This window comes from Acinetobacter sp. YH12105, assembly GCF_013419095.1.
GTDB lineage: Bacteria > Pseudomonadota > Gammaproteobacteria > Pseudomonadales > Moraxellaceae > Acinetobacter > Acinetobacter pseudolwoffii.
The window spans coordinates 1-57,671 of sequence record NZ_VPAU01000010.1; the positions used below are offsets into that span (position 1 = coordinate 1).

Annotated in this window: 58 protein-coding genes and 8 tRNA genes (1 of these 66 running past the window's edge); 24 read left to right on the forward strand and 42 right to left on the reverse strand. The window is 44.6% G+C overall.

Annotated elements, in window-relative coordinates; all coding sequences use genetic code 11:
- The 19 genes from FTU44_RS08585 to FTU44_RS08675 all read right to left on the reverse strand — a co-directional run.
- The coding region (locus tag FTU44_RS08585; RefSeq protein ID WP_227518531.1) for a GTP-binding protein at window positions 1-126 on the reverse strand (126 nt) is incomplete at its 3' end.
- Window positions 127-276: 150 nt separating this feature from the next.
- Window positions 277-351 (reverse strand) — tRNA-Thr (locus tag FTU44_RS08590).
- A gap of 17 nt (window positions 352-368) precedes the next feature.
- A tRNA-Gly gene (locus FTU44_RS08595) sits at window positions 369-444 on the reverse strand.
- 38 nt (window positions 445-482) lie between these two features.
- Window positions 483-566, reverse strand: a tRNA-Tyr gene (locus FTU44_RS08600).
- Between the two features lie 54 nt (window positions 567-620).
- Window positions 621-696, reverse strand: a tRNA-Thr gene (locus tag FTU44_RS08605).
- Between the two features lie 98 nt (window positions 697-794).
- The gene (gene trpE, locus FTU44_RS08610) at window positions 795-2,288 is read right to left on the reverse strand and encodes an anthranilate synthase component I (protein WP_159138347.1); all 1,494 of its coding nucleotides are present in this window, start codon (window positions 2,286-2,288) and stop codon (window positions 795-797) included.
- A gap of 108 nt (window positions 2,289-2,396) precedes the next feature.
- Window positions 2,397-3,065: a phosphoglycolate phosphatase gene (gph, locus tag FTU44_RS08615; RefSeq protein WP_100329455.1), complete on the reverse strand. Its 669-nt coding sequence runs from the start codon at window positions 3,063-3,065 to the stop codon at window positions 2,397-2,399.
- A gap of 78 nt (window positions 3,066-3,143) precedes the next feature.
- A complete protein-coding gene (locus FTU44_RS08620; protein ID WP_005095259.1) occupies window positions 3,144-3,803 on the reverse strand; it encodes an FHA domain-containing protein in 660 nt (219 codons plus the stop codon).
- A 62-nt stretch (window positions 3,804-3,865) separates the two neighbouring features.
- Window positions 3,866-6,118, reverse strand: coding sequence for a type II secretion system secretin GspD (gspD, locus tag FTU44_RS08625; protein WP_005173053.1), 2,253 nt, complete (start codon window positions 6,116-6,118; stop codon window positions 3,866-3,868).
- Between the two features lie 38 nt (window positions 6,119-6,156).
- A complete protein-coding gene (locus tag FTU44_RS08630; protein ID WP_005095256.1) occupies window positions 6,157-7,020 on the reverse strand; it encodes a type II secretion system protein N in 864 nt (287 codons plus the stop codon).
- Complete coding sequence (gspN, locus tag FTU44_RS08635; protein ID WP_159138349.1) at window positions 7,020-7,763, reverse strand: type II secretion system protein N; 744 nt, start codon at window positions 7,761-7,763, stop codon at window positions 7,020-7,022. Before gspN ends, FTU44_RS08630 begins: the two co-directional genes overlap by 1 nt.
- A 181-nt stretch (window positions 7,764-7,944) precedes the next feature.
- Entirely contained in the window at window positions 7,945-8,271 is a 327-nt protein-coding gene (locus tag FTU44_RS08640) for an H-NS family nucleoid-associated regulatory protein (RefSeq protein WP_167381258.1), read from the reverse strand.
- Window positions 8,272-8,413: 142 nt separating this feature from the next.
- Window positions 8,414-8,842, reverse strand: coding sequence for a thioesterase family protein (locus FTU44_RS08645; RefSeq protein ID WP_100329459.1), 429 nt, complete (start codon window positions 8,840-8,842; stop codon window positions 8,414-8,416).
- Window positions 8,843-8,850: 8 nt separating this feature from the next.
- Window positions 8,851-10,044, reverse strand: coding sequence for a heme biosynthesis protein HemY (locus tag FTU44_RS08650; RefSeq protein ID WP_159138350.1), 1,194 nt, complete (start codon window positions 10,042-10,044; stop codon window positions 8,851-8,853).
- A 6-nt stretch (window positions 10,045-10,050) separates the two neighbouring features.
- A complete protein-coding gene (locus FTU44_RS08655) occupies window positions 10,051-10,887 on the reverse strand; it encodes a hypothetical protein (protein WP_159138351.1) in 837 nt (278 codons plus the stop codon).
- Window positions 10,884-11,663, reverse strand: a complete 780-nt coding sequence (locus FTU44_RS08660) for a uroporphyrinogen-III synthase (RefSeq protein WP_180050161.1) — start codon at window positions 11,661-11,663, stop codon at window positions 10,884-10,886. The genes FTU44_RS08655 and FTU44_RS08660 overlap by 4 nt, the downstream gene beginning before the upstream one ends.
- Window positions 11,663-12,586 (reverse strand): hydroxymethylbilane synthase, encoded by a 924-nt coding sequence (gene hemC / locus FTU44_RS08665; RefSeq protein ID WP_005095241.1) that lies wholly within the window; start codon window positions 12,584-12,586, stop codon window positions 11,663-11,665. Before hemC ends, FTU44_RS08660 begins: the two co-directional genes overlap by 1 nt.
- A 107-nt stretch (window positions 12,587-12,693) precedes the next feature.
- Window positions 12,694-13,434 carry a LytTR family DNA-binding domain-containing protein gene (locus FTU44_RS08670; RefSeq protein WP_005095238.1) on the reverse strand — a complete coding sequence of 247 codons (741 nt, stop codon included), beginning with the start codon at window positions 13,432-13,434 and terminating at the stop codon, window positions 12,694-12,696.
- A gap of 69 nt (window positions 13,435-13,503) precedes the next feature.
- Entirely contained in the window at window positions 13,504-14,658 is a 1,155-nt protein-coding gene (locus FTU44_RS08675; RefSeq protein ID WP_005173075.1) for a sensor histidine kinase, read from the reverse strand.
- Between FTU44_RS08675 and argH the strand changes: the two genes are divergently transcribed.
- On the forward strand, window positions 14,649-16,079 hold the full coding sequence (gene argH / locus FTU44_RS08680) for an argininosuccinate lyase (protein WP_180050164.1): 1,431 nt from the start codon (window positions 14,649-14,651) through the stop codon (window positions 16,077-16,079). The two genes, FTU44_RS08675 and argH, sit on opposite strands and share 10 nt — an antisense overlap.
- Before the next feature lie 29 nt (window positions 16,080-16,108).
- Complete coding sequence (locus FTU44_RS08685) at window positions 16,109-16,378, forward strand: oxidative damage protection protein (protein ID WP_005095230.1); 270 nt, start codon at window positions 16,109-16,111, stop codon at window positions 16,376-16,378.
- A 779-nt stretch (window positions 16,379-17,157) separates the two neighbouring features.
- Here FTU44_RS08685 and pgsA read toward each other — a convergent pair.
- The 3 genes from pgsA to uvrC form a co-directional block, all read right to left on the reverse strand.
- Window positions 17,158-17,745: a CDP-diacylglycerol--glycerol-3-phosphate 3-phosphatidyltransferase gene (gene pgsA / locus FTU44_RS08690; RefSeq protein ID WP_005095228.1), complete on the reverse strand. Its 588-nt coding sequence runs from the start codon at window positions 17,743-17,745 to the stop codon at window positions 17,158-17,160.
- Window positions 17,746-17,852: 107 nt separating this feature from the next.
- On the reverse strand, window positions 17,853-18,647 hold the full coding sequence (locus tag FTU44_RS08695) for a thioesterase family protein (RefSeq protein WP_179999621.1): 795 nt from the start codon (window positions 18,645-18,647) through the stop codon (window positions 17,853-17,855).
- Between the two features lie 115 nt (window positions 18,648-18,762).
- Complete coding sequence (uvrC, locus tag FTU44_RS08700; RefSeq protein WP_005173083.1) at window positions 18,763-20,562, reverse strand: excinuclease ABC subunit UvrC; 1,800 nt, start codon at window positions 20,560-20,562, stop codon at window positions 18,763-18,765.
- A 224-nt stretch (window positions 20,563-20,786) separates the two neighbouring features.
- On the opposite strand from uvrC, the gene FTU44_RS08705 reads away from it, so the two are divergent.
- Complete coding sequence (locus FTU44_RS08705; RefSeq protein WP_180050167.1) at window positions 20,787-21,848, forward strand: AAA family ATPase; 1,062 nt, start codon at window positions 20,787-20,789, stop codon at window positions 21,846-21,848.
- 1 nt (window position 21,849) lies between these two features.
- Here the strand turns inward: FTU44_RS08705 and FTU44_RS08710 are convergent, their stop codons facing one another.
- The gene (locus FTU44_RS08710) at window positions 21,850-22,278 is read right to left on the reverse strand and encodes a PH domain-containing protein (protein WP_180050169.1); all 429 of its coding nucleotides are present in this window, start codon (window positions 22,276-22,278) and stop codon (window positions 21,850-21,852) included.
- Between the two features lie 583 nt (window positions 22,279-22,861).
- On the opposite strand from FTU44_RS08710, the gene fadB reads away from it, so the two are divergent.
- The 5 genes from fadB to FTU44_RS08735 all read left to right on the forward strand — a co-directional run bounded on the left by fadB (window position 22,862) and on the right by FTU44_RS08735 (window position 28,390).
- Window positions 22,862-25,012 (forward strand): fatty acid oxidation complex subunit alpha FadB, encoded by a 2,151-nt coding sequence (fadB, locus tag FTU44_RS08715; RefSeq protein WP_005173108.1) that lies wholly within the window; start codon window positions 22,862-22,864, stop codon window positions 25,010-25,012.
- Window positions 25,013-25,024: 12 nt separating this feature from the next.
- Window positions 25,025-26,197, forward strand: coding sequence for an acetyl-CoA C-acyltransferase FadA (gene fadA / locus FTU44_RS08720; RefSeq protein WP_005095215.1), 1,173 nt, complete (start codon window positions 25,025-25,027; stop codon window positions 26,195-26,197).
- Window positions 26,198-26,330: 133 nt separating this feature from the next.
- A complete protein-coding gene (locus FTU44_RS08725; protein WP_180050171.1) occupies window positions 26,331-27,035 on the forward strand; it encodes a hypothetical protein in 705 nt (234 codons plus the stop codon).
- A gap of 1 nt (window position 27,036) precedes the next feature.
- A complete protein-coding gene (locus FTU44_RS08730; protein ID WP_180050174.1) occupies window positions 27,037-27,822 on the forward strand; it encodes a hypothetical protein in 786 nt (261 codons plus the stop codon).
- Window positions 27,823-27,964: 142 nt separating this feature from the next.
- Entirely contained in the window at window positions 27,965-28,390 is a 426-nt protein-coding gene (locus tag FTU44_RS08735) for a hypothetical protein (protein ID WP_180050177.1), read from the forward strand.
- Between the two features lie 95 nt (window positions 28,391-28,485).
- Here the strand turns inward: FTU44_RS08735 and tehB are convergent, their stop codons facing one another.
- The 7 genes from tehB to FTU44_RS08770 form a co-directional block, all read right to left on the reverse strand.
- Window positions 28,486-29,352, reverse strand: a complete 867-nt coding sequence (gene tehB, locus FTU44_RS08740; RefSeq protein WP_180050180.1) for an SAM-dependent methyltransferase TehB — start codon at window positions 29,350-29,352, stop codon at window positions 28,486-28,488.
- 213 nt (window positions 29,353-29,565) lie between these two features.
- On the reverse strand, window positions 29,566-29,838 hold the full coding sequence (locus tag FTU44_RS08745) for a hypothetical protein (protein ID WP_005095207.1): 273 nt from the start codon (window positions 29,836-29,838) through the stop codon (window positions 29,566-29,568).
- Between the two features lie 110 nt (window positions 29,839-29,948).
- Complete coding sequence (locus FTU44_RS08750; RefSeq protein WP_180050183.1) at window positions 29,949-30,698, reverse strand: hypothetical protein; 750 nt, start codon at window positions 30,696-30,698, stop codon at window positions 29,949-29,951.
- A 198-nt stretch (window positions 30,699-30,896) separates the two neighbouring features.
- Complete coding sequence (locus tag FTU44_RS08755; RefSeq protein WP_180050186.1) at window positions 30,897-31,400, reverse strand: hypothetical protein; 504 nt, start codon at window positions 31,398-31,400, stop codon at window positions 30,897-30,899.
- Window positions 31,401-31,632: 232 nt separating this feature from the next.
- Window positions 31,633-31,708 (reverse strand) — tRNA-Phe (locus FTU44_RS08760).
- A 136-nt stretch (window positions 31,709-31,844) separates the two neighbouring features.
- Window positions 31,845-31,920 (reverse strand) — tRNA-Phe (locus FTU44_RS08765).
- A 201-nt stretch (window positions 31,921-32,121) separates the two neighbouring features.
- The gene (locus tag FTU44_RS08770; protein ID WP_005095200.1) at window positions 32,122-32,499 is read right to left on the reverse strand and encodes a GNAT family N-acetyltransferase; all 378 of its coding nucleotides are present in this window, start codon (window positions 32,497-32,499) and stop codon (window positions 32,122-32,124) included.
- A gap of 96 nt (window positions 32,500-32,595) precedes the next feature.
- Here FTU44_RS08770 and hisB point away from each other — a divergent pair, with 96 nt between their 5' ends.
- From hisB to FTU44_RS08800, 7 genes are all read left to right on the forward strand, one after another.
- Window positions 32,596-33,189, forward strand: coding sequence for an imidazoleglycerol-phosphate dehydratase HisB (gene hisB, locus FTU44_RS08775; protein WP_005095198.1), 594 nt, complete (start codon window positions 32,596-32,598; stop codon window positions 33,187-33,189).
- Window positions 33,189-33,806 (forward strand): imidazole glycerol phosphate synthase subunit HisH, encoded by a 618-nt coding sequence (gene hisH / locus FTU44_RS08780; protein ID WP_180050189.1) that lies wholly within the window; start codon window positions 33,189-33,191, stop codon window positions 33,804-33,806. Before hisB ends, hisH begins: the two co-directional genes overlap by 1 nt.
- A 359-nt stretch (window positions 33,807-34,165) precedes the next feature.
- Window positions 34,166-34,828, forward strand: a complete 663-nt coding sequence (locus tag FTU44_RS08785; RefSeq protein WP_180050192.1) for a 3'-5' exonuclease — start codon at window positions 34,166-34,168, stop codon at window positions 34,826-34,828.
- A 406-nt stretch (window positions 34,829-35,234) separates the two neighbouring features.
- Window positions 35,235-35,519, forward strand: a complete 285-nt coding sequence (locus FTU44_RS15205; RefSeq protein WP_257226447.1) for a hypothetical protein — start codon at window positions 35,235-35,237, stop codon at window positions 35,517-35,519.
- On the forward strand, window positions 35,479-35,997 hold the full coding sequence (locus FTU44_RS08790) for a hypothetical protein (protein WP_257226448.1): 519 nt from the start codon (window positions 35,479-35,481) through the stop codon (window positions 35,995-35,997). The genes FTU44_RS15205 and FTU44_RS08790 overlap by 41 nt, the downstream gene beginning before the upstream one ends.
- Window positions 35,998-36,196: 199 nt before the next feature.
- The gene (hisA, locus tag FTU44_RS08795; RefSeq protein WP_074383906.1) at window positions 36,197-36,931 is read left to right on the forward strand and encodes a 1-(5-phosphoribosyl)-5-[(5-phosphoribosylamino)methylideneamino]imidazole-4-carboxamide isomerase; all 735 of its coding nucleotides are present in this window, start codon (window positions 36,197-36,199) and stop codon (window positions 36,929-36,931) included.
- 64 nt (window positions 36,932-36,995) lie between these two features.
- A complete protein-coding gene (locus FTU44_RS08800; protein WP_180050194.1) occupies window positions 36,996-37,907 on the forward strand; it encodes a DMT family transporter in 912 nt (303 codons plus the stop codon).
- A 77-nt stretch (window positions 37,908-37,984) separates the two neighbouring features.
- On the opposite strand, the gene FTU44_RS08805 is transcribed toward FTU44_RS08800, so the two are convergent.
- Window positions 37,985-39,391, reverse strand: a complete 1,407-nt coding sequence (locus FTU44_RS08805) for an FAD-binding oxidoreductase (RefSeq protein WP_180050197.1) — start codon at window positions 39,389-39,391, stop codon at window positions 37,985-37,987.
- 40 nt (window positions 39,392-39,431) lie between these two features.
- Complete coding sequence (locus FTU44_RS08810) at window positions 39,432-40,763, reverse strand: APC family permease (RefSeq protein ID WP_180050200.1); 1,332 nt, start codon at window positions 40,761-40,763, stop codon at window positions 39,432-39,434.
- 96 nt (window positions 40,764-40,859) lie between these two features.
- Between FTU44_RS08810 and FTU44_RS08815 the strand changes: the two genes are divergently transcribed.
- Window positions 40,860-41,219 carry a helix-turn-helix domain-containing protein gene (locus tag FTU44_RS08815; protein ID WP_159138366.1) on the forward strand — a complete coding sequence of 120 codons (360 nt, stop codon included), beginning with the start codon at window positions 40,860-40,862 and terminating at the stop codon, window positions 41,217-41,219.
- Between the two features lie 357 nt (window positions 41,220-41,576).
- Here FTU44_RS08815 and FTU44_RS08820 read toward each other — a convergent pair whose 3' ends face one another.
- From FTU44_RS08820 to FTU44_RS08830, 3 genes are read right to left on the reverse strand one after another with little or no spacing between them, the layout of a single operon-like run.
- Entirely contained in the window at window positions 41,577-41,972 is a 396-nt protein-coding gene (locus FTU44_RS08820) for a hypothetical protein (protein WP_005095179.1), read from the reverse strand.
- A gap of 20 nt (window positions 41,973-41,992) precedes the next feature.
- The gene (locus FTU44_RS08825; protein ID WP_100329475.1) at window positions 41,993-42,619 is read right to left on the reverse strand and encodes a DUF1294 domain-containing protein; all 627 of its coding nucleotides are present in this window, start codon (window positions 42,617-42,619) and stop codon (window positions 41,993-41,995) included.
- 36 nt (window positions 42,620-42,655) lie between these two features.
- Complete coding sequence (locus FTU44_RS08830; protein WP_100356954.1) at window positions 42,656-43,603, reverse strand: homoserine kinase; 948 nt, start codon at window positions 43,601-43,603, stop codon at window positions 42,656-42,658.
- Between the two features lie 113 nt (window positions 43,604-43,716).
- On the opposite strand from FTU44_RS08830, the gene hisF reads away from it, so the two are divergent.
- On the forward strand, window positions 43,717-44,475 hold the full coding sequence (hisF, locus tag FTU44_RS08835) for an imidazole glycerol phosphate synthase subunit HisF (RefSeq protein ID WP_005095173.1): 759 nt from the start codon (window positions 43,717-43,719) through the stop codon (window positions 44,473-44,475).
- Between the two features lie 598 nt (window positions 44,476-45,073).
- Here the strand turns inward: hisF and FTU44_RS08840 are convergent.
- Window positions 45,074-45,718, reverse strand: coding sequence for a hypothetical protein (locus FTU44_RS08840; RefSeq protein WP_074383899.1), 645 nt, complete (start codon window positions 45,716-45,718; stop codon window positions 45,074-45,076).
- Between the two features lie 110 nt (window positions 45,719-45,828).
- Between FTU44_RS08840 and FTU44_RS08845 the strand changes: the two genes are divergently transcribed.
- Complete coding sequence (locus tag FTU44_RS08845; protein WP_100354911.1) at window positions 45,829-46,842, forward strand: AraC family transcriptional regulator; 1,014 nt, start codon at window positions 45,829-45,831, stop codon at window positions 46,840-46,842.
- A 101-nt stretch (window positions 46,843-46,943) separates the two neighbouring features.
- On the opposite strand, the gene FTU44_RS08850 is transcribed toward FTU44_RS08845, so the two are convergent.
- Together FTU44_RS08850 and FTU44_RS08855 are read right to left on the reverse strand one after the other, a co-directional pair.
- A complete protein-coding gene (locus FTU44_RS08850) occupies window positions 46,944-47,189 on the reverse strand; it encodes a hypothetical protein (RefSeq protein ID WP_005095167.1) in 246 nt (81 codons plus the stop codon).
- A gap of 77 nt (window positions 47,190-47,266) precedes the next feature.
- Entirely contained in the window at window positions 47,267-48,349 is a 1,083-nt protein-coding gene (locus tag FTU44_RS08855; RefSeq protein WP_074383897.1) for a DNA/RNA non-specific endonuclease, read from the reverse strand.
- Between the two features lie 265 nt (window positions 48,350-48,614).
- On the opposite strand from FTU44_RS08855, the gene FTU44_RS08860 reads away from it, so the two are divergent.
- Window positions 48,615-49,193, forward strand: coding sequence for a hypothetical protein (locus FTU44_RS08860; RefSeq protein WP_005173169.1), 579 nt, complete (start codon window positions 48,615-48,617; stop codon window positions 49,191-49,193).
- Window positions 49,194-49,271: 78 nt separating this feature from the next.
- On the opposite strand, the gene FTU44_RS08865 is transcribed toward FTU44_RS08860, so the two are convergent.
- Window positions 49,272-51,152, reverse strand: coding sequence for a potassium transporter Kup (locus FTU44_RS08865; protein ID WP_179999598.1), 1,881 nt, complete (start codon window positions 51,150-51,152; stop codon window positions 49,272-49,274).
- A 121-nt stretch (window positions 51,153-51,273) separates the two neighbouring features.
- Here FTU44_RS08865 and FTU44_RS08870 point away from each other — a divergent pair.
- From FTU44_RS08870 to FTU44_RS08880, 3 genes are all read left to right on the forward strand, one after another.
- Window positions 51,274-51,364, forward strand: a tRNA-Ser gene (locus FTU44_RS08870).
- A gap of 366 nt (window positions 51,365-51,730) precedes the next feature.
- A complete protein-coding gene (locus FTU44_RS08875; protein ID WP_179999596.1) occupies window positions 51,731-51,958 on the forward strand; it encodes a hypothetical protein in 228 nt (75 codons plus the stop codon).
- Between the two features lie 203 nt (window positions 51,959-52,161).
- Window positions 52,162-52,237 (forward strand) — tRNA-Thr (locus tag FTU44_RS08880).
- A gap of 89 nt (window positions 52,238-52,326) precedes the next feature.
- Here FTU44_RS08880 and FTU44_RS08885 read toward each other — a convergent pair.
- The 3 genes from FTU44_RS08885 to FTU44_RS08895 all read right to left on the reverse strand — a co-directional run bounded on the left by FTU44_RS08885 (window position 52,327) and on the right by FTU44_RS08895 (window position 55,779).
- Window positions 52,327-53,175 carry a cyclopropane-fatty-acyl-phospholipid synthase family protein gene (locus tag FTU44_RS08885; RefSeq protein ID WP_100356958.1) on the reverse strand — a complete coding sequence of 283 codons (849 nt, stop codon included), beginning with the start codon at window positions 53,173-53,175 and terminating at the stop codon, window positions 52,327-52,329.
- Window positions 53,176-53,178: 3 nt separating this feature from the next.
- Window positions 53,179-54,486, reverse strand: coding sequence for an FAD-dependent oxidoreductase (locus FTU44_RS08890; RefSeq protein WP_005173177.1), 1,308 nt, complete (start codon window positions 54,484-54,486; stop codon window positions 53,179-53,181).
- A gap of 414 nt (window positions 54,487-54,900) precedes the next feature.
- Window positions 54,901-55,779 carry a pirin family protein gene (locus FTU44_RS08895; RefSeq protein ID WP_005095152.1) on the reverse strand — a complete coding sequence of 293 codons (879 nt, stop codon included), beginning with the start codon at window positions 55,777-55,779 and terminating at the stop codon, window positions 54,901-54,903.
- A gap of 308 nt (window positions 55,780-56,087) precedes the next feature.
- On the opposite strand from FTU44_RS08895, the gene ycaC reads away from it, so the two are divergent.
- Together ycaC and FTU44_RS08905 are read left to right on the forward strand one after the other, a co-directional pair.
- Window positions 56,088-56,714, forward strand: a complete 627-nt coding sequence (gene ycaC / locus FTU44_RS08900; protein ID WP_074383893.1) for an isochorismate family cysteine hydrolase YcaC — start codon at window positions 56,088-56,090, stop codon at window positions 56,712-56,714.
- Window positions 56,715-56,857: 143 nt separating this feature from the next.
- On the forward strand, window positions 56,858-57,671 hold the 5' portion of the coding sequence (locus FTU44_RS08905; RefSeq protein WP_179999594.1) for a LysR substrate-binding domain-containing protein. Its footprint extends 110 nt past the window's final position; the window shows 814 of its 924 coding nt (coding positions 1-814); the start codon lies at window positions 56,858-56,860; its stop codon lies beyond the right edge, outside the window.

Genomic DNA, 57,671 nt, shown 5'->3' on the forward strand with positions numbered 1-57,671 from the left:
GCCACCGAATTTCTTTGCACATACAGTTGCAATCGCAGCTGTTAAAGTTGTTTTACCATGGTCGACGTGACCAATTGTGCCCACGTTAACGTGTGGCTTATTACGTTCAAACTTAGCCTTAGCCATGTTAATACTCCTCGTTTACGTCGAACACAATTCTGAGTAAAACCCAGTTCCGACATGTCGTTTTAAAAAACCAAATACCAAATACTTGAAAAGCAGACTAAATAGCCTGCTTCTGGAATATTGTGCAATAAAAATTGCTAAACTGTAATCTGGAGCTCTTATCGAGATTTGAACTCGAGACCTCTCCCTTACCAAGGGAGTGCTCTACCACTGAGCTATAAGAGCAAATATTAGCACTTCAATGGAGCGGGAGACGAGGGTCGAACTCGCGACATGCAGCTTGGAAGGCTACCGCTCTACCAACTGAGCTACTCCCGCACGATGTTGGTACAAACCACTTATTGAAGTATTAAAATTGGTGGTGAGGGAAGGATTCGAACCTTCGAAACTTTCGTAGCGGAGTTACAGTCCGCCCCCTTTGACCGCTCGGGAACCTCACCATTTTACACTTACATCAGTGCTGTTCTTTACTCAACCTTTGAAACTCTCTAAGATGGTGCCGGCACACGGATTCGAACTGTGGACCTACTGATTACAAGTCAGTTGCTCTACCAACTGAGCTATGCCGGCGTTTCTTAGTGTTTCGTACGTTTCGTATCGGAACGGTGTGCAGTTTAGCAAAACTCACAAACCATGCAAGTGTTTTTTTCAAAAAAAACCTCAAAAACTCATAAAATCAAACCATTTGATGATAATTCAACCGCTTTGATCACTGCGCGAGCTTTTATTTGGGTTTCATTCCATTCAGATTCGGGATTTGAGTCGGCAACCAGCCCTGCTCCGGCCTGAACATAGACCTTATTTTCACGGATCACACAGGTACGAATCGCAATCGACATGTCCATTTCACCATGCCAGCCTAAATAACCGACAGCGCCACCAAAAATTCCGCGTTTTACCGGCTCAACTTCGTCAATAATTTCCATGGCACGAATTTTTGGTGCACCTGAAAGCGTACCGGCAGGGAAAGTTGCCTTGAAAACATCCAAGGCATCGACATCGTCACGCACTTCACCCTGTACATTCGAGACAATATGCATGACATGCGAATAACGTTCGATCACCATTTGATCAGTCACTTGAACTTTACCAATTTTTGCAATGCGTCCGACGTCATTGCGCCCCAAGTCAATCAGCATGACATGTTCGGCAATTTCTTTTTCATCAGAGAGCAAGTCTTGCTCAAGGGCCAGATCTTCTTCCTTGGTTTTGCCACGTGGTCGTGTGCCTGCTAAAGGACGCACTGTGGCAATGCCATTTTCCAAACGCGATAAAATTTCTGGTGAAGAACCGACAATATGGAACGGTGTATTGTTTTCCAAGGTTTGCCCTTGTACCAGAAACAGATACGGCGAAGGATTCAGATGACGTAGCGCACGATAGACCTGCAAAGGATCACCATCGAAATCTGACACCATGCGATGCCCTGGCACCACCTGCATCACATCGCCGGCACGAATATATTCTTTGACCTTTTCAACCGAGGCAATAAAGTTGTCATGTCCGGTTAGAGATTCAAAATGTGGTGGACTATGTTTTTCAGCTTTCAGGCTAATCGGTGTTGCCAGAATATTTTCTAATTCATTTAATTGTTCATGTGCTTTTTCATAAGCAATCGGGTCAGCTGCATCGGCATGCACAATCAGAAATAAGGTATCTTTTAAATTGTCAAAGACAATGACAGTTTTAGACAACATCATCCAGATATCAGGCAAGCCAACCGGATCTGCTTCAGGCACATTTTTGAGTTTGGGTTCAATATAACGCACGGCATCATAACCAAAGTAGCCCACCAGACCGCCAGTGAAGCTTGGCAATGCAGGCAAGTCCTGTTGGGTCGGCACTTTAAACTGAGCCTGAAAGTCACGAATATAGTGAAAAGGATCTGCACAGTGCTGCTTTTCAATTGAGCCGTCCGCATGCTGTACCGTCAGTTCACCGGCATTACAGGAAAATACCGTAGATTCGCCCAGCCCAATAATCGAATAGCGTGCCCAGTTTTCTCCACCTTCGACAGATTCAAACAGATAAGCCTGCTGATGCTGCCTAAGACGCGCGAAAATAGAAAGTGGGGTATCCGTATCGGCCAGACGCTGACGGTACACTGGAATCAGGTTATAGCCTTGTGCAGCAAGTTGCTGGAATTGTGCTTGTGTGGTCATGCGGTTTTTCTCTTTAAATTGGGTTTACTCAGTGTATAAATAGACTTGAACTGAGCGACGCCATCGAAAAACCTGATCACTATTCATTTTATTTTCCTAACACCCTAATTAAGCAAGCAATTCACGTAGATCATCTACAATTTCTTGAGGATGACAGTCTGCTATATTTTCACCGTGATTATAGCCGTAGCTCACCACAATACAATCAATCCCGGCGCGACGTGCAGCCTCCACATCATTGGAAGAATCCCCGATCAGTAACACCTGTTCTTTCGTTACACCATACTGTTCGACACAGTGTAATAATTGACGCGGATGCGGTTTACGCTCGCTAAAACGGTCGCCACCAATGGTCTCGGCAAAATAATGTGCCATATCCAATGTCTCTAAAATAGCACAAGCAGGAAGCTCCGGCTTATTGGTGACGCAGATCAGGGTTTTGCCCTGCGCTTTGGCCCAGTCGAGAAATTTCAGAATCCCGGGAAATGGAACGGTGTCGACACAAGGATCGACATTATAAATATCCAGAAAAGTATTCAGCAGCTCCTGATGCTGTGCGGGTGTGACTTCACCAACCAGATGTAGCAATACACTTTCACAAAATATCGAGGTGCCCTTGCCCACCCAGGTACGAACCTGCTCTTCCGTGACCAAAGGCAATTGCAACACATTCAGGCTCATATTCATGGCACGATACAGGTCATGCGCCGAATCAACCAAAGTACCATCCAGATCAAACAAGATCAGTTCACGTTGTTCTAATTGTGCAATAGACATCCCGACCCTCTTTTATATTATTCGCAGCCACAAAAAAGGCATGCGCTGTGCATGCCTTGATTGTAACCAATCATCGGCTTATTTAAACATTACCCAAGCCATAATTGCCAAAATAATCAATACAATCACTGAAATCAAACCAACAGACACATTTTTCTGGGTTTCTTTTTCCTGCTCTACCCGTGACACAGGCTGCTCAACCGGCATTGGCGTAGGTTCTGGTTTCACTGCAGCAAGATCGACGCCTTCAGGAATCGGCGCTGGTTTTGGAATCCCGACATGGGTTGGCATGCCATCTCGGGTCAGCTGGACTGAGGCATCTCGCTGTGTCAGTTCCGGTATACCCTGCTCATTCATTTGTTGTGCTGGCGTTGGTTCAGTCACTTCAACCTGTGCCACGACTTTTTCTGCCGTGGCTTCTATTTCTGCTGGAACTTCTACCGCAGCCACAGGCGCCAACACGGAAAATTTCAGGCTGGCAAACTGAACGATATCATCCTGTTTTAATAACGTTTCCTGTGCAATCTGCACATCATTGACGAAAGTGCCATTCGATGATCCTAAGTCCTGTACCCAGAGCGCATCATCTTTGAGCAAGAAAGCAGCATGTTTGCGCGAGATCTCTGCGGCCTGCAACACAATGTCTGCGGCCTGATGACGTCCCACCAGCATATCACGGTCAATGCTAATCTCTTGCCCTGTCAAGTCACCTGTAATCGCGTGTATTTTCCAAGTCATGAATTTACTTCTCTTTTCTCTTTGACATTATCATAACATGCTGTTTGTTCATGCTACATCACTTAGCTTTTCGGTCTAAGTGTTGTGGTGGTCACGGTATTTTTACGCTTTTCGACGTGTTGTCCGGGTTGTGACTGCAACACAGGCTCAATCGCGACAGGCGTGACTACCACAGCAGCTGGCTGAGTCGGCACTGGAGCCGTCGGCACAGTTTGATAAGACGAATTTTGTAAAGGTGTTTTCGAAACCGGAATACGCTGTTGATAGACATCACCGACCTGTTCCGGCAGCTTGGCAAAATTACCATCAGCATCCAGGGCCAGTTGCAGACTATACAGTTGGCTATAACGTTGCTGGGTCAGTTTACTGACCTCATTTTTATCACCCACAATCGTTGGATGGATGAAGATCAGCAGATTACGTTTCTGATTAGATTTACCTTCAGAACGGAATAAACGCCCAAGACCAGGGATTGCGCCCAGACCCGGAACTGCCTGACGGCCATAACTGGTGTTATCCGAAATCAGACCACCCAGCACAATGGTTTGCCCATTTTCGGCCAGAATCGAAGTTTTAATCGCACGCTTGCTGGTTACCAGATCCTGCGCTTGTCCACGATCCCGATTAACAGCCGATACTTCCTGCTCCACTTCCAGACGCACCGTACCATCTTCACCAATATGCGGCACCACTTTTAAAGTGACCCCGACATCTTTACGTTCAATCGTGGTATAGGGATTGGCCACCCCAGCAGCGCCAGTTGAAACCGAACCTGTCACAAAGGGTACGTTTTCACCGACCACAATATAGGCTTCTTCGTTGTCCATAGTCACAATGGATGGCGTAGACAACAGATTGGACTTGGTGCTTTCTTTTAAGGCCTGAATCAGCGCACCATACAGACGGCGTGAACCATCACTGCCTTCACGATAATCGCCGAGCACCAACGAAGTCCCAGCTCCCACGGTACTTGCAGCACCTGCACCACCGCCGGTGAGATAGCCGGCTGCCACATTTTTTAGACTGGTACCAAAATTATCAAAGTTAATCAGCCCAATACCGCTACTGATATCTCCCAAGGCCCATTGCACCCCAAGCTGATCGGCATCTGTACCTTCTACTTCGATAATGGCAGCTTCAATCAGTACCTGTTGACGGCGAATATCCAGCTGATTAATTGCTGATTCGATTTCCCGCATCAATTGCGGATCGGCCTTAACCACCAAAGAGTTTTGCGTGGCATCGGCAATAATACTCACCCCGTTTGCGCTAAAGCTGCTAATTCCACCCTGCTCGGCGTTCATGCCGGTATTCAACTGAATAGCGGAGGAAGTATTATTTCCGCTGGTGTTGCTACTGTTGTTATTGTTTAAACTGTTATTCGAACTCAGGGAAGATGAACCCGAAGACGTGCCAGTGGAATTTGAACTACTGTTCACCGCCTGCCCTGTCACCAGTCCCTGCAAGATCTCTGCCAGATTCTTGGCACTGGCATATTTCAAACGAAAGACTTTCAAGCCGCCCAGACGGTCTGCCGCCGGCACATCCAGGGTTTCAATCATTTGACGCAGCCGCTTACGCGTCGTCGGATCACCTTTAATGATAATCCGATTGGTGCGGGTATCTGCGATGACACGTACCCGCGAACCACGCACATCTTTGGCTGCACCCGTGGCTGTCATGGACTCGATCAGCTCGATCATTTCCTCGGCCTGACTCGATTGCAGACTGACCGCTTCCATATCATTTTGACCGGTGCCATCCAGATTACGAATGATGGTTTCCAGCTGATAAATATTATTGGCCCGATCCGACACGATCAGTGCATTGGTGCCCGGCACTGCTGCCAGATGGGCAAATTGCGGCATCAAAGGGCGCAGTGCTGGAATCAGATCATTCGGATTGGTATTTTCCAGCCACAATACCCGAGTCACGATCTGGTCACCACTGGCACGGCTTCTGGCATCATAGGGAATGCCCGAGCTTTTGACATTGCTGTCCGGTACCAGCTTGATGGTATTGCCCGAAGGAATCGCCACCACACCATTGACATTGAGCACACCTAAAAACAGGTCATAGACTTCATTTTTATTCAGTGCTTTATTGGAAATAACGGTAACATTACCACGCACCCGCGGATCGACTGCGAAGTTCTTGCCGGTAATGTCAGCCACTTCATTAATGAATGCGGTGAGGTCAGCATCCCGCAGGTTGATTTTCCAGGTTTGCGCATAACCCGCCGTACTGATCATTGCTACGAGCGGGGCGGCCACACAGCATGCCCATGCTGATCGATTATTATTAAATAAAGCCATAAACTTTTGTGTTTCCTAACCCTATGCGTGATGACACATCACTTCAAATCTTGTTGTATGGTCATCGTCTGATCACCACGTTTTATTTCGAGTTTGACCTGACCTTCACGTCGAGCCTGTTCCAGTAATTGCGCCTCGGTTTGCCCCTGCGACAGCGTCTGACCGTTTAAAGATAAAATCCGGTCTCCCGGTCTTAAACCGAGTCGATTACGCAGTGCAGCCGGCGTCCGGGAAGTGATTTCAAAGCCCCCATCCGACGCGCTGACCCCCATATTATGTAAATACTGATCCTTGTTTTCCTGCATCTGCTGGATTGCCCGACCGATTTCATTTTGAGCTGAAGGCAGATTTTGTGCTTCAGCTGCGCTATTCATAGCCGAAGATGGAGCAGACATCGTATTAGATGCTGGAGTTTCCGGCACGATCGGCTGATTCAAGCCATTTTCCAGACCCTTGAATAACACTTCCTGAGTGGCACCGGTTGCTCTGCGCAGAATGACCCGATCCCAATAGACCTCAGCCAGCTCAAAACCACTGTTGCCCAGCATTTCTCCAACGCGATAACGATCCACCTGATCATTGACTTTCAGCACCGCAGAAGAGTTATAGCTTGGACTGGCAACCACTACGCCTTGCAAAAGAATATTGGCAGCTTCTGCTCCTGCTGCTGTTTGTCCACTTTCCTGAAACAGCGAAAATGCACTGATATTGGGGATTTGCGCCTGTTGTGAACCCAGTTCTACCCGATCCAGCTGCATAGCTTGAGGTGGCGCAATCAGCAACCAGAACATGGCCGCCAGTTTCCAGCATAAATATAGAATCAACAACAGCAACACGACAGGCGCAACACGATTGGCCTGTTTCAGATCGATATTTTTTAGATCGCCAAGAGAAATGGCCATTAGTTCAAGCCTCCCATTAGAGGTTGGCGGGTACTAATCACATAAGTATCCAGGCCAGCTTTACCTTCATAGGAGGGTGCATTCATTAAAAAGCGCTGGGTAAGCTGGATATCGAGCATCAGACTGGGATCAAGCTTGATATTCAGCATACGTTGCTCTCGGTTATCCCGAACGTCGAGTAAGAGCTGTCCGCTCTCATCTGCCAGTTGTCCGGTCATGGCCGGTACATTCATACGTTCCTGACGCTGGGCAAAGCTATAAATCAGCTCACCACCCGCCCATTGCATTTGCCCAGTCACCTGACTGAAGCCTTGTTCCTGTTTATATTTAAAATCCAGCTCTTTAAACTGAATAGCAGTCGCTGGCCATTGCCAGTCTGCCACTTTTTTTAAGGTTTCCGGCGCGAGCTGACCCTCAAGATTTTTGACGATCAAGGCTTTATTCAGCCCATAGCCCATAACCCCTGAAAGCTGAGTATTGCCGCTATGCAACTCAACATCTGCCCCAACTCGCAGCAATAGCAAGTCTAATGGCCGTACTTTCCAGTTCAGGCTGCCCCGCAAATTACCTTTTTTCCAGTCAGCACTGCCCTGCCAGATATTCCCGTTTACATTGTGCAAGGCCTGATTATTTTTATAAAATTTTGAAATCAACCAGGCAGCTGGCACTTGCAGGATCACAAAGACAAAAAACGCCACAAGCGCAAGGATGAACCATTTTAAAGTTTTAGGTTTATTGCTCATCCCACCACGACCAATATCTCAAGTCTAAATCCCCATTTATAATGTTTTCCTTATACAGACACATTATGCACACTTTTTTCCCAACGCCAATTCATAGATATAAAAAAACCAAGCAATCATGCTTGGTTCAGCAATCTTAGACTGTCTGTATGACAGCCTAATGACGAGATGAAATCGAGGCTTAGATCAAGAAATCTTCAAGCTTGGCACCTTTGTCCAGCTCTGCCACCAACCAGCGCGGCTGCTTGCCACGACCCGTCCAGGTATCATCTGGGTTGCTTTTGCTACGATAACGTGGCTCTACCGATTTACGTGATGATTTCTTGCGTTTAGACGCGCCAAATTCAAGTAACTGTTCTACAGTCATACCTACTTTGTCAGCAACGGCCAAGATTTGCTGATAAGCATCTTCGATCTCTTGGTCTTTTTTTGAAGCAATCAGTGATTCTGCTTCGGCTTGTAAACGCTTTAACTCTTCTACTGATAAATGAGTAATATCTGGCATAATGCTCTCCGATTAAATAATATTATTTGTTTTGTTAAATAATGCCCCATCATATTTATATTAAATAAAACATTCAATATAAATATTTAAATCAATAACAATAAAGTTTAGAAATAATGACAAAATTAAATAATCAATTCATTTTTTAGATTTCATGTCCGGCTGTTAATTCAAGTGCTTCGATTTTCTTTCGGATATATTCTGGAATTTGAGTTTTCTGCAGGGTTTTTTGATCAATACAAACAATAACCGCTTCAGAAGTTGCCACTATACTTTGCTGTTTTTCACTCCATAATAAATAATGCATGCGGAATGCACTATTTCGAATCTCTTCAATACGTGCTGCAATTTTTAAATGATCTGGAAAAACCACCGGTTTTAAATAACGGCACTGATTTGAAGAGACCACCGTAGAGACCGATTCATTCAGTAAATCCAATGCATTCAGATAAGCCAGACGTGCATTTTCTATATAACGATAATACATGGCATTATTCACATGGCCCAATGCATCCATATCTCCCCATGCCACGCTCTGTGCATAAACCACTGGATATTGTTGTAATTCTGACATGATGATTCTCAAATCTTAATTTCGATAAAGTTTACATTGGACTCAAATACTGCATTTAACTGCTGGAGCAAGTCTTCACGGTCTTGTAAGGCCGCTTTAATTCTCAAATAACTCATACGAATATCATCAGGATATAAGTCAAGCAAATGCTGGGCTTCCTCTGTATAACCGGTGGCCTGTAACACATGCCATTTTGCAAAACTCAAAATCGGTAATGCCGGATACTTGGTTTCCCAATGCGAAATCTGCTGTGCAATATGATCATAATCCGGGTTCTGCCGTAACAATTGCTGTTGAAACCACAAATAAAATACGTCCTGATTAAATTGTTGCTCTAATAAATGAATTGCCATTGTTTCATGTTCGGCACTCATTTCAGGTATTCTGAATAATAATTTCAACCATAATAACTTGACTGTATAGTCACGATCAAATACTTGCTTTTTTAAATCTAAATAACGCTGTTGTAAATAAATTAAATCATCTTGTGTGGCTTGATCATAGGCCAATAATAATTGTTCAAGCCATATTTTTTTTACTTCTTGTTCTAAATGTCCATATTTAGTCGAGCGTAAATATAACCAGGGAAACTGTAGGGCAAATACACCCCATAATGTGGTGAGTCGCTGTTCATAGGCTGGTTTCACCTGTATTAACCATGGTGATAATTCATGCTGATTTAAAAATTCTAAATGAGTCAGTGCTTGCTCACCGTGCTGTTGCGATAAATAAATTTCAATTCGCTGCAATTCTGCCAACTCAAATGCCATCGGGTTAGACTGATTTAAAGCAGTCAAGGCATCTGTATATTGCTGTTGCCCCCAAGATAATCGTGCATCAATAATATGTTTGAGTAAGCCCGACTTGCTAAAAGACTGCTGAATAAAATCCCGTTGATCCTGAGCTGCATTTAATAACCAGATTACAGCCAGTTGTTCATAAGGATGTAAATGGGCAAAACTAAATACGGTTTCATTTTTACGCTGTTCACGGCTGCGATACTGTTTGATCGCGTACCAGAGGCAATGGATCAAAAAACTGAACGTGACCAGTGAGGCCGCCAAAAACCACAGGCTAGTTTGTAACTGCCACTCACGCCAATATAAATAGACATAGCCGGCCCCATGCCCATAACTCAGGATGCTCAGCCCCGCTATACCCAGTAGGCAGATAAATAAATAGGCCAGCAAAATCTGTTTCATAAGCAATTAGCCAACTAAGGTGCGTGTATTTAATAAAGGCGTCGGAGTGACCGGTGTGGCCTTGATTTGATGCAACTGCTGAATCCAGTACTGACTACGTGCATCCGGTAATTGCTCCAAGACATCAATCACCGCATTCAACGCTTGCTGAAAGGCGACAGATTGATCTTGCTGCAACGTATTTTGTGCAATGAGCAAGCGCAACTGAGCTTCTTTCAATACCAGATGCCGTTGCATTAATACGGTACTCGGCTGCTCTGCAGCTTCGATCTGAATCCAGCGCTGCCAGAAAGAGCGTTGAGTTTCCAAACTTTGAAGATGCGGAGCCTGAATTTCTTTTTCAATTTCAGCATCCATCTGCATCAATACTTCTTTTAATTTATTTTGCTGCACCAAGCGACTATTGACGAATTTTTTCAGCATGTCCTGATCTTTCGCAATCACTTGCTGCAGACTACTGACCAAGGCGGGCGCCAAGACATACCCATCCAATTCATTCTGCAGGTGGTTTAGTTTTTCAATGGCGGTGGCATATTGTTGCTGTTGCAGTGCAAATTCAATCAGATCCAGCTGCTGTTGTACGAGAGCAATATCATTCTGCATGTCAGCAGTTAGCACTGCAGCTGCTGCCTGAGCTGAGGGAGTGCCTGCATTTTGCTGCTGGGCGGTAAACTGGCGTTTTAATGCCACAAACTGATCATTGAGATTGGCATTTTGCTGCTGCAACTGTTTAACACCTTGATGAAGTCCAGTCTGCGCTGCATTGAGAACATAAAGGTCATAGCTGAGTTTGATGAGCCACACCACACTCAAAATGAAAAATACAATAAATAGTTTCTTCATGCGTTCCCTAGTATCAGTCTCATTTTTTGCAAGATCGTATTCGCCTCTAAATCATCAATTTGCACAAATTCAAACCCTGCCTGATGCTGTTGTTGATATTCCCCAAGAAGAGTGGCCAAACGCGGCCCCAAAACCAAATAACGGGCCTGATGCATTAAATCCGAATTATCCTGCATTAATGTCAGCCAGTTTAACCAGCTTGCTTCACTGCTGATTAGCACGGCAAAGCGCTGCTGCGTCTCAAGCAATGCCAGGTTTTCTGCCAAAATCATTGCTGTGCTTGCGGGGCATTGCCGCCGATATAAAATAAAATTCAAAATTTTGATATTATTTGCGCGCAGATGATCCATCATAAATTGACGGCCGCCTTCTCCGCGCCAGAAGGCCACAGCTGAGCCAGCAGGCAGTTGCCTTAACACGGGTAATTGCAACATGCCTTCCGAAGTTTCAAGTTCAGGCACATGACTTTGAATACCATAACCAGCCAGCGCCTGCTCAGTGGCTTTACCCACCGCCACCCATTGCACATCTGCCAAGCGCGATAAGATAATTTCCGCTTGCTGTAAATATTGCATGCCAATCTGGGCGGCAGTCGGACTGACTACCACAATGATTTTGGCCTGATCCAGCTGGCGATACAAGCGTAACAGCTCGTCGGAATAAGGCTGTGCATGCAATTCCAGCAAAGGCAATTCTAGTACAGAAATCTGCGCTGCCTGTAACTGCTGAGTCAAACCCGCAGCACGCTCACTCGGACGGGTATTAATCAGTAACATCAGTTTGAATAAAGTGCTTTCAGCAACTCGCCTGCACCTTGATCGAGTAAATTTTTGGCCAATTCCACCCCTAACTGTTCAGCTTCTGCAATTTTTCCAGTGTGCTGTGCACGCAGCAAAACCGTTCCATCAACACTGCCAACGCGACCTTCGATTGAAATCACATCATTCTGGAGCGTGGCATAGCCGGCAATCGGCACCTGACATCCGCCTTCCAGATAGGCATTAAAGGCACGCTCAGCACGCACGCAGGCATCCGTTTCTGCATGTAATAATGGCTGAATCAAGTCCAGTACCGCCTGATCATGGGTACGGCATTCCAGCCCCAGTGCACCTTGACCTACGGCCGGTAGACTGATTTCAGGAGTCAGAGTATGACGAATACGTTCTGCCAGACCTAAACGTTTCAAACCGGCACTGGCCAGAATAATCGCATCATACTGACCGGCATCCAGCTTGGACAAACGTGTACCGACATTACCGCGCAAATCAATGATTTCGAGATCAGGACGCTGTTTTAAAATCTGGGTTTTACGGCGCAAACTGGAAGTGCCCACTTTGGCGCCCTGTGGCAATTCATCAAAGCTGGCATAGGTATTCGAGACAAAGGCATCCAGTGGATCTTCACGCTCACAGATCACCGCAAGGCTCAGCCCTTCCGGCAATGCCATCGGTACATCCTTCATGGAATGTACGGCCAGATCGGCACGGCCATCGAGTAAAGCAGCTTCTAATTCTTTTACAAATAGACCTTTACCACCAATTTTGGCCAGCGGCGTATCTAGGATTTTATCGCCCTGTGTAACAAAAGTGACTAACTCGACCTGCAAACCAGCGTGCAAATCTTGTAGGCGCGCACGGATATGTTCCGCTTGCCAAAGCGCAAGTGGACTTTGTCGAGTTGCAATTTTTAGGGTCTTCATAAATTTCAATAACAGTAAATGAGAACAATAGTCTAAACTTAACCTGCTCACTTTAAAATGCAAGTGAATTTATACAAGTTTCAACTGAATGCTCTCATTGATTCCTGCTATAGCTTTTGAATCCGATCCCTTAAAAATGGCAAATGTCGCCGACTGACCGCTAAACGGTCGTCCAGCTCACGACAACGCACCTGATACTGACCTGAACTGACCACTTCCAGACCATCCAGATAATTCACCGAGATCAAGGCATTACGATGAATCCGGATAAACTGGTTCCCAAACTCCTGCTCTAGCTCCTTTAAGGTTTCATCAATCAGTACACTGCCGTTTTTATGACGTACAGTGACATATTTCTGATCCGCCAGAAAATAATAGATATTTTCAACTGGCACCAATTCGACACCACGATAGGTCTTTGCCGCAATCTGCTGGCGGCTGATATTGATTTCGTCCATATTTTCTTTTTGTTTTAGTTGGCTCATCTGAGCTTGGGTAAGTTTAGTTAAGTGCTCCAAAACCTGTGCCAATTCCTGTTGCATCACGGGTTTAAGCAAGTAGCCTTCGGCATTTGATTTAAATGCATCCAGCGCATGTTGGTCATAGGCCGTACAAAAGATAATTGCCGGCATCGGGTCCAGCTGACGCAAATACTGCGCACAAGCGAGACCATTCATTTCAGGCATTTGAATATCTAATAGTATGACATCGGGTTCGTATTGGTGAGCCAGATCAATCGCTTGACGACCATGACTTGCAGTCGCCACCACATCATGCCCCAGCTGAGAGACCAAACGTGATAATCGCTCGACAGCCAAAGGCTCATCATCACAAATCAGGATGTCCATTGCTCCTCCTTACCCAGTTAACATGATCAAATACATGATAAAGCTAACTGCGATTTCTTTGATTTATTTTTATTTATATTGATATCGCACTACCGTCGTAAACATCCCTTCGCCGGCAAAGGTTTGAAAGGTCATACTGGGTCCGTAATAAGCTTGCAGACGCTGTCTGACATTTTCTATTGCAATACCATGCCCCTTTTTTAAAGTTTTATTATCCTGCGTATAAGGGTTAGTAATAATGATATTAATTTGATTTTGCAATATTTCAACCAATATACTTATCGTACTCTTTGTGAGAATTTTTTCAACTCCATGGAAAATACTATTTTCTAACAAGGGTTGTAAAGTTAATAATGGGATTTGTACTTGTGAGTATAAGTCTTTGTTTTCTAACTTCCATTCGATTTGCAGGCGTTCACCCAAACGGATCTGCTCAATCTCCAGATAGCGCTGGCACAGATCAATTTCCTCTTGCAGACTGACCAGTTTCAACTCCTGAAAACTGGCACGAAATAAGCGGGACAGATTCAGCAGCATATGTTCGGCTTTATCCGGATCGATGCTGATCAGGCTAATCACACTGTTCATACTATTGAACAGAAAATGCGGTTGAATCCGCGCTTGCATGGCCTGAATCCGGGCATTCAGTTCACTATGCTGCTGCTGTTCCCATTGTTCACGCAAATACAGGTAGCGAAAACAAAACATACCGAGCAAAACACCCAAACTGAGATGTAACCCAACCTGATCCAGGGCAATTGCCAGGTTTAAGCCCTGAAAATTAAAATTCATTCCAAAATGTATCACAACATTCAGACTGATGGTGGTCAGCACCACAATGGCCTGTAGTAGCAAAAAACCGGAAATGAGCGCCAGCTTAATCCCCATATGCTGAAAGGCCTGATGGAATAATTCCACCAGTGCTGCAAAACATAACAGTACCCAGTTGATATACAGCATATATTGCAGCAGATGCATCGCATTTAAAGCTTGCCACGACTGTGCTTCTGCGAGCGCTAGAATCATGGCCAGAATATTGCCGCCGACAAACAGTTCCAGCAAATAGCGAAGATTGCCAATCTGGCTAAAAAAATAGGAACTTTGTGTTTGCCCGTTTATCGATGCGAAAGATTGAGCAGATGTGACTTCGGCAATGGGCTTTGAATTTGTTATACTCTTTTTCGTTCTACTGCTTTTAATCTGATTGAGCCGACATGACCACATCTTCTAATTCCTCTAATCCATCACAAGCCCAGACTTCGGGTATGTGGGGTGGTCGTTTCTCTGAAGCGACTGATGCTTTTGTTGCTGAATTTACAGCATCTGTTCAATTTGACCAACGTTTTTATAAACAGGATATTGCAGGCTCGATTGCCCATGCAACCATGCTGGCCAAAGTAGGCGTACTGACGGCACAGGAACGCGATGACATCATCGAAGGTCTGACTGCCATTCAAGCCGATATTGAAGCAGGTAAGTTCGAATGGCGCATTGACCTAGAAGATGTGCACATGAACATTGAGTCGCGCCTGACTCAGCGTATTGGCATCACAGGCAAGAAATTACACACTGGCCGTAGCCGTAATGACCAGGTCGCAACCGACATTCGTCTTTATGTACGTGATGAAATTGATGCGATTTTAAAATTACTCGAAAAATTACAAAAAGGTATTTTAAGCTTGGCGGCTAAAAATACCGATACCATCATGCCGGGCTTCACCCATTTACAAACCGCTCAGCCGGTGACTTTTGGTCATCACTTAATGGCCTGGTTTGAAATGCTGGTACGCGACTCTGAGCGTCTGATTGATTGCCGTAAACGTGTCAACCGTATGCCACTGGGTTCTGCTGCACTTGCAGGAACCACCTACCCGATTGAGCGTGCTTACACCGCTGAGCTGTTAGGTTTTGAAGCCATTGCTGAAAACTCTTTAGACGCAGTATCGGATCGTGATTTTGCAATTGAATTTAATGCCGCTGCATCGTTAATTATGATGCACTTGTCTCGTATGTCTGAAGAACTGATTCTATGGACATCTGCTCAGTTCAAATTCGTGAATATTCCAGATCGTTTCTGTACAGGCTCTTCAATCATGCCACAGAAGAAAAACCCGGATGTGCCTGAACTGGTACGTGGTAAAACCGGCCGTGTCTATGGCGACCTGATGAGCCTGCTGACCCTGATGAAAGGCCAGCCGCTGGCGTACAACAAAGACAATCAGGAAGACAAAGAACCCTTGTTTGATGCGATCGATACGGTACGTGGCTCATTGATGGCATTTGCCGACATGATTCCTGCACTGGTTCCAAACATTGCTGAAATGCGCGAAGCAGCGCTACGTGGTTTCTCTACTGCGACTGATCTGGCAGATTACCTGGTGAAAAATGGCGTGGCATTCCGTGATGCGCACGAAATTGTCGGCAAAGCTGTAGCACTGGGTGTTGCAGAGTCGAAAGATTTGTCTGAGCTGACACTTGAGCAACTTCAACAGTTCTCTGACCTGATTCAGGCCGATGTATTTGAAAAAGCGTTAACACTTGAAGCATCTGTGAATGCACGTAACCATATTGGTGGAACTGCACCTGCGCAAGTCGAAGCTGCTATTGCCCGTGCTTATACTCGCTTAGAAAATCTTTACGCTTAACTTTTTTAGCTTAAATTCGGAGTATTGATATGTCTCGACAAGTATTTTGCCGTAAGTATCAACAAGAAATGGAAGGCCTGGACTTTGCACCCTTCCCAGGCCCCAAGGGTCAGGAACTGTTTGACCATGTGTCTAAACAGGCTTGGCAGGAATGGCTCAAACACCAGACTACGCTGATTAATGAAAAGCGTTTAAACGTATTTGAACCGGACGCGAAAAAGTTTCTAGAAGAACAACGTGAAAAGTTCTTTAGCAATGACGAAACTTTGGAAAAAGCTGAAGGGCTAAAACCTGAGTAATGTTTAGAGCGCTGCTCTAAACATTACGCAAGACAAGCGAAGCGCGTAGTTTCGAATGTGATAAAGGGGTCTGAAAAGGCTCCTTTTTAGTATCTCTAATACTGCTCCACCCGAATGCAAGACAAACAGCTATGCTGCACGTAGGCTTTAATCTAAAAGAATCTCCATTATTGGAGATTCTTTTTTTATACGCTGCTCTAAACATTACGCAAGACAAGCGCTGAAAGCGCGCGTAGGCTTTAATCTAAAAGAGTCTCTTTTGAGGCTCTTTTTCATTTCTGAAATTATAAATCTTTCTCCCCAATAGCACTTTCAAATTTCAAGAACAGAGCAATAGCAGCAAGCTAAGTTCTTGATGTCTTGAATTCAGGGTTTTGATTGGGCGGCGGCTGGTATTCTGTACTTTTTAGACAAAAGCTGAAAGATTAAAAAGCATTTTCACCTACCCTACCCACTGCCAATAGTCAGCCACTATCCTGCTGAAAAACATTCATATTTGTATCAAAATTATAGATTGTAAATCCTACATACAGACCGATCACAAAACACAACAATCTGCTACAAGAAGTCATATGATTTTGTAAAATGGTCTCTCTATAATGAGCTCTAAGAAGATGAGATATCTTTGAATAACTATAACAATAAGCAACAAATACCCCGATTTCATCCCAGTTCTTCCCCCAAAGGCTGGGTATTTTTTTGCCTGTGATTTATCAAATTTTGATAATTTCGGAGCATAAAAAAAGCCCCTTTCAAGGAGCTTATTTTTTTAATTTTGCTTAAGGCTGTTTCAAATAGGGCCAAGCCGCTTTCAGATAAATAAACATCGACCATAAAGTCAGGATGACTGCTGTGTACAACAAGGCATAGGCCAGCATTTCCAGTGGTGGCCAGTTCAGCAAAAACACGGTAATCGCAATCATCTGAAAAGCCGTTTTGTACTTACCCACGGTTGATACTGCAACATTGGTTCGTGCACCCAGTTCTGCCATCCATTCACGTAATGCTGAAACAGTAATTTCACGTGAAATAATCACAATCGCAGCAAAAGCCATCGACATTGAAGGTTGCCATTGCACCAATACAATCAGCGCAGCTGCGACCATCAATTTATCTGCGACCGGATCGAGAAAACGGCCAAAAGCAGAGGTCTGGTTTAAAGTTCGAGCCAGATAGCCATCAAACCAGTCCGTCACTGCAGCCACTACAAAAATCGTGGTCAAAATAATATGCCGTGTCATGTCGGAATGGTTGGCTTCAAAGCCCATTGCAGGCGGCCAGTAAGCCACCAATAAAAATACCGGAATAAGAGCGATACGCGCCAAGGTCAAGATATTTGGAATATTCAGGATACGACCTGTAGTCATAGACACCGCCAATTGTTCCCCTCATGTACGATGAAAATGCACACTTTTTTAGAGGTTTGATCCATCATTAATAGGCTTCACTTTATACGAATTGGCTGTCAGTGTCACTAGGCAAACACCGTCACTGTTTGTCTTGCCATCGCAATCAGGCGATTTTCTGCATCCCAGAGATAGGCATGCTCGGTTGCATAACCATCCGCAGCATGATCCGTAAATACTTTATATTTAAACCAATCATGCAGTTGATGCTGAAGCGGATGCACATAGGTCACGCTCCAGGTCAGACTACTCGCGGGTGCCATACTTTTAAACATCGGCAGTACACCAGGTGGCCAGATGTCGAAAATTGCCATCAGGTCAGCGATCAGGAATTCACGATTGCTATGCTTTTCAGGATGAAAACGGCACCAGCCGCCAAAGTCCGGACGTGAGCTGGCACTACAAGGCAGATTGACGTCCGCCCAGGCGATTTCAAAATGGTCATAACATTCTGGCAGGCCATAACCCGCAGGAATCTGCAACAGCTGCTCTGGTGCAGCATAGTCAGGTGCCTGTTCTTCTTGCTGCACCTGAATTTCCGAGTCACGCGAGATACCAAAACTGGCAATCAGAATACTTTGTACTACCTCGTCTTGCCATAGACGTACTTCGATGGTGGTGACCGACTTACCTTCCCGCAAAATTTCAGCACTCAGTCGCACTTTCGCCTGTTGGATCGGCCCAACAAAGGTGACGCTGCAACTGAGCAGATGTTTGGCCGGATTATTGATCTGAATAACCGCTTTTTGCATCATCATTGCTGCAGCCAGACCACCATACAGGGTGCGCCCCTGTAACCATCCTGATGGAAATTCTACCCATTCCTGTTCGGAAATTTGTGCATAAAGCGCCTGCAAAGACATGTTGATCCCTCAGTGAGTCTTGATCCTCAGTATATTGAGTCAAGCTTGCTCTGCTGTGAATGATCAATGACCCGTGCGTCAATGTGCTCTTTTGCCCTTGCATTGGGCTTGATAATTATTCATGCAGCACTTTATAGATCATCCGTGCCATGACTGAACCCAATCCCGGCACCAGTTGCAGATCTCTTTCTGAGGCTTTCAGTACCCCCTGAATCCCGCCAAAATGGGTCAACAGGTCACGACGGCGTTTTGGCCCAAGGCCCGGAATGACTTCTAGTACCGATGAACCGCGTTTTTTATCGCGTTTGGCGCGGTGCTTGGTAATCGCAAAGCGATGCGCTTCATCCCGCACCTGCTGAATCAAATGGAGTGCCTTATGATCTTCTGGCAACTGAATCTTGCGACCATCGGTAAAGTGCAGGGTTTCCAGACCGGGTTTACGCCCCTCGCCTTTGGACACACCGACCATAAAGGCCTCCAGCCCCAGTTCCTGCATCACTTCCATCGCCATATGCAGTTGCCCCTTGCCGCCATCAATCAGGAGTAAATCTGGCAGCATGGCTTTTTTATAACGACGGGTCAAAGCCTGACGCATGGCGGCATAGTCATCGCCCGCCTGAATGTCATGGATGGAAAACTGACGATAATCACGTTTACGTACCCCACCACTATCAAATACCACACAAGACGCGATAGTGTCTTCACCCATGGTATGCGAAATATCAAAACATTCGATCCGGTCCACCGGGCGGCCGACCACCTGTTCCAGCTGATGGAAACGGTCATTCAGCTCAAAATGATTGGCCAGCTTGCCCTGAATCGCATGCTGTACATTCATTTGTGCCAGTTCCAGCCATTCCGCGCGGGTTTCTCGTACCTTGGACTTGATCTGGATTTTCTTGTCAAAATGCTGCGACAAGGCAGCTTCCAGTTCCTTGCGATCGGCCACTTCGACATTGACAATCAGCTCGGCCGGAATTTCATCCGCCACCTGAAAATAGAAATTGGCAATAAAATCGGCAAGCATCTGCCCTAGATCATCACTGAGCATATCCGGGAAATAGCTTTTTCCGCCGAGCATTTTACCGTTGCGCACATGCATGATCTGCACACAGGTCACCCCGGCCTGATAAGCAATAGACAGGATATCGGCTTCGCCTTTGAGCTTATAAATCGCCTGCTGTGACTGCACATCTCTTAACAGTGCCATCCGATCGCGATAGAACACGGCTTTTTCAAATTCCAGAGCTTCGGCTGCCGCTTCCATTTTTGCGATCAGTTCCTGATTCAGCTCCTTGGTATCGCCCTGCAAAAAGCGAATCGAGTTATCCACATCTGCTTTGTAGTCTTCCGGAGAGATAAATCCGACACAGGGCGCAGAACAGCGCTTGATCTGGTATTGCAGACAAGGACGGGTTCGGTTGGCAAAAAAGCTGTTTTCACAGGAACGCACATTAAACAGTTTTTGCAGCACCACCAAGGTATCCCGGGCGGTATAGGCACTCGGATAAGGCCCAAAAAACTTGCCGACCTGATGCTTGCCCTTGCCGCGCCCACTGGCCAGTCGTGGATAAGGTTTATCTGCGGAAACAAAGATATAGACATAAGATTTATCATCGCGCAGCATAATGTTATACGGCGGATGATGCAGCTTGATCAGGTTCTGTTCCAGCAACAAGGCTTCGGTTTCAGAGCGCACCACCAAGGTCTGAATATCATAAATCCGCGCCACCAAGGCCTGGGTTTTGGGATGATCCAGCGTTTTGACAAAATAGCTGGAGACCCGGTTTTTTAGATTTTTGGCTTTCCCCACATACAACAGTTCGCCGTCTTTGCCATACATCCGGTAGACCCCGGGCAGGCTGGTCATATTGGCCAGAATTTTCTCGATATGAGGACGTGCGTTTTCGTTCACCTAAAGCCTATTTTTTACATGCAATCTGCAGATATATGTGATGATTATTCGGTTATTTTCAAGCGAAAACACAAAATTCCCCTCAACTTGACACCCAATTTAAAACTATAGCTCAGCCATCTTTGCAATCTATAGCTTTCTCCGCATGATCTGATTGTTAAAAGCTCTAAATTTCAACCTTTAACTTTGCTATGCTCGAAGGGTCTAGTTTTGAGATGATTCGCATGACCATGCAGCAATCGGGCATCCATATTGTTCAACCATCCAGCTCCACCCATCACCCCTCTGAGCGTGATCGCCGGATTGGCAAACCGCGTTTTCATTTCGAGCCGAATCACGTGATGCAATTGCTGCGTGAACGGATGATTGGACAGGATGCCGCACTGAATGAAATTGAAAAAATGCTGCATGTGGTCAAGGCCGATTTCTCCAGTCCGGAGCGTCCACTCTCGGTCACCTTGATGCTCGGCCCAACCGGCGTGGGTAAAACTGAAACCGTGCGTCTGATTGCCGAAGCGATTTATGGTCGTCCGGATGCTTTCTGCCGGATTGACATGAATACCCTGGCACAGGAACATTATGCCGCAGCACTCACCGGTGCACCGCCGGGTTATGTCGGTTCTAAAGAAGGGCATAGCCTGTTTGATGAAACGGCGATTGCCGGCAGTCATACCCGGCCCGGCATCATGCTGTTTGATGAGCTGGAAAAAGCCAGTAACGAGGTGATTCGCGGCTTGATGAACGTGCTGGATACTGGAAGATTGACCCTGACAGCCGGAACCAAAACTATTGATTTTCGTAACTGCATGATCTTTATGACCAGTAATGTCGGCGCACAGGCCGCACAGCAATATCTGGAGAAACTCAGCTACCTGCCACAGCAAATGCAGGCGCTGTGCCTGAAACGTGTACCCACCCAGCGCATTATTGAAAAAGTCATGCAGCGTAAATTCGATCCTGAATTTCTAAACCGGATTGACCGCAGCCTGCATTATCAGGCGGTACAGCATGATGCCCTGCCGCGTCTGGTCGAAATTGAACTGGAAAAACTCAATAAACGCCTGCAACATCAAAACCGACAGGTACATTTATCGGATGCAGCCAAAGCCTATTTCTATCAGGGCTATGATATTCGTTACGGCGCCCGGCATTTGGGCCGCAAGCTGCGTACCGAACTGGAACCGGTTCTGGCGCTGTATTTTTTAAGCCAGCCCGAGCAGTTCAGTCTGCATCTGGACTGTGTCGATGGACAATTTGTGGTTCTGCCTGAGCAAGCAAAAGCTTAAATCATGCAGACTCACTATCCGTTTTATTTGCTTGAATTGCCTGTCTAAAAGCGGTCGGATCTGTAGGTGAAACCAATACAAATTTCTGCACGCCGTCTTCCCTATAGTCAATCCGCAGACGCTTTAAGGACAAGGCCGGTGCAATGATAGAGTGATCTGTCGGCTGGATGGACTGGATGGCGCTCAACGGAATCTGCCAGCTCAACCACAGGCTTTTAATACTCAGCACTCCATTTTCCAGCACATAGCGCGTACTCCACAGCGGCCACCACAGAATAATAATGGTCAGAATGTAGATGGTGGTGTGCAGTGGATATTGCTGCAGGGTGCCTTTGGCCTGCATGGTCAGCAGCAGTTGCAGTAACAGGCCACTCATACAGATCAGAAAAGCGACCAGCCACCAGTCTTTTTTGGAACGAAATACCTGCATCGAGATCCCCATATCTATGTGCCTGATCATCATAAACAATTCTGTGCCAGATGACAGAGGTCATATTCAACAGAAGCACTGTTATTTCAGGCCTAGCATCAACATAGGCATGCTGGGGCTGAAATCCTCAGAAAACCCTCGACTAAAACAATCAACTGCAGTTTTATTGCGGCTGATCCGAAAATATCTATACATGCCTGCACGCCATGTACTGAGCGAGATTCAGCCCTGATTTTCCTTGTTCCACAGGCCGATAATTGACTGAATTGACCAAATAGCAGCAAAGCCTGCCCTTGAATATTGTCCACCCTGCTCCATATCAATCAGGCTAATCGATAAAAAATAATGAATTGAAACAGAATCTTTAGTTCAGGCTGTGGTTAAAAACGGCAACAAAAATACAGCGCAGATGGAATCGATTCGGCAAAAATTGATGACCCTTGCGTCACGGCTTGATACAACTTGTTATGTTCTTTTTGGATATAGTTATCGTAAGATTAGCGAAGTCTAAAAGTGCGCGGGATATGCGCATTTGCTTCACAACATCAACTTAGAAGTCCTCCAAAATAAAGGAGATCAGGGCATGATCCACGCTGGCAATGCCATTACCGTCCAAATGCTAGAGGACGGGATTGCAGAATTCCGCTTTGACTTACAAGGTGAGTCTGTTAACAAATTCAACCGTGCAACGATTGAAGATTTCAAGGCTGCTATTGAAGCCGTCTCCCATGCCGATATTCAAGGTCTGATTGTCACTTCAGGCAAATCTACATTTATTGTCGGTGCCGATATCACTGAATTCGGCGATAACTTTGCTCAGGGTGAACAAGCAATTGTTGACTGGGCGATGCCGGTACATGAAATTTTCAACAGCTTCGAAGATCTCGACATTCCTAAAGTGGCTGCCATTAATGGCATGGCACTGGGTGGCGGTTTTGAAATGTGTCTGGTGTGTGACTACCGTGTCATGTCAGAACAGGCGCAAGTCGGTCTGCCTGAAATCAAGCTGGGCATTTTCCCGGGCTTCGGTGGTACAGTGCGTTTAAGCCGTCTGATCGGTATCGACAATGCTGTAGAATGGATGGCCATGGCCAACCCGAAAAAGCCTGCTGCTGCACTAAAAGACGGTGCTGTAGATGCGGTGGTTGCTGCTGACAAACTTAAAGATGCTGCACTTGATCTGGTCAAACAGGCGATTCATGGCCGTTTAGACTGGAGAACCAAGCGTCAGGAAAAACTGGATCCGGTTAAACTCAGCCCGATTGAACAGATGATGGCGTTTAACTCATCGAAAGGCATGGTTTTGGCCAAGGCCAATCCGGCTCAATATCCGGCGCCAAAATTACTGCTTGATTCATTACAGGCCGGTGCGAGCCTGCATCGTGATGACGCGTTAAAAGTTGAAGCTGAAGGCTTTGCCAAAGCTGCAGTTACGCCACAAGCAGGTGCATTGATCGGTTTGTTCCTGAACGACCAGATCGTGAAAAAAACCTCGAAGCGCTATGAAAAAGGTGCGCATCCGGTGAACCAGGCGGCGGTACTTGGCGCTGGGATCATGGGTGGTGGTATTGCTTATCAGGCGGCGAGCAAAGGCACACCAATCATCATGAAAGATATTGGTAATCCACAGCTTGCATTGGGTATGTCTGAAGCGAACAAACTGTTGACCAAACAGGTTGAACGCAAAAAAATGACACCAGCGAAAATGGGTGAAACGCTTGCACGTATCCGTCCGACTTTAAGCCTGGAAGAGTTTAAAGAAGTGGATATCGTGATTGAAGCGGTAACTGAAAACCCTAAAATCAAAGCTGCTGTACTTGCTGATACTGAAAAATCAGTACGTGAGAACACCATCATTGCTTCAAATACGTCTACGATTTCGATCACGCGTCTGGCTGAAAGCCTGCAACGTCCTGAGAACTTCGTGGGGATGCACTTCTTTAACCCGGTACATATGATGCCTTTGGTTGAAGTGATCCGTGGCGCGAAGACCTCTGACGAAGCCATTGCAACGACTGTGGTACTTGCTCAGAAAATGGGTAAAACACCAATCGTGGTGAATGACTGCCCGGGCTTCCTGGTCAACCGCGTATTGTTCCCTTACTTCGGTGCATTTGACCTATTGCTTAAAGATGGTGCTGATTTCCAGCAAATCGATAAAGTGATGGAAAAATTCGGCTGGCCGATGGGCCCTGCTTACCTGATGGACGTTGTCGGTATTGATACTGGCGTGCATGGTGCAGAAGTGATGGCTGAAGGCTTCCCGGATCGTATGAAACCGGACTTCAAAGGTTCGATTCAAACCATGTATGAGAACAAACGTCTGGGTCAAAAGAACGACGTGGGTTTCTACAAGTATGAGCTTGACCGTAAAGGCAAAAAAGCCAAAGTGGTTGATCCAACTGCATATGAGCTTGTGGCCTCTGTTGCAACTGTGGAAAAACGTGAATTTGACGCTCAGGAAATCATTGACCGTATGATGCTGGCTTTCTGTAACGAAACGGTTCGTTGCCTGGAAGACAACATTGTCGCGACTGCTTCTGAAGCAGATATGGCAATGATCATGGGTGTCGGTTTCCCTCCATTCCGTGGTGGTCCATGCCGTTACATCGATCAAACCGGTGTAGCTGAGTATGTTGCGCTTTGCAATAAGTATGCGCACCTTGGTAAAGCTTATGAAGCGCCAGAAATGTTGCGTGAAATGGCTGCTAACAACAAAAAATTCTACGGTTAAGGAGCAACGTGAATGGCTACTTTAAATCCACGTGACGTTGTCATCGTCGATGGCGTACGTTCAGCAATGGGTAAAACCAAAAACGGTATGTTCCGCAATGTACGTGCAGACAGCCTGTCTGCTGAACTTGTCCGTGCCCTGATGGTACGTAACGAATTCGACCCGAATGAAGTTGAAGACGTGATCTGGGGCTGTGTGAATCAGACCCTGGAACAAGGCATGAACATTGCCCGTAATATCGCATTACTGGCAGACTTGCCGAAAACTGTGGCTGGTCAAACCGTGAACCGTTTGTGTGGCTCGTCTATGCAGGCGATTCATACTGCGGCTGCGCAAATTGCCACCAACCAGGGTGATATCTTCATCATTGGTGGTGTAGAGCACATGGGCCATGTGGGCATGATGCACGGTATCGACCTGAACCCGGAAGCGTCTAAGCATTATGCCAAAGCATCAAATATGATGGGCTTGACTGCGGAAATGCTGGGTCGTATGAATGGCATTAGCCGTGAAGAACAGGATGCCTTTGGTGTGGAATCACATCGCCGTGCCTGGGCTGCGACTGAAAACGGTCTGTTCCAGAACGAGATTGTGGGCATTGAAGGTCACAACGCTGATGGTTATAAAGTTCTATGTGATATCGATGAAGTGATCCGTCCGGATGCCAACATCGAATCATTCCGTGCTTTACGTCCAGTGTTCGATCCGAAAGGCGGTACAGTGACTGCGGCAACCTCTTCAGCCTTGTCTGATGGTGCTTCTGCAATGTTGCTCATGTCTTATGAGCGTGCACAAGCCTTAGGTCTTAAGCCACGTGCCGTGATCCGCTCTATGGCAGTTGCAGGTTGTGATGCTGCGATCATGGGTTATGGCCCGGTTCCGGCAACGCAAAAAGCCTTGAAACGTGCTGGCCTTGCCATTTCTGACATTCAAACCTTTGAATTGAACGAAGCCTTTGCGGCACAAGGTCTGTCTGTTCTTAAGGGCTTAGGCATTTATGACAAGCAAGATATCGTGAACCATAACGGTGGTGCGATTGCGTTGGGTCACCCGCTTGGTTGTTCTGGTGCACGTATTACCACGTCTTTGCTTAACGTGATGGAACAGCAAGATACGCAAATTGGTCTGGCGACGATGTGTATTGGTTTGGGCCAAGGTATTGCGACAATTATCGAACGTGTTTAATGCTTAATTAGATACTGAGATAAAAGAAAACCCCGCTTTTGCGGGGTTTTTTATTTATTTCAATTATTTTTTAGCTTGTGTGAATATTTTTAATAAGTTATAAATCATTGTAAATAAACTATGCAACATTAATATGGACGATTCAGTTAAAGCAATTGAGTATATTTCTGTCTTTACATTCAAACCGATGGAAAATCTCTCAGAAAAACTAGAAATGCTTTCAGCTGCAATTAGAGAAACTACTAAGATCTCTTTTATTTCCCCAGCAAATTATTTTCCTATACCACCAGGCATTCCTGTTCCTAATGAAATCCCAAGAATGACCATGGAAACCAAAGAAGGAAGTGTAAAGTTACATATAACAGCTGAACAACTTCAGATTGCTATTAGTAGTACACAAATTTCTTCAGCTATAGATTTTTCCAGTCTGATAACTAAATTATCAGACTGTCTAATTAATAAATTTTCATTTGAAATTATTAGATTAGGTTTAATTTCTAGAAATTATAAACTTGATCCTGAGCCAGCTAAATATATTGCTAGAAATTTTATGAATTCACAAAATCAAAATTATAGTGAATGCAATATAAGACTTGTTGAAAGAAGGAAAGTACAAAATTTAGAATATAATTATGTTTATCAATTAGATTCAAGTTTAATAAATTTGAAAAATGCTGATACTGATGATTTTCAACAACATAAGGCCATATTAATTACTATAGATATCAATTCAGATCAACATAACAAAGAGGCTATTAGTGAAGACCGCCTAAAGACTTTTGTTAATGAAAGTATAGAGTTCCTAGACTCCGAATTCATAGAGGACAAATTAAGCTAAAATGTCCACCTCAAATAACAAATCTAATTCAACTCAATTTATTGTTCCTCCATCTATTGAACAAAGTTCGTCTTCAATTATCGATAAAAGTATAAGTTCTATACAGAATTCGACCACGAACAAAATTCAGTCGAATATAACTTCTCAAGAAATAGAATTAATCATTAAAGAAAAATTTAATGAACATATTAGTCAGTTGGCCGAGTTTAGTAATGCTCTAGAAAAGAACAGTGAAAAGAAAATTAATAATCAGACAAAAATTTTAAAAAATCAAATTATTAAAACTATTGAACAGCAATTAGCTGATCAATCTAAAAATATTGAAAGTTCTCTCATTACCTCTACAACAGATCAAATTAATAGAGAGGTGAAAAATAAAACTAAGGACTTGGATAAAATTGTTTTGAAAGCAGAAGATGAAATTAAAGATGCTCGTAATTCAGTCTTCACGACAATAGCACTTTTTGCAGCTTTTTTTACCTTTATTTCAGTAAATGTAAATATTTTCTCTAAAGCCAGCTCAATTGAAGAAACTTTAATTATTACTATTTTAATGTGGTCTTGTATTTTAGGGTTTTTAATACTTTTCTTTTACTTTTTAGATAAAAAAATTCAAAAAATATATTCGACATTCATCTGGGGAATAATAATTTTAATAGGAATTGTTTTTCTTTTCTATGGTTACACATTACATAAAAAGAATGAGGCTTTGGCTCTACAATATCTAATAAAAAATCAGACGCATATTCCCCTAAGATCTGATCTGTTAAAAGCAATTATGGATTGATATATTATTTAAGCTTCTTAAGAATGTTATTTCTTTGTAAAATTAGTGGAAAATTCAACCAATAAAATTATATTTATAAATCACTTAAATTTTATAAGTGTATGATCAAGCCTCTTTTTTCCTACTTCCTTAAGGGGTTTATATGAACATGCTTAAAACAATGCTTGCGACTGCAATCGTAGCAACTTCTGCATCTGCAATGGCAACTGAAACTCAAGTAGCACCTGCTGCTACAACGACTACAGTTCAAACTGTTGCTACAGAAGCGGTTGCACCTGCGCAAGCAAAAGTTGAAGCTGCTCAAGCCACTGCTACAGATGCAAAACAAGCAACTGAAGCGAAAGTTGAAACAGTAAAAGCTGAAACAACTGCTCAAGTAGAAACTGCACAAGCAACCGCAGAACAACAAGTTGAAGCTGCAAAAACAGAAGTAGCAGAAGCAAAAGAAGCAACTGTTGAAACTGCTGCTGAAGTAAAAGAAGCGGCTGCTGAGAAAGCCGAAGCTGCTCAAGCAGACGTAAAAGCTGAGAAAAAAGGCTGGTTCTCTTGGTTCAAAAAAGCTGCTTAAGATTTTTTGAGCATAAAAAAGATGTCATTACGACATCTTTTTTTGTTTTGAACACTCTCATTTTAATTCAAGAGTTTAACAGCAGCTTAAAGCACTTATTCGACCTTTTGCGCTAACATGGTCGCAAAATGCTGTTTAATCCGTTGGCCCTGCGCATCCACCCGATGCAGCTCACCAATATTTTCATTGTATTTCACAATCTTCCAGTCCTCATAATAAGCCCGTAACTCGCCCGGCTTAAAGCTAAATGAAAAATCGGGCTGTACCGGAATCTCTGGCGTATCCATCGCACAGACAATCAGATTATAACCACCCGGCACGGTCGCCTGCTGCATCTGTGCAATGAGCGGTGGAATGGTTTTCGCCTCAAGGAACATCATCACCACGGTACAGTAAATGAAGTCATACTGGCCTGTAATACTGGTATCTGTGTTGAGATCACGGCGCTGGATCTGCAAGTGATCAATGTGCTCCGTCTGCACAATCTGTCTTAAGGTCTGCAAACTGTTTTCATTGACATCCCAGGCTTCGACATTAAAACCATTCTGACTTAAATACAGTGCATTACGTCCTGTACCGCAACCGACGTCCAGCGCACGGCCACCCTTTAAATAGGGCATGGCAGCCAGTACTTCAGAATGGGTAGGATTCAACTGATATTTTTTGATGAAGTAATCTTCAGGCCGGCAATAAAAACGCAGCTGGCATTCGACATCCTCGCTGGCAGAAACAATCTTGTGCCAAGCCTCAGGTTCAATAAATGGCGGTTGCTGCGCTGGTGTAAACACATGTTCAGATTGCACCGCACCGGATGCTTCCAGCATGGCAAAATGCAACTCACCTTTAAGTAACGTCAGTTTGGCCCAAGTCCCTGCTTTGGTATTGTGCTGATTCTTGAAGCCCTGAGGAATACTCTTTTCTGTCCAGACCGGAAGTTCCTTATAACAAATCAGTTCTTGCATCAATATCGCCCTCCATCTCATGCATGCGCCGCCTGTCATGCTTATAGCGACGGTTTTATTCATTTCAGCATAGCTGGTTCAGGCCGGAATTGGAATCAGCGCTTATTTACGCTGTGCCAATACAGCAGCAAGATGCAGACCAAATCTGGAAAATAAAAAAGCTGCCTCGATCGACAGCTTGAGTTTAGCCAGAGAATGAATAGGGTGACTGGATTAATGCAATAGTTCTGATTGTAGCCAGCGCATATAATTTTCCTGATCCATAAAATCCGGCGCGCCTTCCAGATCCAGACTGAAATACTGCTGATTAAACTGGATCACAATCTGTTCAGTATAGTGCCAGTCCTCTATCAGCTTGAAATATTGATTCAAGAAAAATCGGCTCCTGCCCTCATTATTCAGACTTTGTAGTTTTGGACATATTTTATTTGCGACAAACTCACCGTACACCTGCTGAATATCAGCAAAAACCTGAATTGTTTGCATGACTCACCTGCTTAAATGTTATGTCGTGATCTGTGCGACACATTCAATTTAAGCACTAAGTTTGAACAGCAGATGACAGTCATGTGGCAATCCTGTGATCGCCTACAGGGTTATAACTTGTTTTCAACCGCTTTCTGGTTTGCTGTCGCAATCTGTTGCATCTGTTTATTCAGGTTTAATATTTCTTTATACAGCGCATTAAACTCTTTCACGGCTTTATCTTCATAAAACATAAAAGTTTTATTTTTCTTTTGCCATTTATGCTTTTTCAATACGGCAAATAAGGCATCTGCCTTGGCCAGACTTTGTTTCTCAATCACAAAGATCGCATGGGCATTACTTTGCTGTTGATCGGCTTGCAGGTTCGCGATCAGCTGCTGGCGATAACGGTTTTTAATATCCAGTTGCTGTGCCTTATTGATCAGCTCGGCATCACGCTGCTGAATTTGCTGCTGATAGCTGTTCACAATTTGATGCACTTGCTTGAGCATGGCTTCGGTTTCTTTATAGTCTTGTGCCTGATCCTTGGCCAGACGGTCAATATCCAGAAAATTCTGCCAGTTGGCCGCTTTCAGGTCGCGTAGATACTGATTGCGCTCCTCGGCACTGTCCCGTAGTTGACCCAGCATAAATTCGGCCATGATGGCATAGTCCCCATCCAGACGATCATCCTCAAGCTCAAGCTGAATCGGTTTAGACCAGTCCTGTGCTTGCCTTACAATGCTCTGGGTTTTTTCTTCCAGCACGGTTTCATACTCGAGCAACTCGGCCTGATGTTTTTGCTGGATAGAATTTTGATAAAACAGTCCAATAAAAATTGCCAGCGTAACAGCGGCTAATATCATAAAAACACGCGGCATGTACACGCTCCAGCTCTGTCGGTCAGATCTTATTGATAATACACACTATGCTTATTTTTTAGACCCAATTCAAGAGATTTGGTTTGACCGCTCATATGGCCTGCTCAGGCAAGAATCATCGTGCCCGAAAAGTAATTTAATCCGAAATCTTCTGCTGGCTGATCCTGCAGACCCAAGCCTTCAGGCTGTCAACAACGATTATCTGGAATCAAATGGCAAGCTCAGGCTGAGTCGATTTGGGTCAAATTGTTCACGTACGATTTGCACGTTGGTGGCATCCCTGTTAATACCAAAGGGTTGCAGCAAGACATACACACCATTTCTTGGGTCTGAAGACTGTAAGCCCTGTGCTATTGCCAGTACATATTCACGAAATACCACAGGCAGACTATCCAGATCAGGGGCGACCGGCGACCGCATTACATCAATATTCGCAGCAATGTCGCCATCTACGCTATAGGCCTGAATATCACGTTCGATTTTCATCAGACGCATTTGCAGGACCTTAAGTTGGCTGTTCTGTTCCTGATAAGGCATCATTTTTTCAGTCACGGCGCGCAGTTCCGGTTCGGCCATGACAGTGAGTGTCGGCAATACCACCGGATCAGACACAGTGGCAGGTACAGCATGGCTGAATATCGGCAGTGTAAAGGCAGCACAGACCGTGATCAGGCCCAGTATGCTCGGCTTTAGGAGATTCATGATTTAGCCCTCATTTGGACAATAGGAAAGCTTCAGATTGAAAGCTTACAAGTAATACAAGCGCCTATTGTTAAGTTTGATAAACGGTCAATCATGAATAAACAGAATAAAAATAGAAAAAATACAGCAGGGAAGATCAGAAAATATAGATTTAATTCTGATCTGATTTTGTTGTAGGCAAACATTACAGACAAAAAAAATCCCCAAACATGGTTTGAGGATTTTTTGAATATGGTGGCGAGACCCAGGATCGAACTGGGGACACACGGATTTTCAATCCGTTGCTCTACCTACTGAGCTATCACGCCGATGCGGTGTATTAAGCCGTATCTGGCTGCATTAGTCAATCAAAATTATAAAAAAAATAATTGAATGACTGAATTTTGGTCTAAAAAAAATCCCTGATGGGATCAGGGATTGAAAACTTTAAAATGTTTTAAAATATGGTGGCGAGACCCAGGATCGAACTGGGGACACACGGATTTTCAATCCGTTGCTCTACCTACTGAGCTATCACGCCGATGTCGCGTATTAAACAGTTTCAGCTTTAAATCGTCAAGAGCGCAGAGAATAATTTTCATCAAATGTTTACTTTTCCATCAACTCGCATCAATTTGAGTCATAAATTAAACAGTTTTTACCAAAGACTTCACCAATAAAACAAATCTGCGGTCTTATTTACAAAAAAGCAGCCCGAAGGCTGCGACTGCTTGATCTATTTTTAGATTTTTTCCAGATTGGCCAGACAACGATGGATGGCACCACACCCCGGCACAAAATTCTTGACCCCTTTTTCTTCTTCCATGCGGCAGACTTCACTGACCAGCCTTTCTGCAACGCCACGCCCGCGGTTGGCCGGATGCACCACGATATTTTCCAGAATCCGGCTTTCTCCCTGTCCGGTGCACCAGATTGCCCCGATAATCTTGGTATTAAATTCTGCACTATAAACTGAGGTATACTGTGTAAGGTTTTGCTCTAGTTGTTCCATGGCATCTGCCCCATCGCTAAATTCAGGGCTAGTGTCATACAGTCGCTCAAGCTGGCTGCGCACTTCATCATTTTCTAAAGAAGTATAAGCATGTACGGTAATAGGCATTGATAAACCCTCCTGAGCAATCTAATATGCGGTGACGTCGTCACGGCGAAAATATTTTCTACATCAATCATTTTGACGTATTTGAGGAACGTGTCTATGACAGATCGTATCAGTGAAGTGGTAAGAAATACCAACGAAACCAAAATTCGAGTTCGTTTGAATCTCGACGGTACTGGTCAAGGCACCTTAAACACGGGTATTCCATTTTTAGACCATATGATTGATCAAATCAAGCGTCATGGTTTGTTTGATATTGATATTCATTGTGAAGGCGATCTGGAAATTGATGACCATCATACCGTAGAAGACTGTGGTATTACCTTGGGTCAGGCTTTTGCACAAGCGCTGGGCGATAAAAAAGGCCTGAAACGCTACGGTCACTTTTATGCACCACTCGATGAATCTTTAAGCCGTGTTGTGGTGGATCTGTCTGGTCGTCCAGGCCTGTTTATGGATATTCCATTTACCCGTGCCATGATCGGCCGTTTTGATGTGGATTTATTCTCTGAATTCTTCCAGGGCTTTGTCAATCATTCATTGATGACGGTGCATATCGACAACCTGAAGGGCAAAAACAGCCATCACCAGATCGAAAGCGTATTTAAAGCTTTTGCGCGTGCGCTGCGTATGGCCTGTGAAGTGGATCCGCGTGCTGCGAACACGGTCGCTTCAACCAAAGGAACGCTGTAATGACCCGTATTGCCCTTCTTGATTATGGCATGGGAAATTTGCACTCTGCGGCAAAAGCACTCGAACATGTCGGCGCCACGGTTGATGTGACCAATGATCCCAAACTGATTGCGCAAGCAGACAAAATTGTCTTTCCGGGTGTGGGCGCCATGCGTGACTGTATGCAAGGTATGCATGAAGCAGGCATCGATGAAGTGGTACGCTCTGCAGTATTTAACAAACCGGTACTGGCAATCTGTGTCGGTATGCAGGCCTTGATGCAGCATTCTGAAGAGAATGGTGGCACAAATGCGCTGGGTATTTTCAAAGGTGCGGTCAAGCATTTCCCGGAAATGGCCGGTCTAAAAGTGCCACATATGGGCTGGAATCAGGTACATCAGGCCAATCCAGACCATCCGATGTGGAACAATATTGAACAGGATGCGCGGTTCTACTTTGTACATAGCTACTATGTCGAGCCACAAGATTCAGAGCTGGTGGCTGCCAGCTGTACCTATGGCATCGAGTTCTGTACCGCGATTCATCAAGAAAACCTGTTCGCGACCCAGTTCCATCCGGAAAAGAGCCATACCGCAGGTTTGCAATTACTGAAAAACTTTGTGGACTGGAAAATCTGATTTTCCTTTCACTTAAAAAGCTCGCAGATTGCGGGCTTTTTTATTCGTTCAGCTTAATCTACCGCCAGAATCATGACTATTTCTTAGTCACTAGAATTATTATTCTGCTTAGTCAAGCCCTTATATTTAAACAATAATTAAAGCATATGGGAATAAAATAATGTATCAATACTCTCACACTCGTGAATCAGCCTTAAGCCCAAATGGATGTTTTGACCGCCTGTCTTATCTGGCTGGAACATGCTGATGGCCTTGTCGCTCCTGATCCTCATTCCGCTGGTCAATCTAGGCTTTATTTTTGCTTAAACGTCGAAAAGTAATTAAGCTGAGTGCCCAGATCCAGTGAACTATTGATAATTATGGAAGCGCTCCAGCCGACAATACTGCCGAGCAAAGAACAGATTCAGGCCTTTCCTGTATTTCAAAATCTTCCCATGCAGCAGATTCAACTTATTCATAGTCTGGAACAATGTCTGGCTGTTGAACAGGAGCTGAAAAGCTGTGCACTATTTGGCTTTGATTCTGAATCCAAACCGACCTTTAAAGTCGGTGAAATCTCTACCGGGCCACATCTGATTCAGCTGGCCACTCTAGACAAAGCCTATTTATTTCAAATGAACCCGGCCATCTGGGCTTTTCTTGCACCAATTTTTGCCAATCGTGATCAGATCAAGGTTGGTTTTGGCCTGAAAAATGATGCGCATCTGTTTCGTAAACGAGGCATAGAACTGAATAGCGTGATTGAGCTGTCGAAATGCTTTGGTTATTTGGGGCTAAAAAATCCGGTCGGACTGAAAAATGCCATCGCCCTGTTATTTGGACTAAATTTTCCTAAATCGAAACGGATTAGCACTTCCAATTGGGCCAGCAAAAACTTAAGTGCAGCCCAGATTGACTATGCAGCTGCAGATGCCTATGCGCCAGTGTTGGTATTTGAAGAATTGCTGCGCCGAAATCTACTCCCCAAAGAGATTCCGAATACATCACTGAAATTACGTCTACGCCCTTCGTCAAGGCTTTAATGTCTTCAGCACACTGCAACAATGTAACTTTGTGTAAATCAGATTCCGCCCCAAAAGTTGGCAATATTAAGACTACTTAAATACCCATTCCAAGTGAATTTAGCAACTTTCAGCGTCTCTTTAACTTGGAACTTAACTTCAGATAGAATCATGCCCAATCTTGAGGCATAAAATCTCAAAAAGCACTATAAAATTCAAATTAATTTACTGATTTTATTTACATTTTAAAACAATAACCATTCTCAAACTTAGCAATTTGAATATATTCAACTTTTTATAATTTCTTTATTTTTCATGATCTATTTGCAGTTTCTCCGCTCTGTTTTTTATTAAAAAATTTGCTAAAACATGAACCATCTTATTCATCATCCGATCAGGATGTGCATGTTCTAGAGGGTTAATACACATGTTCAGTTTATTGAGTGAAAAAATCAGTGGCGTGCTGAGTCTGGCACTGCAAGGGATTACGACCGCACTGGGTGTGCTGACTAAAACGGTGATCACCGTGGTAGATGAAGTGGTATCAACCGTATCGGATCTGACTGCGCCTCTTAGCGCTCAGCTCGGTGCACTGCCCGTTGTCGGAGATCTGCTATCGACCGTCCTGAATGTCAGCACTGGTCTGGTCAGTGGCGTCAGCGCAGGTGTACATGCCATCTCGGACCAGTGGATTGCAGGCAGGCGGTGTTAATACTGCCTTGAATGGTACAACTGATCTGCTGGGTCAGGGTCTAGGGGGTGTATCTGACATTCTGGACAGTGTGCTTGCCGCTACGGCTCCATTGACTGCTCCATTGGCTAACTTACCGATCCTGGGTGATGTGGTGACCGCGGTTGGGCAGACTGGCAACAATCTAAGTGGTCTGGTCGATGAAACCGGACAATATGTGGCAGCAATCACTCCACTCGAGCTGATTAACAATACCCTAGAAAATCCGGTCGCCAGTGTCGGCGGCGTAATTCAGGATGTATCGGGCACACTGGATGCCCTGCTCAATGACCTGGTTCCGGTCACGGACGTCGCGACCAGCCTGCCAGTTGCAGGTGCGGTGGTCGGTTTAGTGGGTGAAACTGTCAGTACAGTCAATCAGGGACTTTATGAGTTGGGAGCGCAGCTGGGCCAAGTCAATTCACTAGACCATCTGTCTCAAACTTATAGCTATGTCTAATCAGTGTGACAGTGAAAATACAGCAGATCGTATGCGCAGTCGCTGAATCATTAAAAGGATAAAAATAAATTACCTGACTGCGACCTGTCTTCGGACAGGTTTTCTTTATTGATACTGTTTAAGAGTTAGAAATTTCGACTTTATTTGCTAAGATGAACTCACTCAAATTCATTCTAAAGATTAAGCAAGGAGCGAAAGCATGCTGATCATCCCTGCAATTGACCTGAAAGATGGCAAATGTGTCCGTTTAAAACAAGGTCGTATGGAAGACGATACCGTATTTTCTGACGATCCGGTCGCAACAGCACAGCATTGGGTAAATGAAGGCGCTCGCCGCTTGCATTTAGTGGATTTAAACGGTGCTTTCGCAGGTACGCCTATCCATAAGCCAGTGGTTGAAGCCATTGCCAGAGCGCAGCCAGATTTACCGATCCAGATTGGCGGCGGTATCCGTTCGATGGAAACCATCGAGCATTATCTGCAAGCAGGCGTATCTTTTGTGATTATTGGTACCAAAGCAGTTCAGGATCCTGAATTTGTGGAAGAAGCATGCAAAAAATTCGCGGGTCATATCATTGTCGGCATTGATGCCATGAATGGCATGGTGGCAACCGATGGCTGGGCCAATGTGACGGATGTCAAAGCGACAGATCTGGCCAAGCGTTTTGCCGATGCGGGCGTATCCAGCATTGTCTATACTGACATTGCCCGTGATGGCATGATGCAGGGTGTGAATATTGAGCAAACCGTAAATCTGGCACAATATTCAGGTTTACCTGTGATTGCTTCAGGCGGCGTAACCAATATGGATGACGTCCGTAACCTGAAAGATCAGCCGGGCATTCTAGGTGCTATTACTGGTCGTGCCATTTACGAAGGTACATTAAGCCTGCGTGAAGCGCAGTTATTGCTAGATGAACAACAGGCGCTATAATTAAGCCTGCTGCACAAGAGGTCTTCGGACCTCTTTTTTATTTGTTATTTTCCGATCTCCTGATATGTCGACCCTCATCTCCACTTTTCGCTCTCCCGCTCTGGCAGCCAAACTTCCGCAGCTTGCTTTAATTCTGATTACCCTGATCTGGGGCGGCAGTTTTATTACTGTACAATACGGGCTGAATTTTAGCAGTCCGATTATGTTTGTTGGGCTGCGTTTTGCTGCAGCCGCCATTGCCGTGACCCTGATCTCATTAAAATCTTTAAAAGGTATGACCCTCAAGGAGATTATTGCCGGCGCGGTGATTGGGCTCATGATCGCCATCGGTTACGGCACCCAAACCGTGGGATTGCAAACGATTAGCAGCAGCGAGTCTGCTTTTTTAACCGCCTTGTATGTTCCACTGGTACCAATCCTGCTCTGGCTGCTGTTTAGTCAAAAACCTCAGGTGATGACCTGGATCGGGGCATTGTTTGCCTTTATCGGGCTGCTGTTTTTGACTGGTAATGGCTTTGCAGCAATTCAGCTCAGTTTTGGACAAACTTTGACTTTACTTGGCTCCATTGCCATTGCCCTGGAGATTATTTTGATCAGTTATTTTGCTGAGCAGGTGAATGTACGCCGGGTCACAGTGCTGCAACTGATTTTTGCGTCCTTGTTCTGCTTTATGATTGCACCTGTTTTAGGTGAATCTCAGCTACCTGAATTTCACTGGCATCTGGCAGGCATTTTAGTCGGTTTAGGCATTGCCAGTGCGATGATTCAACTGGTCATGAACTGGGCACAACGTAGGGTAGATGCATCACAGGCAGCAATTATCTATGCCGGTGAACCGGTATGGGCAGCACTTTTTGGCCGACTTGCAGGAGAACGCTTACCTGCACTGGCACTGTTGGGCGGATTAATGGTGGTACTGGGCGTAATTGCCAGTGAATGGAAACCGAAGTTTTTAAAGCGGAAAATAAAAGAATAAATCACTTAATTTCCTATTTTTAATCCCCCTAAATTCCCCTTTTAAGAAAGGAGAATTTTTTATATTTGTATTTAATTTTAGAAAGACACCATCTTGCCCGGATTCACCAGTACTCCCAGTCCATAGGCAGTTTTGGCAATTGGAATCACCACAGGGGCAAGTGTGCGACCAAACAACATATCCTGATGCTGAATAGTGGTCAGCATATTGAAATCATCTGCCTTGCCACAGAAATCATCTGCAATCGCTTTACCGATACGCACCGTTTGCGCCACACCATGCCCACTCCAGCCTTGCACGGCATAAATCGGGAATTTATTGCCAAATTTACGGCTGTCGGCTGCACCATTCATGGTCAGATCCGTGGTTCCACTCCAGACAAAATCCAGCTCAACCTGTTTTAATTGTGGGAATACATGCTGAATTCGACCTAACAAATACTGATGGGTTTTTTCAGGACTCCAACACGAACCTGTCCCTTCACCACCAAATAAAATTCGGTTTTGAGACACACCCCGGTAATAATCAATCTGGAACTGGGTGTCGTAGACAGGCGCATCGGTTGGCAATAGCTCTTTTAAATTTACTTCTAAAGGGGCTGTGGTACATACATAAGTATAAAATGGAATTGTGGTTCGATTGTTCTTTTGCAGCAGTTTAAACGAAGCATGATGTACGCCCATGACCACACTCTTACGCGCTTTTATTACGCCACTTATGGTCGTGACATAAATCCCATCTTCACGCTCTTCTACTGACACCACTTCAGTTTGCTCAAACACCTGTCCACCGTTTTGGCAGAAGCCATAAACCAGTCCACGGTTCAGTGCGAGTGGATGGATATGTCCCCCCAGCGAGTCAATTAGACCACCACAATAATTCTCTGAAGCAATATGCTGTTTCAGCTCATGCTCACCGACAATTTTGGTGTGGTCTTCACCTAAAAATTTACGTGCATCTGCCCCTTGAGTTAAACCAACCAAGTGCCCTTCATGCACTGCTGCGGTAATATGTCCACGTTTACGCTGTAGCTCAAGTTGGTATTTTTCTGCAATGTCATCGATTAAAGACATCGCTTCAGTAGAGCTAAAGTGCCAGAGTTTTTTTGCATCTGCATAGCTGAAATGCTCAATCATTTCTGACGCTTCCCAACGCGCTAGCCCCGGTGTGAGCTGTCCACCATTACGTCCTGAAGCAGCGCCACCAATGCGATTTTTTTCTACCAAAATGGTATCTATGCCATGTTCAGACAGATGGAGTGCTGTCGATGCTCCAAGTAGCCCACCACCAATCACCACCACATCACATTCAAGATCGGCATTTAAACCTGGAAACGCATGCCCAGTTTCGAGTGAGCTTTCATAGTAATTGGCAGGATGTTCAAAATTGCCATGTTTGGGATTAATCCAGTTCCACTCTTTGCCACTCTGTGTATTAATACTGGCTTTAAACTCGACATCTTCAATAAATTTTGGTTTATTCATTTCATCTTCTCACTATTACTTCAATACAATTGATTCGATCTTAGTAAGCACTACTAATCACAATATTCTGTTTACGCAGACGCTTATACATATAGAGCAGCACGCCTACTGCGAGCCAAATACAGCCACAGATCAAAGCTGACATTTCCAGGTTGATCCATAAACCCAACATCACGCCCACCGAAAGCAGGGGCAAAACCAAGTTAAGGAAGACATTTTTTAAGCCTTGACGCTGTTTGTCCTGAACAAAAAATTTTACAAATACCGAGAAATTCACTGCAGTAAAGGCAATCAGGGCACCGAAACTCACCATACTCACCACTGTCGCAAGATCAAGGCTGATGGCGAGGAGTGAAGTTAAGCCAATGAACAGCACGGCATAAAGTGGTGTACCCAACTTGTTATGCACTTGACCGAATGTGCGTTTATGGAAAATTCCGTCACGTCCCATGATATGGATTAAACGCGAGGCACTGGCATGAGTCGCCAAACCTGAAGCAAAGGTATTCATGATTTGCGCGCAGAGGAACACCGCCTGAAACAGTGCCCCACCGACATACATCACAATTTCAGGCAATGCTTCATCGGGGTTGTTAAAGCGGACATTGCTGGGGAAATACAACTGGATAAACCACGATGCCGAGAAGAAAATCACCCCGCCTGTCAACGTGGTCAGCATTACAGCACGTGGAATATTTTTTTTCGGGTCTCTAGTTTCGTGTGACATCGTCGTCACGGCATCAAAGCCCAGAAACGAGAAACATAAAATTGATGCCCCGGCAATTAACGGCAATATACTGCTATCGCCGTTCAATAATGGCGTCATGGTCAGGACGTGATGATAACCTTGCTCCGTACCAATACCCTTGATCACCAGATAGATAAACAGCAGCATTAAAATCAAGGGAGCCACCACAAAAATCAGGCTTAAGTTCGCCAAGATATTAATGCGGAAACAGTTAATCAGGGTCACCAAACCGGTAAAGATACAGACCCACACCCAATATGGCACGCCTGGAATCAGGGCTTCCAAATAGATCCCGGCCAGTAAAGCATTCACGAGCGGCAGCAATATATAATCCATTAAGGCACACCAGCCAACAAAGAAACCGGCTTTCGGCCCGCAAGATTCCGCCGTATAAGTATAAGCCGAGCCCGGTTTTTCTGTCTGGCGACTAAATCGCGCATAGCTGAATGCCGTTAACAGCATGGCACCTAAGGCAAGGATATACGCGAGTGGAACACGTCCCTCAGTGATGCCGGAAACAATCCCAAAGGTATCAAAAACAACCATCGGGGTCATATATGCCACACCAATGATCACGACCTGCCACAAAGACATTTTTTTGAAAGCAACTTGTGCTTTTTCCATTGATGTCACCTGAACATTATTTATTTTCGTTATTTGTTCAATTGCAATGACTATGCCATATAATAAAAATATAAATAAATTGAGTGAGGATAGAAAATGCCAAAGTACAATTTAGAAACTCGAATTGCAGCCATTCAGATGTATAAAAAGACCGATTACAAGGTGGCTGTCTGTAAAGAATTTGGCATCTCTCGGGTGACTCTGGATGCATGGATCCGCCTTGAAGAAGAAACTGGCGACTTGGTCCATAAACCTGTAAAAAATCGCGGCGCACCGGGCCATATTAAAGATTGGAATGAATTTCAAGTGTTTGTAAGATCTTTAAAATTTCAAAATATTAGTGATTTGGTTCCAATATTTGAACAGCGCTTTGGTTATGCAGTTTCTTATGCGGTTCTGGTGCGTGCTATTCATGTTTTAGGCATGCGTCGCCGTCGTGGTCGCTTTTATTCTTAAATTAAAAATGAGCCCGACAATAAAATAATTCGACCTGTTAAATTTAAAAAAATAAATGTACATTAATGTAAGTTTTCTTTATTAAAAACGTAAACTATATTTATTAAAAAAGTAAATTTATGAAACAAAAAAGTAAAGTCTAAATATTAAAAATGTAAATTTATAAAATTAAAAATATTTAGCAATGTTCGTCATTATGTTCAATGATGATAAGAATTGCTCACTAAAATAGAGCAAGCTTGAATAAAAGTGGTGCGAGTTGGTAATTTTTTTCAGCCTATGCGGACAGCCGGAATCCGTTCTATTACATGAGGCATAAAAAAAGCAGCACTTTGGCTGCTTTTTCTACAATAAAATTTAGGATTTATACATCGGTCGATTGTCATTCAAGCGCATGATGCCACGAATCGCCCGATACACAATCCAGATCCAGGCCAGAAAGACCACCAACAAACAGAAAGCGGATGCACCAAATGCCACGCCTGCAAACAGGTTCGGATCTTCGCCAGTAAAGAACAGAAACAAAAATGGAATAAAGGCAATGATATTCCAGACCAGATACCACCAGAAACTGCGGATCTGCCAGGTGAAGTGGCTTTCAAAAATTGAACCACGCACATCGCGACGTTTGACATAGTTAATGATCAACGCCACGACAGCCAAAAGGCCAGCACTAAAAATGGCCACAATATATAGAATGTACAGTGCAAAAGTCAGTGTGCGATTTGGGTCTTTATCAATGGAATAGTTCACGTCCCCTCCTGATCTTTCCCCTAAATATTTAAACTGTTAAATGGGGAAATTAGCCATATAATCAAAATGATGTTAAAGGCTATAGTACAAAAATATATCTGTCGGAACGGTTGTTTTTGTGTTTTATGTCGCAGTTTTTGCTGGGCTAACCAGGCTGCTGGCCAACCACCTAAAAAAGCCACCAGATGCAGGGTATTTTCCGGAATACGTTGCTTACCCGATTGCGCCGCTTCCTTGTCCTGCGCATACAACCAGTAACTCAATGCATTCATCAAACTGATCAGCAACAAGACCAGTCCGCTGAGCAGACCGCCCAAAGTCAATGCGGTCAGCAACAGAATATAAACCACACAGGCAATCTGCATCGGTTGTAATTTCTGTGACTGCTGTTGCTTGGAGGGTTTGAATTTAGCCTGAGACGTTTTGGTTTGCGATGCTTTCAGATACATGACCTGCTGTGCTTTGTATCGTCCGCGCTCATCTAAAATGACCGTGTAATCTAAGGCACAGCCGACAATCGGACGCGGACCTTGCTTGGCAAAGTCCTTGATATGCAGAAATACGCGATCTTTGGCCGAATCATTGGGCTGAATAAAGCCATAACCCTTGTCATCAAACCACTCTACTAAACGCCCCTGATCGCGCATATCCCCTGTCCTTTTGTCTTTATAAATTTTAAATATTTAAGCTGTAACGAATTTTAATCGCTCAATCAACATATTACGCATCTCGACTGGATTTTTTTGCAAAATATCTTCGCCAGTACGACCCAAGGCCGCGTTACGCTGTGCCACCTGTAACCGCATCATCCAGAAGCGACCTGCGGCCATGGCCAAGTACAACTCTAAACATGATTTTTCATCTGCTGTTAAGGGGCGGACGCTTTCATAGGCATTTAAAAAGACAATGGCTTTTTCTTCGTTTAAAGTGACATCCGGATAGTTGGTGCAAAAGTCATTTAAAGTAATCGCGATATCAAATAAAAATTCATCTTTGTTTAGTTCATAAAAATCCAGAATACCGTTGAGTTGATCACCCTCAAATAAGGTATTGTCCCGGAACAGATCGGAATGAATAAAGCCACGTGGACGATCTGGATAGACTGCTGTTAAAGCGTCATACAGGCCTAAAAGCTTGCCGAGCAATACTTTATCGGCCGGACTTAAACTTGGTTTGATTTCTTGGGACACGGTCAGCCAATACGCATGATCACGCACGAAATTACGTTCTAATTTGAAGTCCTGCAATGCCACATGCATTTTTGCCTGCGCCACTGCAATTGCTTCAACTTGTGCCACGGTCGATGGCATGGGATGCTTACCCAACAGGCGCGGTGCAATCTGTGCCGGTTTATCTTTAATACTATGAATAGCCTTGCCTGAATGCGATAAAGGCACCGGAACGGCCAAGCCTGCTTTGCCCAAATGTTGTAATACAGGCACAAGTTCCCCTGCCGCCTGTTCATCCATATCCTCAAACACGGTCAGCACATAGTGTGCGTCTTCGCAGACCAAAAAATAGTTGGTATTTTGAATACCGCCTTGAATCGGAATCAGATCAACCGCCTTTAAACCGTAGGGCGCTGCAAAATCCTGAACTTCCTTTAAAGTCAAAGTGGTATAAACCGACATAGAAAACCTGCGAAAAAACTTACATAATTTTGCTAGAATACCGTTTCCATCTGCCAAGGTGTAGCGCTTGCGTGGGTGAGTTTCATAATCGGCTGTAATAATTGGAAAAATTTATGCTAGCTAAACGTATTATTCCTTGCCTCGACGTTGATAATGGTCGTGTGGTCAAGGGTGTTCAATTCCTTGATATTCGTGATGCAGGTGACCCAGTTGAGGTCGCACGTCGTTATAACGAACAAGGTGCCGATGAAATTACTTTCCTTGATATTACCGCTACACATCATGGACGCGACACCACTTACCGTACTGTAGAACGTATGGCTGAATCGGTTTTCGTCCCCCTGACGGTCGGTGGCGGTGTGCGTAAAGTCGAAGATATCCGTTTGCTACTCAATGCTGGTGCAGATAAAGTCAGCATCAACTCGGCAGCAGTATTTAATCCGGAATTTGTCCAGGAAGCATCACAACGTTTTGGCGCACAATGTATCGTGGTCGCCATTGATGCCAAAAAAACCGGCGAAGATAAATGGGAAATTTTCACCCACGGCGGCCGCAAACCGACCGGCATTGATGCCTTGGAATGGGCAGAACAAATGGCCAATTACGGCGCAGGTGAACTCCTGATTACCTCAATGGATGCCGACGGCACCAAAGCCGGTTATGACATCGCCCTGATGCGTGCTATCAATGACCGCGTCACTGTACCGACTATTGCCTCTGGCGGTGTAGGAAATTTACAACATCTGGCAGACGGGATTATTCATGGCGGTGCTGATGCGGTACTGGCAGCGTCAATTTTCCATTTTGGTCAACATACCATTCCTGAAGCCAAAGCCTATATGGCAGCGCAAGGCATTGAAATGCGCCTTTAATTCAAAAACGAATTCCTATTTAAAAAAAGAGCATCACAACGATGCTCTTTTTTATTTCTACAGGATAAGCCTAGGCAATAAATCATTTGGAAAATACTCTCATCATCTGTGGCACATCCGGGTTTGCTCTAATGATGACTGCTTTGAAAAAGTATATCCATCGTTCTGTGGATTAAAGCAGAACAGCAAACACGACAAAAAAGAGTTAATAGAAAAGGACTTGTATGTTCAAAATGATATTTAGGGATTGTTATTGATCAATAGCCGCCGGACAGCGCGAAGCTTTCCAGTGCTGAGCAGCTTAAATATAAAGGACGTTATTTTCTTTCAATATTCACCCCAGTATGAGGATGAACAAGATCGCTCTATTTTGACCGATATTCAAAAGTAAAAATTAAATAAAAAAAAAGGAGTCTCGCGACTCCCTGTAAAAACCAAGATTAGACCACAGCGCTTGGTATTCAAAATAATTCATTACACCTAAAACATATAAGTATGTGGCTTCACTCACCAACAACCGTGAATATAGGCCAAATCAAAAGGATAATATTGACAATACATCTGCATTTTATTGACAAATCACGACAAGAACCGGGTTTTAGCGATTTAATGGCCTATTTAAGTGATTGGTCGCAGGATTTTTAGCAATTTTAGCCGGAGTTTCTGCCCACTTGGCTGGAAAATAACGGTCTGCCCAATAGTTCAGTTTTTTCGAGATCGGTGCAGGCAATACCATACCTAAAGGGTTCTGCTCCTGTAAATCTGCGGAGGAAATCACCCGGGTACCCAGCAGATAGTCGAACCAGGGTTTGGTCACACACCAGTTGGCATCCTGATTACTATTCATGTGATGATCATAATGCCAAGGCAGCTTTTTTTTGGCCCATTCTGGCTCCAGATGGGCACGACGATGCCGATAATAATAATTGCCTGCACTATATAATACGGCCAGCGTCATCCCTTTGGAAAAAGGATAAAACGTCAATCCAAAGACTGTAGCAACCACGGCAAGAGAAGCAATTTCATTGCGGGTACGCCAGTTGTTCAGTCCTTCTACATAACCGAAATCGGAAAATTCCGTTTTACGCACAATGCGGTGATGTTCCCAATGCGAACACATGCTTTCTGGAACCGGACTATAGCGGCTCTGTCCTTGGCGGTGAATTCCATGTAACACATATTTATGCGCAAACCATTCAAATCCATTGGCAACGACGAGTCCTGCCAGAAAACCTTTCCACATGATCTTTTACCTCTTGGTCTATTTTTCAATATAGGCTAAGTAAAAGACTAGATATTGACCAAAATATTCAATATGATTGACAAAATACGACAAAATAAAAGAATTAAAAAATGCTGGTTCTAAAAAACTACGTAGGCTCGATATACGGTGGTTTAGGACATTTACTTTTGGACTATTATCAGCTGAAACAGCTCGAAGTCCCTGAGAAATTATTGGCCATTCAAAATCTGGAACGCTTTGATTTTACTCTGTGGCGTGATCTGCTGACGACACTTGATCAACAGCTGCAGCGCCCGGCTTTGGGCCTGGAAATTGCGCAACTGGTCGAGACTAAACATCTCGGGATTATCGGTTATCTGGCACTTTCCAGTGACACGCTGGGTGAAGCCTTCATGCGCTATCATGACTACCATCGCCTGATCTATGATGGTAGCCCGCTACAAATCCAGGGGCAAGGAGATCATCTTTCGATTGCCTGGGGTGAGGTTCCTTTTAAGATGAGTACGCAACTGACCGATGAAATCGCGATTGCACTCATGATCGAATTTATTAAATCGAATATTCTGGATAATAATCATCTGCATCTGCATGAAGTGCATTTTCAGCATCCAACACCCAAAAATATAGCATTGTATGAACAGTATTTCCGCTGCAAGGTTCGTTTCGGTCAAGCCAAGACTCAAGTCCTGATGCCGGTCAGCGAGCTGTCTACGCCTTTAAAACAGGGTGATCAGACCCTACAAAAGCTTCTGAAACAACAAGCTGAAGCTTTACTGGAAAAATTCCCCAATTCCACCCAAGTTGACCAGCAGTTACAGCAGGCGATTCTGGTGGGCCTGCAAAAAAACCAGTTCCAGATTGAACATATTGCCCAGCAAATAAAATTCTCTGTCCGTCAGTTACAACGACATTTGCAAAAGCAGGGTAAAACCTATCAGCAATGCATGCAGGAAATCCGCTCTATGATGGCAATGCAATATCTGAAAGATCCGCATTTAAGCTTACAGGAAATTTCCATGCTGCTTGGTTACTCCGAGCAGAGTGCATTTCAGCGGGCATTTAAGCAATGGACCCAGCTGACGCCACAACAATGGCGCTTAGAATCTTTGGCTCAGACAGCTTGAGACGCTGCAATACTGAGACTAAAAACAGTAAAAAGCCCAATAGGAATATTGGGCTTTGTGTCTGGTTCCAGATGGAACATTCTCCAACAAATGAAAAAATCTTATAAAAATGGATTTTCAATTTCGTCCAGATCATCCCGCTGCAGCTTTTCTGGCAGATCTACAGTATTTTCCAGTTGCTGCACCACATCATTTACAAAAGCCTGCAAAACCTTGGCAGCCTTAAGACCTTCCTGATCCTTGGTGATCTGCAAGTTTCCATACAGGCTGACACAATCCAGATCATTTTCCAAGGTCAGATCATGAATGGCATGGGATTCACTGCCATTTTCAAATGCTTTAAACATATCCTCTCCACCTGTCTTTGTTATTTTCAATAATGGGTGAGATCGATGCTACTCGAATCCCACTTTTTTCAGCAAGTTTATTTCAATAACTGCAAAATATATTGCAATAGCGCATCTATCAGCTGTTTTATAATCGTATTTTGGGTGTCGTTATCGATTGCACCACCAGTCGCTGAGGACGTCGAGGTATTTGAACCTGAAGATTTAAACTCACGTTGCAGTGCCTGCAAGTTTTCTTTAGAGACGTCTTCCGCACACTGGCTTTCTGCATCCCAGTTAGAATATTCGATTTTCTGATTGGCTTTAACCGCCTTGGCCGTCAATGGCAAACGATAGGTATTGCGCTTCTGCTCTTCGGTCAATTGTGGGAACAGGTTAATTCCGAGCTGTTCCTCCAGATAACAGACACTAACAATACGCACTTTGAGCGAATTATCATTCGGCGCATAATAAGCACCAATCGCACCGGTTTTCGGCAGGTAAACTGCCTTATACACCGCCGTCGGTACAATCACGCCATTACCAATGGTTTTTAGTTTTTTCGCCGCAAATACCGGCCCGGTAACAACATAAGCATCCTGCTTCTGTTTGGTTACAATGGCACGGGTCGCTTCTTCCAGTTCACGCCAGACCTGCTGATTGTTTTTCGGTGCTTGCGGCACCATATTGGCCAGTGAGAAACTGTCCGACTGTGCAGCCTTATTGGGCATATCCGCATTTGGCGCCATATGCCCGCGATCATAACCGGAACCACGATAATCCGCCAACGTCGCCCGATGCGCAGGTTTGAGCTGGGTCTCTTCATGAAAATTATCTTGACGCGGAATTTTCTGGCTTAAGCGTGCCGGTGTGAGTGCTTCAGCCACCCAAAGTGGGGTTTTCGAAACACCGGAATAACCGACGTTAAAGCCATTAAAGCACAGTGAATAACTGTCTTTTTTCAGGCTGTCTTTCATCAGATACGGCGGAACATCACGATAAAACTGTGTCAGACAGGCGGAATCGGATGAAGATGGCAGAGACACCCATTGACTGATTTTTTCCTGACCAAAGGCGATGGCAAAACTACTCGAAGCCACCACACCCAGAATGACTTTAGTACTATTTTTACTTAAAAACTGAAAAAGAGAGTTCTTGGATTTACGCTGCTTCTTGGCCATTATTACACGTACTTTTTAGATCAATACCGATTTTTCCCGAGCTTAACAAGCTGTGTATATGAAGTATATCTTGACCCTGCCATTCGCTTAACAAATAAACAATAATGGCTTAAAAGCCACGAAAGCTGTAACAAACTGTCTATTTTTTATTTCATTTTAAATGAGGTTTCGCAGTCTTTGAGTAGCTTTGATTGGAGCTGCCGGATGAGTATGTAAAGCTAAGCGCCTATCCCAATTCGTACAATTATTAGCAGTGGTGTCAATCATGAATTCCAAACTCTCTAAAATATTAGGTTTAGGATTATTCACAAGTGTAATCAGCGCAGGCGCATTTGCCGAGCCACCGGTTCAACCGGGTGAAACACTTGAAAGCTTGTCTAAAGCTAAAATTAGTACCACGGTAAATGGTCAGGAAGGCTCTCTAGAAACTCTAGTCAACTCTGGTCAAATCCGCCTTGTCGATCCGCGTACAGCTGCGCCACAGCAACCAATGCCAAATACGCAGCCAGCGATGCCAAATGATCCAGCGATGATGCAGGCACCAGGTAATTCAGACATGGTTTCGCCACAACCTCCTGTGGCAGAACCGGGTATGAATCAATCAGACATGCCGGCCAATCTGGCTGAACCGGCCAACAGTACCGAAGTCGAAGCAACCACATCTATGGCTGCGCCAGAACAACAGCCTGTGCTTGAAGAGCAACAGCAAGCTGCTGTAGTTGAAGCCAATGCAATGAATGCACAAACTGAAATTGCAGCTCAAGCCGATGCAGAACCAGTGCTGATGGAGCAGCCTTTGAATGCTGCACCTGAAGTGCCGGCTGCCGTAGAACTTGAGCAATAATCCGAAGCTCAGTTATTTACTGTTTCTCCCATAAAAAACCAGAGTGTGTCTCTGGTTTTTTATGCTTTTTAATTTTATTTACATCTGAATCTGGGTGCCCAGCTCGACCACACGGTTGGGTGGAATCTGATAGAAATCACTGACCGGACTGGTATTGCGCTGCATGGAAATAAACAGTTTTTCCCGCCACGGTGCCATACCCTCACCCACAGTATGCATAATCCGTTCACGTGAAATAAAGAAACTGATCTGCATCAGATCATATTCAAAACCCCATTTTCGATAAGCCTGTTGTAAAGCTACTGGAATATTGGGCTGATCCTTAAAACCATAATAGATAAATACCCGATAAAAATGCTCACTCAATTGTTCCAGTTCAACCCGATCTTGCTTAGCTACAAAGGGAACATCACGAGTAATGACCGTGAGCATAATATTACGTTCATGCAAGACTTTGTTGTGCTTGATATTATGCAGCATGGCATGCGGGACAATATTTGGTGTACCCGTCAGGAAAATGGCCTCACCTGGCACATATTTGGTACCTTCCCCCATTGAGATACTTTTAATAAACAGATCAATCGGCAAGGCATCCTGTTCCAGACGCTTCAAAACCAAAGCGCGTCCATCTTTCCAGGTCATCAAAATGGTAAACAGCACGGCACCAATCAGAATCGGCACCCAGCCACCCGAGGTGATTTTTAAAGAAGTTGAGGCTACAAAGACCAAATCCAGAGCCAAAAATGGCACAGCAAACAATGCCACTTTCCAGACCGGCCAACGCCATAAACCATAAGCCAGAATCGAGATCAGAATAGTACCGCAGAGCATGGTCATGGTCACTGCAACACCATAAGCACTGGCCAGATTGGCACTATTTTCAAACAGTAAAATCAGGATCAAGACCGAAATAAACAGCAGCCAGTTAATAAAGGGCAGATAAATCTGGCCACGTTCGACTGCCGAGGTATGCTTGACCGATAGACGCGGCAAATAACGCAGTTGAATGGCCTGATTGACCATCGAAAATACCCCGGTAATCACCGCCTGCGAGGCAATGACCGCCGCTGCGGTGGCCAGTCCAATCATCGGGAACAAGGCCCAGTCCGGCAACAGCATATAGAAAGGGTTGGCCAGCGCTTCAGGACTACGCAGCAACAATGCGCCCTGTCCGGCATAATTCAGCAATAAACACGGCAAGACAATAATAAACCAAGCCAGACGAATTGGCAGACGACCGAAATGCCCCATATCGGCATAAATTGCTTCCCCCCCGGTCATGGTCAGAATCACCGCGCCCATGGTCAGGAAAGCCACGTAGGGCTGATCAACCACAAAGTGATATGCCCAGTACGGATTCACCATCCAGAGGACAGACGGGGTCTGGATAATGCTCCACAAACCAAAACCGCCAATGGACAGGAACCAGAGCATGGTTAAAGGCCCGAAAAATTTCCCCATGGTGGCTGTACCGTGGCGCTGCACCATAAACAGCCCCGCCAGAATTCCAATCGATAGCGGTACCAGCCATTGATTGAAAATAGGTGTCGCAATACTCAAGCCTTCAATGGCAGACAGCACAGAAATTGCCGGAGTAATAATACCGTCACCAAAGAATAGCGATGCACCAATAAAACCCAAGGCAATCAGGAAAATTTTCTTTTGATCAGCAATTCGTGTGGTACGCAGATTTAATGCCAATAATGACATGATTCCGCCTTCGCCGTTGTTATCGGCACGCATGATGACCGTGACATATTTAAAGCTGATGGTGAGCATCATGCACCAGAAAATCAGCGACAGGATACCGAGTACAGAGGCCTCGCTAATGGCGAGATGTGCGGTGAGGAAGCATTGGCGCAGTGCATACAGTGGACTGGTGCCAATATCTCCGAAAACGACCCCAAGCGCAGCCAGTGTAATCACCGGGAGAGCTGCTTTTTGTGCAGTGCTTTGCATATATTGTCTTCGTTTTTAACAAGCATTTTTGCGAATCATAGCACCACATTAAAAGTTTTTCTGCAAATCAATTGTTTCAGCTTGGCACAGCTGGTTTTTTTCGCTATTATCCTCGGCCTATGGTGAGGTGTCCGAGTGGCTGAAGGAGCACGCCTGGAAAGTGTGTAAACGTTTATAGCGTTTCGAGGGTTCGAATCCCTCTCTCACCGCCAGAATTTAAAAACCCGAATCACATGATTCGGGTTTTTTTATTGCCTGAAATTCAAATTCGCATCTGCTTAGAATCATTAAACAATCCATCACCACCATGATTAAAGTTACTATGACCTAAGGAATATGGCTGTTCTAAGACGATTATTCCACCATATTTAAATTTTTCTTAAGCTTCCGTGCTTTTCTAGGTTCAATTTAAAAACTGGCATAAAAATAGCTTAATTCTATTGTCATCAAAGCTATGTTATGGTGCCTACAGAGGTGCTGAGAGGAGAATAAAAACCATAAAATAGAAAGAAATACAGGATTGATCGAGCCATTTAAACTTAAAGCTAAATAGATACACTGCTATTCGGAGAGCGAACATGAATAACAGCGCAAACTATGTAAAACAGATCAAAAATGCAAAACGTGGCGGTTATACCCCAACCATTGCCAAAGACATCAATAAACATAAAATTCAAAAAGCTCTGAGACTCATCGAACAGTGGAGAAGCCTCGCTCAAGAACTCAAACCTCAAATGCAGTTTGATATGGCCTTTACTTTAGAGGAATGTGCACAAGAATTAGACCAGATCCTAAAAAAGCGATAATCCCTTTTAAGCGATTGACCCATACTAAACCCTGTACATTCACCCTCGCCCATATCTGCCTATATGGGCGTTTTCTTGATCTTTCGATAAAAGACAGTTTAGATAGAATGAACCGGAAAAACGGTAAATCGTACCAAAATAGCTTGAACGGTTATTTTTTGGCTTGCGTAGCGAATGAATTTCTGTAAAATGCACTCCACCATGCCGGCATAGCTCAGTTGGTAGAGCAACTGACTTGTAATCAGTAGGTCCACAGTTCGAATCCGTGTGCCGGCACCATATCTTAGCCTCGCTTTTTAGTGAGGCTTTGATGTTTCTGGGCTTGGTATTTTTCAAACTTGAATTTTTCGACGTTTTCTTACGCTGTTTTAGTCCTTCGATTGTGCCGTTACCTGCACATATCTCACGATCCCTTCCTGATATAATTTTTGGCATAGCTTTGCTGTCATTTGAATTTTAAAATGATCCAAGCCTGAGCCTTGAATATGATGACCGGCTTGTTTTGAATTCAAAGTTTTTTGTACATAATCCGCAAAGCCAGAAAATACCGGCTCGGATAGATCCTGAATCTGAATATTTTTAAATTCAAAACGATCCAGACACGCATACAGTGCACCAACAGACATTAATTCTTTTAAATTTATATCGGCAGATTTCAGTAACAGCTGATATTTACGCTTTTGAAATGAATTCAAATTTTGCCAACGTTCCGATAACACCAGATGATGAAAACCAATTCGTGCATTTGGCTTTAAAACACTGCTGATTTGTTGCAAAAGTAACGGAACCGGACTGTGATAAGCTGCATCCAGACACAGCACCACATCAAAACGCTGGGAAAATTGTAATTCGTTTAAACGCAGAAACGAGGCCTGATAGATGGCATTCAGTTCTGGCAGATGTTGCTGAATAGTGGCCACGCAAGCCGCTTGTACTTCGACACCGGCCAGATATTGCACTCGGTAGTGCTGTTGCCAGTGCAATAAACTTGCACCCTGACCACAGCCCAGATCCAGCAATTTATCTTTTGAATTCAAATTGACACTCTGCGCGAGCTGATCGGCCAGCGTGCGACAGGCAGCAACATAATCCTGCTGTCCTGCCTGCCAATAGCCCAAATTACTCCAGGGCAATTGCGCCTGATCCCCCAGCGCCGCTGCATGAATTGCATATTTATGCTGAGGAAAGCGCTGACGCAATGCCTGAAGCCATTGCATCAATTAATAACCCAGTTGCGGAGCAACCTCGACCACAGGTTTTAAACCCTGAAACGGTAAAGGCGCACCGAAAATTTCCGCAATCTTCATCGCTGAGGTCACAGCCGATTCCAGAATGGGCAAACCGTCACATGACCATGAACCGCAGAAAAAGACTTTGCGATTGGCTTCCAGATGACGCTGCTGTAATTCCTTGTTCAGCGCCACGGTATTGGCATCGACCACCGCACGCGTCAGCATGACCGAGGTAATCACCTTTTTCGGGTCAATCTCGGTCACCGGACGCCAAGTCTGGAACACTGCCGACTTGCCGACCAGAGAAGGTTCAATCGAGTTGAGCCACACTGTAAATTGCTGACGGGTAAACTTACGATCCATCATATAGCTGAGCACAGCCCAGTCTTTACGTTTTGGCGGCATCACGCTGGCATCGGTATGAATCACCAGTTCGCCCTGTTCGAATTTGAATTTCTTCAATAATTCAATTTCGCTGGCAAACTGGGTTGGATCCAGGAATTGCTCAATTTTAGTGGTTGGCGTCGCGACAATGACCCGGTCAAACAGTTTTGAATAACCGGCCGCATTTTCAACTTTGACCTGATCGCCCTGCTCTTGAACCAGTGTAATCGCTGAACCATCTTCAATATGAATACCTTCCACCAGTTTGTCGACCAGCGCCGGTGTTCCGCCTTGCAAGCGTAGTAAGGCATCGCCATCAGTCAATTGACGCAGGAAAATCAATAAAGGTTTCGCCGGCCATTCACCAATGGTTTTCGGATTGCAGGTACAAATGGTATACAGTACCGGCATTACGGCGCCATGCCAGAACACTTCTTCAATCTCATTGCGATTGATAAATTCTGCCAGGCTGATGTCCTGATTTTTCGACTTAAAAAATTTGGTTAATGCCACTTTGAGCTGCAACAGGCCCTTGACCAGACGCCAGCCATACTGCTGCAAGCCTTTACGGTTATTGATAATTGGAATATTGCCGATACGGCTACGCGATGTGGTCAGCCAGGTTTCAGTTTTATCTTCAAATAACCAGCTGCAGGCCATATAGGTACGCACCGGATAAGTTTTAATGCCCAGATACGTGGCCAGACTCAGGGTGTTTTTCCACAGATAAGGATTCATCACACGTAAAGGTGCATCAATTAGCCCCCCTTCAAATTCAAGGCTATGACTGTCCATGCCACGACCTGGAAGTGCTTCAAAAATCGTGATGTGATGTCCTGCATCCTGGAGAATTCTGGCTGTTGCCAGTCCGGCCATGCCACTACCAATTACTGCGATATCCAAACTGATCATCCGTCATTGAAAAACTACAGAAATTATGTACCATGCGCCAATCAAACAGGTTATTAAAATCTTCCAGAATATATGTTTTTCGTAAAGGCAATTGGACGGGATAAAATCTGCTTTTCACTATTTTTTTGAACAGGTTACAAAATTCACCAAACTCAGGATTTTATTCATATTTTTTCCATATAACCAGAAAAATCACTTTAAAAACAAACATCTTAATTAACCATTTTTATAACCTTTGGTTGACAAACGCCCTTGAAAAACCTATGATTCACAGCATAATAAAACCATAAACCCATCAGATTCCACCAAGATGAGTTTATGCGTAAATTATTTAAAACGACAAGAAACTACAGCGCCTTATAAAATAAAAGCCTCTGCGAAAGCAGAGGCTTCTTTGTTTAACCGCTCGGTGTACTATTCAGCCTGCACCGCAATTTCACCAAATTTACCCTGATTAAACTCTTGAAATGCCTGCATAATTTCTTCCTTGCTGTTCATTACAAACGGGCCATAACCTTGAATGGGCTCATTGAGTGGCTCGCCTGTCAGTAACACAAACTGGGTATCCTGATAGGCTTGCAACTGAATCGCCGGATCTCCATCACGGGCAAACATTATAATTGAGCTGTCCAGGACTTTCTGGCTCGCATTGACCACCAGCTCACCCTTCAGCACGACTAACAGTGCATTATGCCCGGCAGGGATATGTAATGTGGTTTCATATTCCGCTTTCAGTTCACCATCCCAGACATTGATCGGACTAAAAGTATGAGCAGGACCTTGATGACCAGCAAACTCACCTGCAATCACCCGGATATGCCCCGCCTCTTCATCCATTTCAATCCGCGGAATAGCTGCCGCAGTGATCGCCTGATAACGTGGTGTGGTCATCTTGTCTTTGGCCGGCAGATTGACCCAGAGCTGTACCATTTCAAAGAGACCGCCATGTTTGGCAAAATCTGGAGAATGAAATTCTTCATGGACTACACCTGAGCCTGCGGTCATCCACTGCACATCACCTGCCTGAATCGTGCCGCCACCGCCACTTGAATCTTGATGCGTCACTGCCCCCTGATAGGCTAACGTCACTGTTTCAAAACCGCGATGTGGATGTGAACCCACGCCATGTTGTACAGTCGTCGGATCAAAATGATAGGGCGCAGCATAATCCAGCAACAAAAACGGACTGATCGCCTGACCTAAACGGTCATAGGAAAACAGATTTTTGACCGGAAAGCCATCACCGACCCAATGCATGTTTTGATTACGGTAAACACCAATTACTTTTTTCATCTTTTAACTCCTATTACGATAGGATGAACATGCAGCCATTTTATGCCGGGCCAAGATGCGCTGATAGTCCTAAGCTGGAATACAGTATCTTATATATAAGACAATCTCTGCTTTAACTTCCCGAATTCAACACAAATAAACTAAAATTTTGGTCTAAATTTTTAATTATCCTATTTTTAAGATTATTTATCCCAGAATTTGGGCTTATTTTGTCCTGTTTTTAGCTCTAATATAAAAATCACCACGTCCCGGAACAGCCTGGGTTTGATCCAAGACGGGATGCTAATTTTATAGAGAGGAACAGAGAAATGGCAAAACCTTATGTACGTTTAGACAAAGACAATGCAGCCGTATTACTTGTAGACCATCAGACTGGTTTGTTGTCACTGGTTCGTGATATTGACCCAGATAAATTCAAAAATAATGTATTGGCGCTTGCGGCAGCAGCAAAATATTTCAATTTACCGACCATTTTGACCACCAGCTTCGAACAAGGCCCAAATGGTCCGTTGGTTCCTGAGCTGAAAGAGCTATTCCCGGACGCACCTTATATTGCTCGTCCAGGGCAAATTAATGCCTGGGATAATGAAGATTTTGTTAAAGCGGTAAAAGCCACGGGTAAAAAACAGTTGATCATTGCTGGCGTGGTGACTGAAGTATGTGTCGCCTTCCCGGCGCTGTCTGCACTCGAAGAAGAATTTGACGTATTCATCGTGACAGATGCATCTGGTACCTTTAATCACCTGACACGTGATGCTGCATGGAACCGTATGTCACAGGCTGGTGCACAGCTGATGACCTGGTTTGGTCTGGCTTGTGAACTGCACCGTGACTGGCGTAATGATATCGAAGGTCTCGGCAGCCTGTTCAGCAATCATATTCCTGACTACCGCAACCTGATGAATAGCTATAACCAGAATACTGCCCAAAAATAAACCATACACATCTCTAAAATAAGCGGCCTTCGGGTCGCTTTTTGTTGGAACAATTAAATTAATCTGGCTTGGAAACAGTTTAGCCTGGCCCGGATTTCCCCTATGATGGGCATTGTATGAACGCAGGGCGATTGAGGTGAAAGGTGCATTCTTTTGATGACTATTATTATTTTTATCTGGTGGTCAAGCATGGCGGCTTCAGTGCAGCCAGTGACATCTCCGGAATCACCAAATCCAAACTCAGCCGACGTATTTTAGAGCTGGAAGCCCGTTTCAATGTCACCCTGATTCAACGCTCAACCCGACATTTTAAGGTGACCTCACTGGGCCAGGAATTTTTTGAGGAATGCGAAAAGCTGATTCAACAGGTGGAATGTGCCCGTAATGTCTTGCTCAAGCAGAAAAGTGAACCACAAGGCCTGGTCAAGCTGAGTTGTCCTTCGGTGATGATGCGCTACCAGATCCGCAGCCTGCTGAATGAATTCCTCAAGACTTATCCCAAGGTTCAGGTAGAAATGGAAATTACCAGCCGGCGTGTCGATGTGCTGCATGATGAGATTGACCTGGCAATCCGCACCAACTTTGAAGCCAATGAAGATTCCAGCATTGTCGTTCGCGATGTGACTAAAACCACGCATTGTCTGGTTGCCAGTCCGGAGCTGTTGCAAGGCCGTTCGATACACTACCCCACTGAGATCAATGACTTTCCGACCATCGTTTTAGGCACGCAGAAAAACCACTATCAATGGCATCTGCATCGTATCGACAGTCATGAACAGATGGATATCCCCCTAGAACCCCGCATCAAAAGCAATGACCTGGCCGGCGTATACTATTCTGCCCTGGATGGCCTGGGTATTGCCGATCTACCCTTGTTAACCGTGGAAGCAGATCTCAAAGCTGGTCGCCTGATCCATCTGCTGCCAGACTGGTGTTCCAATATGGGAACCGTACAAC

Bases quoted from the DNA above. Each gene is read 5' to 3' on its own strand.
- FTU44_RS08785 (WP_180050192.1), top strand. From the start codon at position 34,166: ATGGAAGCGCTCCAGCCGACAATACTGCCGAGCAAAGAACAGATTCAG.
- FTU44_RS08815 (WP_159138366.1), top strand. From the start codon at position 40,860: ATGCCAAAGTACAATTTAGAAACTCGAATTGCAGCCATTCAGATGTAT.
- FTU44_RS08790 (WP_257226448.1), top strand. From the start codon at position 35,479: ATGCCATCTCGGACCAGTGGATTGCAGGCAGGCGGTGTTAATACTGCC.
- FTU44_RS08620 (WP_005095259.1), bottom strand. From the start codon at position 3,803: ATGACTTGGAAAATACACGCGATTACAGGTGACTTGACAGGGCAAGAG.
- FTU44_RS08770 (WP_005095200.1), bottom strand. From the start codon at position 32,499: ATGCCTATTACCGTACATGCTTATACTTCTTTAGAAAATGATGAAGTG.
- FTU44_RS08845 (WP_100354911.1), top strand. From the start codon at position 45,829: ATGCTGGTTCTAAAAAACTACGTAGGCTCGATATACGGTGGTTTAGGA.
- FTU44_RS08655 (WP_159138351.1), bottom strand. From the start codon at position 10,887: ATGAAGAAACTATTTATTGTATTTTTCATTTTGAGTGTGGTGTGGCTC.
- gph (WP_100329455.1), bottom strand. From the start codon at position 3,065: ATGTCTATTGCACAATTAGAACAACGTGAACTGATCTTGTTTGATCTG.
- FTU44_RS08865 (WP_179999598.1), bottom strand. From the start codon at position 51,152: ATGCAAAGCACTGCACAAAAAGCAGCTCTCCCGGTGATTACACTGGCT.
- FTU44_RS08730 (WP_180050174.1), top strand. From the start codon at position 27,037: ATGTCCACCTCAAATAACAAATCTAATTCAACTCAATTTATTGTTCCT.
- FTU44_RS08660 (WP_180050161.1), bottom strand. From the start codon at position 11,663: ATGTTACTGATTAATACCCGTCCGAGTGAGCGTGCTGCGGGTTTGACT.
- FTU44_RS08890 (WP_005173177.1), bottom strand. From the start codon at position 54,486: ATGATCAGTTTGGATATCGCAGTAATTGGTAGTGGCATGGCCGGACTG.
- FTU44_RS08725 (WP_180050171.1), top strand. From the start codon at position 26,331: ATGGACGATTCAGTTAAAGCAATTGAGTATATTTCTGTCTTTACATTC.
- FTU44_RS08895 (WP_005095152.1), bottom strand. From the start codon at position 55,779: ATGAAAAAAGTAATTGGTGTTTACCGTAATCAAAACATGCATTGGGTC.
- hisH (WP_180050189.1), top strand. From the start codon at position 33,189: ATGACCCGTATTGCCCTTCTTGATTATGGCATGGGAAATTTGCACTCT.
- FTU44_RS08675 (WP_005173075.1), bottom strand. From the start codon at position 14,658: ATGTGGTCATGTCGGCTCAATCAGATTAAAAGCAGTAGAACGAAAAAG.
- FTU44_RS08710 (WP_180050169.1), bottom strand. From the start codon at position 22,278: ATGCAGGTATTTCGTTCCAAAAAAGACTGGTGGCTGGTCGCTTTTCTG.
- FTU44_RS08825 (WP_100329475.1), bottom strand. From the start codon at position 42,619: ATGCGCGATCAGGGGCGTTTAGTAGAGTGGTTTGATGACAAGGGTTAT.
- FTU44_RS15205 (WP_257226447.1), top strand. From the start codon at position 35,235: ATGTTCAGTTTATTGAGTGAAAAAATCAGTGGCGTGCTGAGTCTGGCA.
- gspN (WP_159138349.1), bottom strand. From the start codon at position 7,763: ATGAGCAATAAACCTAAAACTTTAAAATGGTTCATCCTTGCGCTTGTG.
- FTU44_RS08735 (WP_180050177.1), top strand. From the start codon at position 27,965: ATGAACATGCTTAAAACAATGCTTGCGACTGCAATCGTAGCAACTTCT.
- FTU44_RS08705 (WP_180050167.1), top strand. From the start codon at position 20,787: ATGACCATGCAGCAATCGGGCATCCATATTGTTCAACCATCCAGCTCC.
- FTU44_RS08685 (WP_005095230.1), top strand. From the start codon at position 16,109: ATGTCTCGACAAGTATTTTGCCGTAAGTATCAACAAGAAATGGAAGGC.
- FTU44_RS08670 (WP_005095238.1), bottom strand. From the start codon at position 13,434: ATGGACATCCTGATTTGTGATGATGAGCCTTTGGCTGTCGAGCGATTA.
- FTU44_RS08755 (WP_180050186.1), bottom strand. From the start codon at position 31,400: ATGAATCTCCTAAAGCCGAGCATACTGGGCCTGATCACGGTCTGTGCT.
- FTU44_RS08810 (WP_180050200.1), bottom strand. From the start codon at position 40,763: ATGGAAAAAGCACAAGTTGCTTTCAAAAAAATGTCTTTGTGGCAGGTC.
- FTU44_RS08695 (WP_179999621.1), bottom strand. From the start codon at position 18,647: ATGTCTTTGCAGGCGCTTTATGCACAAATTTCCGAACAGGAATGGGTA.
- FTU44_RS08855 (WP_074383897.1), bottom strand. From the start codon at position 48,349: ATGGCCAAGAAGCAGCGTAAATCCAAGAACTCTCTTTTTCAGTTTTTA.
- FTU44_RS08750 (WP_180050183.1), bottom strand. From the start codon at position 30,698: ATGCCGCGTGTTTTTATGATATTAGCCGCTGTTACGCTGGCAATTTTT.
- hisB (WP_005095198.1), top strand. From the start codon at position 32,596: ATGACAGATCGTATCAGTGAAGTGGTAAGAAATACCAACGAAACCAAA.
- FTU44_RS08650 (WP_159138350.1), bottom strand. From the start codon at position 10,044: ATGAAACAGATTTTGCTGGCCTATTTATTTATCTGCCTACTGGGTATA.
- FTU44_RS08630 (WP_005095256.1), bottom strand. From the start codon at position 7,020: ATGGCCATTTCTCTTGGCGATCTAAAAAATATCGATCTGAAACAGGCC.
- FTU44_RS08840 (WP_074383899.1), bottom strand. From the start codon at position 45,718: ATGTGGAAAGGTTTTCTGGCAGGACTCGTCGTTGCCAATGGATTTGAA.
- hisF (WP_005095173.1), top strand. From the start codon at position 43,717: ATGCTAGCTAAACGTATTATTCCTTGCCTCGACGTTGATAATGGTCGT.
- FTU44_RS08830 (WP_100356954.1), bottom strand. From the start codon at position 43,603: ATGTCGGTTTATACCACTTTGACTTTAAAGGAAGTTCAGGATTTTGCA.
- FTU44_RS08745 (WP_005095207.1), bottom strand. From the start codon at position 29,838: ATGCAAACAATTCAGGTTTTTGCTGATATTCAGCAGGTGTACGGTGAG.
- trpE (WP_159138347.1), bottom strand. From the start codon at position 2,288: ATGACCACACAAGCACAATTCCAGCAACTTGCTGCACAAGGCTATAAC.
- hisA (WP_074383906.1), top strand. From the start codon at position 36,197: ATGCTGATCATCCCTGCAATTGACCTGAAAGATGGCAAATGTGTCCGT.
- argH (WP_180050164.1), top strand. From the start codon at position 14,649: ATGACCACATCTTCTAATTCCTCTAATCCATCACAAGCCCAGACTTCG.
- fadB (WP_005173108.1), top strand. From the start codon at position 22,862: ATGATCCACGCTGGCAATGCCATTACCGTCCAAATGCTAGAGGACGGG.
- ycaC (WP_074383893.1), top strand. From the start codon at position 56,088: ATGGCAAAACCTTATGTACGTTTAGACAAAGACAATGCAGCCGTATTA.
- hemC (WP_005095241.1), bottom strand. From the start codon at position 12,586: ATGAAGACCCTAAAAATTGCAACTCGACAAAGTCCACTTGCGCTTTGG.
- pgsA (WP_005095228.1), bottom strand. From the start codon at position 17,745: ATGACTACAGGTCGTATCCTGAATATTCCAAATATCTTGACCTTGGCG.
- FTU44_RS08860 (WP_005173169.1), top strand. From the start codon at position 48,615: ATGAATTCCAAACTCTCTAAAATATTAGGTTTAGGATTATTCACAAGT.
- FTU44_RS08645 (WP_100329459.1), bottom strand. From the start codon at position 8,842: ATGTCAGAATTACAACAATATCCAGTGGTTTATGCACAGAGCGTGGCA.
- tehB (WP_180050180.1), bottom strand. From the start codon at position 29,352: ATGCAAGAACTGATTTGTTATAAGGAACTTCCGGTCTGGACAGAAAAG.
- fadA (WP_005095215.1), top strand. From the start codon at position 25,025: ATGGCTACTTTAAATCCACGTGACGTTGTCATCGTCGATGGCGTACGT.
- FTU44_RS08875 (WP_179999596.1), top strand. From the start codon at position 51,731: ATGAATAACAGCGCAAACTATGTAAAACAGATCAAAAATGCAAAACGT.
- FTU44_RS08800 (WP_180050194.1), top strand. From the start codon at position 36,996: ATGTCGACCCTCATCTCCACTTTTCGCTCTCCCGCTCTGGCAGCCAAA.
- FTU44_RS08850 (WP_005095167.1), bottom strand. From the start codon at position 47,189: ATGTTTAAAGCATTTGAAAATGGCAGTGAATCCCATGCCATTCATGAT.
- FTU44_RS08885 (WP_100356958.1), bottom strand. From the start codon at position 53,175: ATGCAATGGCTTCAGGCATTGCGTCAGCGCTTTCCTCAGCATAAATAT.
- FTU44_RS08805 (WP_180050197.1), bottom strand. From the start codon at position 39,391: ATGAATAAACCAAAATTTATTGAAGATGTCGAGTTTAAAGCCAGTATT.
- gspD (WP_005173053.1), bottom strand. From the start codon at position 6,118: ATGGCTTTATTTAATAATAATCGATCAGCATGGGCATGCTGTGTGGCC.